Raw genomic sequence first — 56108 nt, 5'->3', positions numbered from 1 at the left:
CGACTTGTGGCCGCGGGTCCGAGGCGGTGCCGGTGCGGGCCGGGCACTACGGTCCGAGGCCCTGCTGCGAGGCGGCGTCGACGGCCCGCCGGCCACTCTTGGTACCTGCCGGCGCTGGGAACCACCTGTGCGGCACATTCCCTGGCCGGGCCCCGCCACCGTCGAGGTCCCGCTGTGCGGGCGGGGGCTCGTACTGGTGCCGTCGTATTTCGGCGGGCCCGCGCCGATGTACCGGCCCGGGGAGCCCACTGTGCTGATCCACCCGATGCATGCGGGCGACTCCCCCGCCGGCGGCTCGGACGCCCTCGGCCCCTTGCTCGGGCGCACCCAGGCGGGCCGTTCTGGTTTCGCGGTATCCGGCCACCACGACGGCGCTCGCCGACCGCGTCGGCGAGTCGCTGACCTCTGCCAGTCAGCACACCACCGTGCTGCGCAATGCCGGCCTGATCACCACGACGCGCAGCGGCGGCGCGGTCCTGCACGCCCTGAGTCCGTTGGGGGCACGTCTTCTCGGCGGCGACACCGTCGGCTGCTGACACGACCGGATGCCGGCCCGGATTGGCCGCCGCGGGGCACCGGCCGGCGGCGCTGAGGTCGTCGTGGGGCTGTGACCGGGTGTCGCGTGGCTGTGGCCAGAGGTCGTCAGTGGTCGAGGAGGGCGCCCGTGCCCTCGGGGGTGAACCGGCTCAGCGCCTCGTCGATGCGGGCCAGTGTGTCGGGGTGCAGCCGGACCCGCGCGGCGGCGAGGTTGTCGGCGATGTGGGCGGGGGTGCGGCTGCCCGGGATGGGGACGACGTGCTCGTCCTGGTGGAGCAGCCAGGCCAGGGCCAGCTGGGCCGGGGTGAGTCCGAGGTCGGAGGCGATGCCGCGCAGCGGGGCGTGGCGGTCGTAGTTGGCCTTGAGGTTGGCCGCCTCGAAGCGGGGCAGGTGGCGGCGGAAGTCGTCCTCGGCGACCTCCTGGACGGTGCCGGTGAGGAAGCCTCCGCCCAGTGGGCCCCAGGCGACCAGACCGACGCCGAGCTCACGGGCGGCCGCGTGCAGGTCCGGATCGACCGGCTGCCACATCGACCACTGCACCTGTACGGCCGTGACCGGGTGGACCGCGTGGGCCTTGCGGAGCTGGTCCGCGGTGACATTGGACAGACCGAGATGGCGCACCAGCCCGTCGGAGACCAGCTCGGCGACGGCGCCGACGGTGTCCTCCAGCGGCACTTCGGGGTCGGGGAAGTGCGGGTAGTACAGGTCGATGACGTCGGTGTTGAGGTTGCGCAGCGACTGTTCGGCGTAGCCGCGCACGTACCGCGGCTCCGCGTTGACGGCCAGCTCCCCGAACGTGTACGAGACCGGGAAGCGGTGCGCCGGTGCTCCTTCGGGGACGCGGAAGCCGAACTTGGTGGCGATCGTCACCTGGTCGCGGCAGCCGCGCAGGGCCTGGCCGACGAGTCGCTCGTTGTGGCCGTCGGCGCCGTAGCCGTCAGCGGTGTCGATCAAGGTGACGCCCTCGTCGAGGGCGGTGCGCAGTGCGGCCACCGCGCGGTGGTCGTCGATCTCGCCGTACATGCCGGGTGAGAGGACCATCGCGCCGAAGCCGATTGCCGAGGTCTGCAGGTCCGCCAGGTGGCGGGCGGGCAGAGCAGCCATGGAAGCAACTCCTCAAGGAATTCGGGATGCGGAGTGTGGGATTCGGATGACGGAATGCGGCGTGGGATGCGGGCTGCGGGATGCGGGTGCAGGGCCGGTTCCGGCCGTGGTCCCACTCTCCGCCGCTGGCCGCCTCCGTGTCCAAGACCTTCGGGTATAACCATGGGCTATGGACGTTCACCTGCGGGACCTCCGGTATTTCGTGGCGGTGGCCGAGGAACTGCACTTCACGCGGGCCGCGGAACGGCTCTACGTCTCCCAGCCGGCCCTGTCGAAACAGATCCGGGCGCTCGAGCGGCAGCTCGGCTTCCAGCTCTTCGAGCGGCGGCGCCGGCAGGTGGAGCTCACCCCTCAGGGGGAGGCCTTGCTGACTCCGGCCCGGCACCTTCTGGCGGACTGGCACAAGGCCATCCAGACGGCACGCGGCGCCGTCGCACCCGTGTCGCTGACCGTCGGCATGCAGACGGCTGTGGGCCGGGACGTGCAGCGCGACGTGCTCGCCGGCTTCCGCGACCGGGGCTGGCACATCACCCTGCGGCTGGTGGCGTGGGACGACCCGAGTGCCGGCCTCGCCGACGGCACCTGCGACCTCGCCTTCGTCTGGCTGCCGCTTCCCGGCGCCGGCTTCGCCACCAGAACTCTGGTCAGGGAGCGGCTGTGGGTGGCACTGCCCGCCGGGCACCGGATGGCGGACCGTGCGGAGATCGACTTCGACGAGCTCGCCGACGAGCCCTTCATCGCCCTCCCCCGCAGCGCGGGCCCCCTCAGGGACTTCTGGCTCGCGACCACGGCACGCGCCGGGCGGACACCGCGTATCGGCGCGGAGGCCGGCTCGACCGACGAGGTGCTCGAAGCCGTGGCATCGGGACAGGGCGTCGCACTGATCGCCGAAGGCAACGTCGGGCTCTACCAGCGCCCGGACCTCGTCTACCGGCCCGTCGTTGGCCTGCCCGAAGCGGAGCTGGCCATCGCCTGGCACGTCACCGACCGCCGCCCCGAAGTCACCGAGCTCGTCGCCGCTCTCACCAGCCGTCCACGTCCGAGCACCGCATCCGAGGAAGGACGGCACCAGACCGGCGCCTGACCGGTCTCGGGCCGGACGGCCATCGATACGTCGATGCCTCGACACCTCGATAGCTCGATACGTCGATCGCGCGGCTCGTGGATCAGCTCTGGCAGCCGCAGCCCGACGTCCTCCCGGCTTCGGTGATGGTCAGGGCGGGGTCGGCGGACGTCTCGGCCGGGGTGCGGCAGGCACTGACGCCGCAGCACGCGTCCGCGGCCTCGGCCGTCGCGGTGGGCGCTTCGGTGTTCAGGGGCTTGGTGGCGCGCACGATCGCGGAGTGCATGCCGTCGGCGACCGGGTGGGTCGGGATGATGTCGATGTCGGTGAACCCGGCGGCGGCGAGACCGTGGCGGTACTCGGCGAAGGACAGGGCGCCCGCGATGCACCCGGCGTAGTCGCCGCGTTCGGCCCGCTGTGCGGGGGTGAGGGCGTCGTCGGCGACGACGTCGGAGACGCCGATCCGGCCGCCGGGCCTCAGGACGCGGAAGGTCTCGGCGAACACGGCCGGCTTGTCGGTGGACAGGTTGATCACGCAGTTGGAGATGACCACGTCGACGGTGTTCGCGGGCAGCGGGATGGCCTCGATGGTGCCCTTGAGGAACTCCACGTTCGTCGCGCCCGCCTTCTCGGCGTTGCCCAGGGCGAGTTGGAGCATCTCGTCGGTCATGTCCAGCCCGTACGCCTTGCCGGTGGGGCCGACGCGGCGGGCGGAGAGCAGAACGTCGATGCCGCCGCCGGAGCCGAGGTCGAGGACGCGCTCACCGGCACGGAGTGCGGCAACCGCCGTCGGGTTGCCGCAGCCGAGCGAGGCGGCCACGGCCTCGGCGGGCAGGGTGTCGCGCTCGTCGGCGCCATAGAGGGCGGAGCCGAAAGTCTCGTCGACCTCGACCGGCTGCGGCCCGCAACACGCGGTGCCGCCCTCGGTGACCTTCACGGCCGCCGCCGCGTACCGCCTGCGGACGGTTTCACGCAGGTCGGTGGACTGTTCACTCATGACGCACTCCTGGGGCACGGGGCAAGGCACTGCCGGGGAACGGCCTGCATTGACGTTCGTTGATGCCACCCTGCGCCTTGAATCGAGAAACGTCAACATAGGGAAACGTCGAAACAAGAGCTCCTTGTCGGCGTGGGGCTGACCGGAAGCCGACGCCGTTGCTTCTGGGCCGGACAGTCGGCCTCCCAGTTCGGTGACCGCATCTCCGAGCTGGCGTTACCCCTGATCGCCGTAGCGGCTCTTCATGCCTCGGCCAATGAGGTTGCCTGGCTCACCGCGCTCGCCTGGGCACCGAATCTCCTCGCCGTCGTGCTGGGCGCCTGGGTCGATCACAGAGTGCACAAGCGCCGCCTGATGGTCCTCGCCGATCTGGCACGCGCGTGCCTGCTGCTGACCTTGCCGACCGCATACCTGCTCGGTGGCGTGACACTCGTCCAGCTCTACGCGGTGGCGCTGCTGACCGGCGCCGCAGGGGTGCTGTTCAACACCGCCTATCCGCCCTTCTTCGCCCACCTCGTGCCGCGCTCCTCCTATGTCGACGCCAACAGCAAGCTCAGCGCCAGCCGGTCCGCCTCCTACGTCGCCGGCCCTGCCATCGGTGGGGCTCTCGTCCAGGCCGTCACCGCGCCCATCGCCGTGATCGCAGACGCCCTGACCTTGGCCTCTGCCGCCCTCGTGGGACCGATCCAGGCGGACGAACCGGCCGCTGTCGGTGGTGAGCAAGCAAGCTACTCCCTGCTGCACCGTGCCAGAGAAGGGCTGGCCTTCGTCATCCGTCACCCCATACTTCGAGCGAGTCTCGGCTGCGCGACGACCGTCAACTTCTTCACGTTCATGACGGCCACCGGACTGACCGTGCTGTTCGCCGACCGCGTGCTCGGTCTGTCCGCAGGGGTCATCGGGCTGGCTTTCGGTATCGGATCAACCGGAGCTCTGCTGGGCGCGTTGATCGCCCCGACGATTTCGCGACGGATCGGCCTGGGCCGGAGCATCGCGGTCGGCGCGGTGCTGTTCCCGGCCCCCATCGCTGTCACCGCCACAGCGAGCGGTCCCCTCTGGGCCCGCGCGGGGGCCCTGGGTCTCTCACAGTTCCTGGCCGGGATCGGCGTCATGCTGTTCGACGTCAACCTCAACTCCCTGCAGACCGCGGTCATACCGGACGGCATGCGCAGTCGCGTGGCCGGCGCCTATAGCACGGTCAACTACGGCATCCGCCCCATCGGCGCCCTCGTCGGAGGCATGCTCGCCACCGTCATCGGACTCAGGACAACCCTGATCACGGCCGCCGTGGGAGGAGCGCTGTCGCTGCTCTGGCTACTCCCCTCACCGATACCCCGCATTCGCTCTCTGGCTCACATCGCACCGCTCCTCGCCGACGACGGCACCGAGACAGCCAGTCGACCAGCGCCTCGATGACACGTAGCCCAAGTCCAATCCCCCGTCGAACCCGACCACCGCAGGTCGCCGAAGCGGCTGAGAAAGCCCCTACGATTCGGTTGATCACCCAACCGGGGAGGGGACATGGCCGAGGGCCGGGAAACGGAAACGGTTGCCGAGAGACCGGTGGAGCTGGCCTACCGGCCGACTGTCGGCGAACTGGCGTCCGCGCTGCGGGCACGCGCGAGGAACACCGGCGCGGGACGCTTTCAGCGCCGGGCGCTGGTCTGGACGCTGGCGGTCTCGGGCGTCGGCGCCCTGCTGTCGGCGGCCGGCTCCGGCCGCCATGACACACCGTGGCGGCTGTATGTGGGGTTGGTGGTCCTCGCCGCCTTCACGACCGCGGTGCCGTGGTTGCAGGCGCGCCGCTTCCACCGGCTCGCCGAACGGCAGGGGGACATCCGCGGGACGGTCGACGACACCGGGGTCCGGCTCACCACCGCGCACAGCTCGGCCAGCCACGACTGGCACCTCTACTCGCGCTATGTCGAGACGCCGGAGCTGTTCGTGCTTCTCAGCGCCGACAAGTCCGCCGTCGGCTTCGCCGTCCTGCCCAAGCGGGCCGTGGCGGCCCCGGAGGAGGTGGACCGGCTGCGGGCGGTCCTCGACCGGCGGCTCGTGCGCGCGGACGCCGCCGAGGCGTCCGGAAGCCCGCGGAGCCGGGGCCGGGCCGTCGGCCGCGGGGCCGGCTCCGTCGGACTGTTGCTGCTGGGGCTGCTGCTGTTCTTCTTCGCCTTCGCCGCCGTCCAACACCCCACGCACCCGGACCGCTTTCCCGGGATCCAGAACAACACCGCCCCGATGTCGGCCGTCATGCTGGGGCTGGGGACGCTTGCGGTGGCCGGGGCGTGGCGGCTCGTACGGCGGATGACGGCCATGCGGATCGTGACCGCCGTACTCGCCGTCCTTGTCCTGCTGGCCGGTGGCGCCGTCCTGTACCGCGTCGGGCCGATGCTCCACTGCTGGGGCTCGGACCGGATCGTCCGCGAGCCCGCGGGCGCCTACGTCTGCTACGACTTCTGAGCGGGCCACGGTCTGCGGGCGAGCCCGGCGTTTCTCCGCGGTAGTGGCCCCAAGAAATGCTGCGTACCCGCGGCGCGGCCGATGAGTTTCTTCACGATCGGCAGTCATAGATCATGTTCGGTGCGCGACAGCCGCGAGTGCGGCCGAAGCCTGCGCCGACCGACTTCGCCGACAACCGGACACGAGACAGCGAGGAACCAGTATGCGCACCCTGATCAGCACCGCCTTCGTATCCCTCGACGGAGTCGTGGAGGCCCCGGGCGGCGAGCCCGGATACCGCAACGCCGGGTGGACCTTCAAGGACATCGAGTTCCTCCCCGAGGCCTTCGACATCAAGGGCCGTGAGCAGCGGGAAGCCACCGCGATGCTCATGGGCCGCACCAGCTACGAGGCGTTCAGCCCGGTGTGGCCCGACATGCAGGACTTCGCCGACTACAAGGTGATGCCGAAGTACGTCGTCTCCACCACCCTCGGCAAGGACGACCTGGTGTCGAACTGGGGCGAGACGACGATCCTGCGCTCGCTCGACGAGGTCGCCGAACTGAAGGAGACCGAGGGCGGCCCGATCATCGTCCACGGCAGCGCCTCCCTGAACCAGGCCCTCTCCGACGCCGGCCTGATCGACCGCTACCACCTGCTCGTCTACCCGCTCCTGCTCGGCGCGGGCAAGCGACTCTTCAGCACCACGGACAAGGACACGCAGAAGCTGAAGCTGGTCGAGCACGCGGCTTATGCCAACGGCGTGCAGAAGAACGTATTCGACGTGATCCGCTGACAGCGGCTCCGGCGCTCGTCACGGGCGCCGGCAGCCGGCCGAGTGCACGGCCGGGTACGACCGCCCTGCCCGCTCGATCCGCGCGCACCGGGCAGCGGTCGACACCGCCGAGCACAACGCGATCGCGGAGCGCGTCGCGCTTCAGCACGCGAACGACGTTCGACTCCCGGGTCGGCTCCGTACACTGACGGGCATGGCATGCCGCATCAGTGAGCTGATCCTCGACTGCGCCGACCCCGAGCGGCTCGCCGCATTCTGGAGCGAGGTCCTCGGCTACGCCGAACTCGGCCGGGAGGACGACGGGAGCATCGAGATCGGGCCGCCCGACGCCGGCTTCGGCGGTCCGCAGCCCACCCTCATCCTGAGCCCCAGCAGCGCCCCGCGGACCGGGAAGCTCCGACTGCACATCGACGTCAACGCCACCGACCGCGACCAGGACGCCGAGTTGGAGCGGCTGCTCGCTCTCGGCGCCAAGCCCGTCGACGTCGGCCAGACCGGCGCCGAGAACTGGCACGTCCTGGCCGACCCGGAGGGCAACGAATTCTGCCTCCTGCACGCCCGGCTCCAGCCGCTCTGACCACGCGACCTGAAGCCAAGCGGCTGGGCCGTTCCTCGGATGCGGGGTGGCTCGTCGGGATCAGTGCCCGAGCTTGTGCCGAGGTTCCGCCTGTTCATCCTCGCTCGTCCTTGGCACGGCCGAGCGGCGTCGGAGGGCCCCTGGAGCAGGAGGGCAGACCGGGCGCGACGTAGCAGCCGCCCCTGTCAGTCCAGTTCGTGTGCGAGCAGGTCCATCAGCAGGCCGTCCTGCCAGGCGCCCGTTCGGTGATTGCGCCAGTACGCCCGCATGATCCCGACGGGCCTGAAGCCGACCCGGCGATAGCAGCGGATCGCGGCGGTGTTGGCCGCGGCGGGATCGATGGTCAGCCGGTGGTGGCCGCGTTCCCGAACCAGCCACCGGGCCAAGGTGCGCACCGTGTCCGTGCCGAGACCCTTGCCATGCTGCCGCGCCGTCAGGAAGACGTCGATGCCGGCATGGCGGAACTCGGGGTCGATCTCCTCCTCGAACTGGACGGCTCCGATGACTTCACCCTCGAGAACGACGGCGAGCATTCCCGCACAGTCGTCGGGTGGCGACCACCACGCCGCGACCTCCGGCTCCCTCACGATCCTGTCGAGGATCTCACCATCACCGTCCGTCACGGACCGCAGAACGACCCTCTCCCCGCGCAGTTCCATGCCGTCCATCCTCGCAGGGAAGGTGAAGGCTTCCGGTGGAGCAGCCCCAAGGACCGCACCGGCACGTCGCCCGCACACCGTCGCGCCGCCGATCGGCGGGCCCAGCCGTGGCCGCTGGAGGACAGCGCCTGGAAGTACGACGCCTGCTGGCCGCTGCACGGCGCACGAGCCCTCGCCAACCCGTAGAACCGCGAGGCTTCCGTGCGTCCAGGGCACGGGTCGTGGCAGCGGAGCGGTGTGTGCCGATATTCGTTTCGTGCCATGAGGGAAGGGCCCTACCGTGGCGCGGTGACGACTCAGATGATCATTCTCAACGGTGGCTCCAGCTCGGGGAAGTCCGGGATCGTACGGTGCCTGCAGGCCGTACTGCCGGATCCGTGGCTGGCGTTCGGCTGCGACTCGTTCGTCGACGCTCTGCCCGCGAGGATGCAGGCGTCGGACGGAGGAATCGCGTTCTCGGCGGATGGCGAAGTGAGCGTCGGGGCGGAGTTCCGGGCCCTGGAGACGGCCTGGACGGAAGGGGTCGTGGCGATGGCCCGTGCGGGCGCCAGGGTCATCATCGACGATGTCTTCCTCGGCGGAGCGGCGTCCCAGCAGCGGTGGCAGAAGGCTCTGGGCCCACTGGCCGTGCTGTGGGTCGGCGTCAGATGTGAGAGCGCGGTCGCCGCGGGCCGCGAGGTCGCACGCGGAGACCGCGTCCAGGGGATGGCCGCGTCCCAGGCGGACGCTGTCCACCACGGGGTGTTCTACGACCTGGAGGTGGACACGACGCATTCCGAGTCACTGGCATGTGCGCGAACCATCGCCGCGCACGTCGGCTGATCGCCGGACCGGCTCTCGGCTCCGACGCTCCACGAGATGCGGCCGCCGTTGCCCGCGCTATCGGGGCCGCGGCGCATTCGCCGTGTCGGCGGAGTCGCATGTTCACCGGAAGGGACTCGGACGACTCCCCCGCGCATGGCCCCGGCCCTCCCCCGCCTCGGCCGTCCCGCCCCGTGCCGTAGCCCCGGCACACCCCTCTCCCGCCAGGCACGACCCCGGCCCCGGCCCCGGCCCCGGTCCGTCCCGCTCCCGTCACGGTCACGGGCACGGTCCCAGGCGAGAGCATGCGAACGGCAGGCGATATTCGCCGCCGTCACCCTTTCAGCGGTACCCGGACGGGCGGGGAGGAAGCAGGTGGTCACCGCTCGGAGCCGGCGCCGGCGGGCAGCGGTCTGGCGGGAATCGCGCAGCTGTTGAGGTCAGGGAAACGAGCAGGCGGCTGTCCGGGCAGGGACGGCGGCGCCTGCTGTCCGGCACCGGCCGGGTGTGCCCGGGGCGCGGGTGTCGGACAATGGACAGGCCGAAGCCCCGGCCCGATTCCGGCGGGCCGGGGCTTCCGCATCATTGGGTCGGCGTGGGATCAGTCCTTGTAGTCGTGGTCGACCACGCGGAAGCTGCCCACGACACCGTTCTTGACCTTGACACCCTTGGTCCAGCGCACGTGCACGCCGTCGCTGGAGCTGTGCGGGCCGACGGTGGCGACGGGAGCGCCGTTGTCGCAGACCACCCCGCGGAAGACCTCGACGGTCCTGCGGCTGTCGTTGCGGATGTTCAGGGTCTTGGCGCCCAGGCCGCTGATCACGGTGATGCAGTCACCGGCGTGGGAGGAGTACGAGCGCTCGTTGATGAGGATGCGGCCCTCGTCGTAGTCGTTGCCCTTGTTCGGGGCGCCACCGTCGAGGGGGGCCGCTGCGGGAGCCGCCGCGGGAGCGGCCGGAGCCGCCTGGACCGCCGGGGCCGCCGGCGCCGCCGCAGGCACCGAAGCGGCCGAGGCGTAGGTGATACCCGTCGCCACCAGAGCCGCGGCAGCCGCGACACCTGCGGTGACAACAGTGGAACGAGAGGTCTTCATGTCGCTTCTCCTGTCTCACGGACACCGGCTCGACAGCCGGTACGATATTGAACGTAACGATCACCTCCACGTCTGTCATATCGGGCATTTCGGAGAGCTGATCCTGGAGCGCCGAACGGGGTATTTTCGGCACCCTCGCCCCCTCCCTCTGGCCGCACGGCACACGACAAAGCCCTTTAGTATTAGGCGTATTGACATACGATTAGCCCTTTAAGGTGATCTACTGACGCTCGCTCACCCACTACACCCGCGTGTCGCTCCCCCGATAGCAAGGTGAGTCGCGCTAAGGGGGGGCGGTGCGCACGTTCCACGGCACCACCGCGGCACCCTTGAGGGTCAGCATGACGGCGGCCGCCGTGACGAGCATCAGGCTGTGGCCCGAGGGCGGCAGGCCGAGCGAGGGGGCAGCCCTGACGTACAACCAGAAAAATAGAAGCCATGTACATAATAGCCATGTATAGTTTTTGCTGTGAGTTCAGCAGCGGAGAGTGCGACGGCGGGGTTTCTGGTCTGGCGCTTGTCGATGAAGTGGCGGGTAGCCGTCGACCGGGCGGTCGGGCCGCTGGGCCTGACCCATGCCCAGTACGCGTTGATGGCATCGCTGTACGGCATGTCGCGCTCCGGGCTGCGGCCCAGCCAGCGCCGGCTCGCCGATCACACCGGGCTCGAACCGTTGTACGTCTCCAAGCTCGCCCGTGCTCTGGAGGCCGCCGGACTCGTCGCGCGCACGCGGGATCCGAACGACCCGCGCGCCATGCAGCTCTCGCTCACCGATCAAGGCCGCGACGTCACACACCGCGCGATCACGGTGGTCCAGGGCCTGCTGGGCCAGTTGCTGGAGCCACTGGGCGGACAGGACAGCCCGCGCACACGGCAGTTCACCCGCGAGCTGACGGCCCTCCTCGATGCACCTCTTGATCCGCATATCGAGACGAACAAGGAGCAGTCATGACCACTGCCGCACCCCCGGTGAACGGCCGGGTCATAGCCCTGGCGCACTACGCCGCGCGTGCCCTCCTGGAGGGCGTGCTGGCGCGCCACGGCGCCACGTTCCACCAGAGTGTGACGCTCCGGGCCGTCGTGGTCGCGGGCGAGTCCCTCGGCCGGGACGAGCTGGTCGGCGATGTCAGCGGCTCGCTGAAGACCGACGAGTCCATCGTGCGCGGCGTGGTCGAGGAGCTGACGGCCATGAAGCTGCTGGAAGAGGACCCGGCGGTGGCGTCCCGGATACGGCTCACGGCCGCCGGACAGAAGCTGTACGAGAGCACCACCGCGGAGACGGCCGAAATCTCTGCCCGCCTCTGCGCCGGTATTCCGGCCGAGGAGCTGGCAGTCGCGGGCCGGGTGTTGTCACTGATCACGGAGCGCGCGAACGCCGAATTGGCCGACGTCTGAGGATCTGTCGCGGCCAGAACGTTCGCGGCCAGACCACGAGTGCGGCGGGTCGGGTCAAGTCTGCGGGCGACCGCGCGCAGTGCGCCGGGCTGCTGAAGCCCGAGGCCCCGTCACAGGACCTCGTTCAGGTCACGGGTGGCCTCGCGGGCGCCATGCGCCTCGGGCCGCGGAGGGCACGCCCCTGCCAGCCCTATGATCTTGCGATGACCTCTTATGAAGGCACCCATCCCACGGTTCTCGTCGAGGTGGGCCACCGTCACGCTCAGATCGACGAAGAACTCGCGCCGGCGATAGACGCGATCTGGCGATGCGGATTCGATACGTTCACCTGCTGCCAGGACCTCGGAGAGAGCAACGCGAGCTGGGTGGAGAAGCTGCCGCACATGGCCGGCTACGTCGAGTCCCGCCGCGGGTGGATGCTCATCGACTTCCCCATCGACAGTGGTCTCACCTTCCTGTCGGCCGTGGCGAATGCCGGCCCACGAGACGCCTTCTACGTCCGGATGACGCACTGGGCCGCCCCGGGCGCGTGGGACGTCAAGATCAAGCCCATGGACGTCGCCATGCGCCAGGAGGAGCTGGAATCCGAGTTCCACCTGCGACTGCTCCAGGTGAGCTTCCCCGCCTCCGACCTGCCGGAACTCGTACGGCGTCTCCATGAGCACGCGGCGGGACGTTCGATCGCGCCCGCACCCGCCGACTGGAGCACCGTGGGACGGTGAGAGCGCGGAGCCGCCGTTGCAGGGGAACGGGGAGCCCTTACGACTCCTCCGGTCCGTCCCCGGTCGACCGGGGGCAAGGCCGGCAGCAAGCACCACCTGATCGTCGAGGCGCACGGCGTCCCGCTCGCGGCAATCACCACCGGCGGCAACCGCAACGACTGCGCATCCGCTGGGAGATCCGCGACGACATCCACCACGCGTTCGTCACCCTCGGCTGGGCCGTCATCTGCCGGCGACGACTGCGCACCGCATTTTGTTGGGAGTTGAGGGAGGCGCTCGATGCGTCAGAACGCACTCACAGTGGTCGGGCCCGCGCAGCCTCACATCCGGGATCTCAGCACGTCGACCTCACAGCCCGGCTCGAACGGGTCGAAGCCGTGCTCGATCAGCCAGCGAACCACCAGCAGGCTTCGCAACGACCACCACGCGTGGATCACGTCGAGGTCGACGTCTATGCCATAGCCGGCGATGACGTCGTCGAGGTGCTCCTCATGACCGAGGGTGAAGGTGGCGAGGTCGTACAGGGCGTCCCCCTGGCCCGCCTCGGACCAGTCGATGATGCCCGTGACCTCGTCGCCGTCGACGAAGACGTGCGCGATCTGCAGGTCGCCGTGCGTGAACGCCGGAGTCCACGGCCGGAGCGCGGCCTCGGCGACCTGACGATTGCGGGTGACCAGGTCGGCGGGCAGGACGCCGTTCGTCACGAGCAACTCGCACTCGTCGTCGAGTTCCGCCGCCAGCGCGACGATGCTCCGGCCGGCCCGGCCGGGCCGGGGCGGCAACGGCGCGTCATGCAGCTTTCGGATGGCGGCGCCCGCCGCGACCCACGCCGCCGGTGACCCGGTCGACGGCCCGCCGAGGCGCCCAAGCGTCGTACCGGGGAGTGCGGCGATCGCGAGCACGGGCGGCTTGCGCCACAGGACCTCCGGGGTCGGGACCGGCACCAGGGCCATCGCCTCGACCTCGGCGTCGATGCGCGCCTGATCCGCGTCCACCTTCAGGAACACGTCGCCGACGCGCAGAGTCGCACGCTCGGAATGGGCGACGACGACTTCGACCTCATCCATGGGCGACCAGTATCACGGGGACGACCGCCGACGTCGCCGGGTTTATCGCGTGCGATTACAACACCGGGAGACAGTCCGTGGCGGCGGGGACACACGTCGTCGCCGGCTTTCCGGAGAGGGATCAGTGCGTGCGGTGGCCCGGCGGCAGTCGGACGGGCGGGCCGAACCGGACCGGCACTCCAGGGGCGTACAGGACACTGGCCGGCTCGGTCCGAGGCGGGGGGAGGCCGGCCGCCGCGACGAGGGACGGATCCGCCGCCGCGACCTTCCCCAACTCAGCACGCTGGTGCGCGCTCTGCAGACACAGGTGACGCTGCAGGCAGCGCATTCTGAGGCAGCCGTTCGGTGCTCCCCCGTGGATCCTGATCCACGCTCGACGCCAGGCCGTCCCGGGTGAAGGGCCCGTACCGGACGTCGCCCGTCCCACGCGGAAGGCGCCGGTTGACGCTGAAGAGGCTCAGAGGCTCAAACAGCACCGAGTTGAGCGGTGATCTTCGCAAGGGCCTTGTCGGCCGGGTGTTGTTTGATCAGCCCTTCGCGGCCCGCGGCGCGGAGTTCCAGCACCGCCGTGCCGTCGGGGGCCGCTGCCACAACGGCCGTCACGACGGCGGGGTTCATGCCGCCGAGCCCGACGCCGACGATCGCCCGCATGGTGACGCCCCCGTCGTCGCGCGCCTGTGTTCCCGTCAGGCTCCCCACTCCGGTCAGGATGCCGTGAAGCAGTGAGGAAGCGGCCTCGACTGTTCCGGGCAGTGGTATGCGCGTGGTGCTGACGTCCTTCTTCGTCCACTTGAAGCCTCGCGCGGCTCCGCGCGCACCGCCGCGTGCTCCGGCTCTGCCCAGTCCGCGGTGCCCGGTGATCGTTCCTCCGGCGGCGCCCCCTATCGCGCCACCCCGCGCGCCGAGTTGCATCATCGCCGCAAGCAGGAGTTCATCCTCGCCGGCCTCGTCGAACACGCCCGCCTCCTCGGTCATACGCATCAGAAAGCCGTACGGCCTCGCGGCCGGGCAGGGGACCGCATGGCGGGCCGGACCGGTATCGCGACGGTGTACGGGGTCCTCAGTCCTACCACTGCCCGGCCCTCCGCGCCCACTGCCCCGACCTGTCCCGCGAAGGTCTCACCGCGGCGCGGGTCTCCGCAGGTCAGAGCAGGACACGGCCTGTGATGTCGTCAACTGGGGCGATGCGGTACACCTGCTGTGGCCTCGCCGGCGCGCCGGCCGCACAGGCCGCCGCGCACGGCCCGGCCGGGCCCGCCAGGCACCCGGAGGTCCCGAGGCCCGTCCGGTTCGGCCCGTCACGCCCCCCGTCCCCGAACAGGGAGTGAGGGCGACGCGGTCACGTCCCGTCGGCGTGTACGGCGTAGACGTACCGCTTGTTGACGTACTCGCTGGCGTTCCAGATCACGGACTCGCTGTAGGCCCAGCCGGACGCGCCGCTGCTGTGGTAGCTGAGGTCCTCGCAGCCGATGGCCAGGTCGCAGACGGTGGTCGCGGTCGAGTCGCCGGAGGTGAAGGTGCGCAGCGACCCCTTGGTGGACGGGCCGGCGCTCGTCGACAGGTAGTGCTTGCTGTTGCGTGACACGACGCCCTGGATCTTCTGCTGGGCGACGGTCACGGCTTCGGACGCGGTGAGCGAGGCCACCTGCCGGTTGGTGTAGTCGAGGTTCCAGCGGACGACCTTGGGGGTGGTCGTGCCGGGGCCGGTGCCGTTGAAGGTGCCGTCCGTGTAGTCGACGGTGCCCGACAGGGAGTACTCGCTCACCACCAGGCTGTCGGGGGTGCTGGCGCGGTCGAGCCCGATGGCGGTGTAGCGCAGGTACGTCCCCGCGTTGTCGTAGGCGTAGCTCTGCGGCAGGACGTACTGGTACCCGTAGCCGTAGTACGACCCGTCGGTGTGCAGGCCGCACACGTCCTTCTCGGCGGTCGCGACCGTGAAGAGGGTGTTCAGGTCGAACACCCTCAGCCCCTTGTAGGTGTCGACGACATAGAGCAGGTTGCCGTACCACATGATGCCGCCGGCGTGCTTGCGGATGGGGTTGAAGGAGTACTCCCCGGTGGCGGTGGTGACCGGCTCGACCAGGAGCACGTGCCGGTACGTCGGTGTGGAGGCGGTGTTGTAGTCGACGAACGTCAGCCGCAGGCCCTTGTCGAGGGTGTACTCGTCGACGCCGTCGCCGTCGGGGTCGGTCTCGAAGTACCAGGAGGCGAGCACGACTTTGTTGGTGCCGCCCGACGGGTAGACCCCGTTGCCGTAGGCGTCGGCGCTGGTGGTGACGCCCTGCGGGATCCAGTAGTCGACCGCCTGGTCGTCGCTGTCCCAGGCGAAGCCGGTGGCGAACGCCTCGACGGTGCTGGGCGCGCTGGTGAGGTGGGTGGCACTGCGGTTGGTGTCGGCGATGACGGTCGTGGCGTCCACCGTGGTCAGCCTGGCCGCCAGGCCGGCGGTCAGAGCGGCGAACTCGCCGTACTTGTTGCCGGATCGGGCGGCGAGCGTGAACTGGCTCGCGTCGATGGTGGCCGCTTCGGCGACGGTGGGTGACAGCACGCTTCCCGCTGCCGCAACGAAGGGTGCGGCGGCCAGGCCCTTGAGGATCGTTCTTCGTGACATGGTCATGAGGAGGCAAGGTAAGGGCAGTTGATCAAGTGACACAACCCCGCTCGCGCGAAGACCGTCCGTCCGGCCGGCCCGCGCTTGGGCTCTGACCGATCGCAGAGAGTGAGGTCCTTCCGCCGCGCTGTCGGCCGCGAGGCCGCGCAGACCGTAATCCGGGCGACGGAGCATCGACTTGACCATACGATCACTCAGAACGGCAGCTCAGGGGGAGGTCGGGCGGTGTACGAGGACGTCAAGGGCGGAGCAGTGGCCGCCGGGCAGTTGGCCCGTGGCGCGGCGTTGCGGGACGTCGTCGACATCAGTGATCCGAGCGCCTGGCTGGCGCTGGACGAGGGCGTGCGTGCGGACCTGTGGTACTTGCCCGCGCCGTACGGCGTCCCTGCCTGGGAGACGACGGCGGAGGGGGCCCGGCTGACCGCTGCTCTGCGGGGCGAGGGACGGTTCACCACTGCTCTGCCGGGTGGGGCCCGGTTCACCGCTGCTCTGCGGGGCAGGGGACGGCTGACCGAGTCTCAACTCGCGCTCGCCCTGTGCCATCGGGACGGCCGGATCCGGCACCGGGCCCTGGGACAGGCCGTCGGGCACCGGGAGCTGTTGCCGCTGGTGGTCGTGCGGTGTGCGGACTGGGCGGAGCCGGTGCGGGAACTGGCCCGCGGTCACCTGTCGCGGGCGCTGGACGCGGAGACCGCGGTCCGGCTCACCTCGCTGGTGCTGCGCGTCGGCCGGCGGAGCCGCGGCGACTTCGCCGTCGCCCTGGTGAGCGAGGTGCTGTGCCGGGCACCCAAAGAACAGCTCGCGCCGCTGCTCACCGACACCGACCGCGCCGTACGCCGTTTCGCGCACCGCCTCGCCGCCGGACAAGGGCTCCTCTCCCCCGTCGAACTGGCGCGCGCGGCCGCCCGCGACGAGGACGCCGTCGTCCAGAGTCTGTGCGCCGAGGCCGCGCTGGCCGCTTTGGCGAAGAGGAACGTGGAGGAGGACGATGCCGACGACGTCGTCGGACCGCTTCTCGCCGCTCGCAATCCCCGCGCCCGGTCGGCCGGGGTCACGGCGCTGCGGAGGCTGGGGCGGACGGAACAGGCCGCCGGCTTCCTTACGGACCGATCGGGGCTGGTACGGGCCTGTGCCCGGTATGTCGTACGCCAACTCGGTGGTGATCCGCTCGCCTGGTACCGGGAGCGGTGCGCCGATCCGACGGACGACGTGCTCCCGCCCGGTGCCGCCATCGGGCTGGCGGAGTGCGGGGAGCGGGCGGACGCCGCCCTGCTGTGGCCGCTGCTGGACCATCCGGCTGCACGGGTGCGGGCGCAGGCGGTGGCCGGGCTGCGGACGCTGGATGCGACGGACGTGGCGCGGATGCGTCTACTGCTCGACGACCCGGCGCCCGGGGTGGTGACCGAGGCCACCCTCGCCCTGCTGCCCTCCGCCGAACTGCTGCCGGAGCACTGGCTGTCGGAGCGGCTCGGCACGGAACGGCCCAGGTGGGTGCGCGTCTCGGCGTACCGGCTGCTGGACGCACGCGGCGGGGCCGCGCGGCTACGGGCGGCGCAACGGCTGCTCGGGGACGCTGACGAACGGCTTCGGCGACGGGCTGAGCTGACCGTGGGGCGCTCGCTCCCCTCTTCGTGACGTCCGGCCTGAGGGGAATCAAGGGCCGGTCTGTCGGACTGTCCGGGCCGGCGGGCCGGCGGGCCGGCATGATCGCTCGGTGAGCGATGGGAGGCTGCCCACCGCCGGGGTCGTCGAGTCGCATATGCGGACATACCGATATGTGGAATTCTTCCAGGGGCATTTCCGTGGAGGTCGTCGCATACGGCCTCGGGCCGAAACTCGGGATCGCCGCGGGGCGGCACTCCACCCCTGGGTAGAGAGCCGATTCCATCCACGAGCCGATCCGCGCGGCACCGTTACCGTGATGAAGTTGATCCTGTGACTGCCACCTTGCCGCGCGTCCTGCCCAGCCCGGACGGCAAACCGGTTCCGCCGCCCGGCACCGCCGAGGTCTTTCGGGTCTTCGCCCGCGACCTGGCCGCCGGTCGGCGCTCGTGGACCGCCGAGGCGGCTCGGTTCGTCACCGACCAGTTCGACCAGCTCGCCGCAGAATGGGACACCACCCGCGCCACCGGCCGCGACGACCCCGTATGCGACGCCCTCGCTCGCGGTGGACCGATGCCCCAGGGGCCGTGTCTCGAAATCGGCTCGGGCACCGGTCTGTTCACCCCCGCGCTCACGGCCGCGTTCCGGCAGGTGATCAGCGTGGACCTGTCGATGCGGATGCTGCGCCAGGCCGACGGTCGCTCCCCCTGGCGTGTCCGCGCCGACGCGAGCAGGCTGCCGCTCGCGGACGCCTCGGTCGTCGTCATGGCGGCGATCGACATGCTGTTGTTCCCGGCCGAGACCGCCCGCGTCCTGGCTCCCGGCGGAGTACTGCTGTGGATCAACCAGCTCGGCTCCGACGGGCCGCTGTACCTTCCCGCGGCCACCGTCGCCGCCGCTCTGCCCGGCACCTGGCGGGCGACGGAGTCCGAGGCGGGCTGGGGCAGCTGGGCCGTTCTGCGCCGCACCGGCTGAATCGGCGGCCGTGCAAGCCTCCGCAGGATCCGACGCGCGGTGTGAACGGCACCGGATCGCCCGCCTTGTCCTGTTGTGCGATGGCTCACGGTGACGAGGCGGACGGCGCGTCCTACGATCATCAGCATCGGCATGGAGCCGCCTGTTCCGCATGCCCCCTGTTCTGGCCAGAGGAGAAGGATCCCGTGACCACCGGCACCGGCGCCCGTGAGAGCTACTACGAGCGCACGGCCGAGCGCCGCTACAAGCCCACGGCCCATGCGGGGGGCGCCTGGAACGCCGACGAGCAGCACTTCAGTCCACTCGCGGGCCTCGTCGTCCACGCCATCGACCGCCACCTCGCCGGGCATGCCGCACGGAATCTGAACCTGGCCAGGATCAGCTACGACATCCTCGGGCGCATCGCCCTGGACGAGTGCGAGATCACCGTGGAGACGGTGCGATCCGGCCGGACCATAGAACTCCTCGAAGCCGTCGTGGTCATCGGCGGGCGGACGGTCGTGCGTGCCCGGGCGTGGCTCCTCGCCTCCTACGACACCTCGGCCGTGGCCGACAGCCCGCACGAACGCCTCCCCGATCCGGAGGCCCTCACGCCCTGGGCGATGAGCGACGCATGGGACGGCGGCTACATCTCGTCGATCGACGTCCGGCGGCTGCCGCCGGCCCGCAGGGGCCGCACCACGGCCTGGATCTCGTCGCTCGTCGACCTCGTCGCGGGCGAGCCCAGCAGCCCGCTCGCCTCCTACATCGCCCTCGTGGACACCGCCAACGGCATCGCCGTGCAGCAGGATCCCACGGAGTGGATGTTCCCCAACCTCGACCTGACGATCCACTTGCACCGTCAGCCGCAGGGCCGCTGGACGGGGCTGGAGACCACCGTCACCTTCGGTCCGTCGGGGCAGGGGCTCACCAGCAGCGTCCTGCACGACATCGATGGTCCCGTCGGCCAGGCCGAACAGATTCTCACCGTCCGCCGGCTGGGGTAGGGCGAAGGGAGGCCAGGCCCGGCTCAGCCGCTTCCACTTCACGTTGCCATCGCGCTGCCGATGATCCGCGATCCGCACGGACAACCCCCGGGAGCAACGGGGCCCACGCACTCCCACAGGTCATCAGGCACAAGATCATTTGTCACCCGCAAGAAGGTGACGCCACGCGACCCAACTGCCAAGTGTGACAACGGATTTCGCTCTGAGTGGGCGGTTCGTGACTCTTTGGGTGGTTCTGTGATCCGTGTCAGCCCGCCGATGGGGTAAGGCTGGTGCGGTCGAACGGGCCACCGTGCGCGGCGGCGTACGCGATGGCGTCGTTGACGGCATCGAGGCCGAACGACCGGACCCGTTCGGGGGCGAGATCGAGAGTGCCCGAGGCGAGGAGCCGGATGATGCCGACATTGGCTGTGCGCGGGTACATCCACTGCCCGCGCACGGTGATGGAGTTGCGCATGATCCATGGGTACGGGAGTGCGAGGTCGTCGCCACCGAGCATGCCGACGCCGCCCATGAGGACAACGCGGCCGTACTCGCGCACGGTCATGGCCGCCGCGCGCGACGCCGAGCTGGGTGCGCTCGGCGGGAGCAGGTCGATCACCATGTCGATCGGGCCGTCGGCCGCCGCGGACATCGCCGCGCGGTCGGTGGCCTCGTCTCCGGTCAGCGGGATCGGGCGCAGCCGCGGACCGAACCGGTCGGCGAGGAGGTCGAGCGCGGCCTGGTTGCGGCCCGGGGCGATGACGCGGCCCGCTCCCATCGCGAGCGCGACCGCGACCGCGCTGCTGCCGAGGTTGCCGGTGGCCCCGCTGACGAGCAGCGTCTCGCCGGCTGCGAGCCCGCCTGCGAGCAGCCCGCCGTAGGAGATGGCGTGCACGCTGAGCGCGGCCCAGCGGGCCGGGTCGTCCCGCCGCACTCGCGCACCTCGCGGCAGCCGAACCGCAGATCACGGTCACCACCAGCGAGGGCACCACGCCTACTCTGATCCGGGCGCTGCGCGCGGGCTCGCTCGACCTCGCCGTGCTGACGTCCCGCCCACCCCACCGGTCCTTCGACGGCGACTCACCGCCCCTGCACGTCGAGACCGTCGCGGACACCGAACTGGTCGTGGCGGTGCCGTCGAGGGGAGAGTTCGCCGGACGCGCCACGGTGCACGTCGACGAGCTGGTCGACGCCGCGTGGATCGCCACCCCGTCATCGAGCTCCGAGCCGCTGCTCGGCGTCTGGCCCGGCCTGCCCGGACGGCCGCGCATCGTCCACTCCGCGCGCGACTGGCTGACGAAGCTCCAGCTGGTCGCCGGCGGCTTCGGCGTGACGACGGTGCCGTCCCGGCTCTCACCGGTGCTGCCCCCCGGGGTGAGCCTGCTGCGCGTCGACGGCGCACCCCCCGAGATCCGCCGGGTGCTCGTGGCACGCCTCCCCGGCCACCCCGACCCGGCGATCACGGCCGTCACCCGAGCGATCACTTCGACCGCCTGAACTGCCGCCAAGGCCGGGCACGATCGCGTGTACCCCTTCCCCCTCACGGGTGGGCACTGCGGTCACGGTCGGCCTGTTCCGGCCTGTTCTTCCCGGTACTGGCGATCGGCTTCGCCGCCATTACGGCACCAGCCTTCCGCCGAGGCGAGGGGGCTCGTTGCCAGTAGACAACGTGGCTCTGGTAAAGCCCCCTGTGAGACGAACAGTTGATGAAGCCACCCATCACCTGGCCGCTCCACCGCGCCAGAGTTGGGTACGGGTACTCATGCGGATCACCACCAGCCGCGGCATCCTGCATCCATGACCGAGACCCTTCCAGCCCCGGAGCGCCGGCGCCCCTGGTCGCACCGAACACGCCCGGGCGTGGACCTCGCCCTCGCGATCCCGCTGTTCCTGTTGGAGACCGCGTGGCTCGTGCTGGACTGGATGTACGGCTACGGCCTGGAGGTATGGGCAGCGCAGGGCGAACAAGCACAGATCGACGCGGCCGCTCTCGCGCACATCGAGCGGGTACGGATGCTGCTGATCGCCGTACTCATCCTGGCAGTTCTCGCGGCGATCTTCCGTGCCCGCTGGACGGTGATCGCACACCTGCTGGTGGCCCTCCTGGCAGGCGGATCGCTGACGGCCGCGCAGCACGAGTGGGACCACAGCCACACCCCGCCACCCGGATGCATTCGCTACAGCGCCAACTGCTGAGACCGCCGGGCGCGGGGAGGGCCGGACGGCCCTCGGGCTCCTGGCCGGAGTGGCGCTGCTGCTTGTTTTCATTGTCGGCTCCGTCGCCACCTTCCGCCCTTGAGGCACGGGATCAGCAGCATCAGGTGGGGACAGGCACCAGCAGACGGCACTCCGAGCAGCAGCGTCCGGCCGGAGACGCCCCGGTCGGAGACGGCAGTCGCACGAGGCTGTCTCTTGGCAGGTATTAGGCCAATGGCGCCAATAAGCATGGGAGTTGCCAGGTAGAGCCGTAGGGGTTGACGGTCCCCCACCCATGCTGGTTCAGTGGCTGAGCCACTCAGTCACCGTGCCGCCCTGAGGAGGGATCGTGGAGGCCTTGCCCCGCGAGACGATCGTGGACGTCCTGGAGAACCGGCTGCGGGAGGACATTCTGAACGGCAGCCGTCCGCCGGGCAGTTACCTGCCTCCCGAGCGTCAGCTCGCCGACGGGTACGGCGTCACGCGCACCACCCTCAAGCACGCCTTCGGGCGTCTGATGCAGGCCGGGCTGCTGGAGACCCGGCACGGTGTCGGCACCCGGGTGCGGGACTTCGCCCGGCTCGGTGGCGCGGATCTGCTGCCCATGCTGGTGCGTCACGACGCGCGGTGGATCCATGAGGTGTTCGAGGTGCGCCGCAGCGTCGGCGTCCTGATCGCCGAGCGCGCCGCCGAGCGGGCCACGGACGGCCGGCGCAGGGAGTTGCGGGCGCTGCTGGACGCGGTGCGGGACGCGGAGAGCCCCGACGCCGTGCAGCTGGCCGACGTCGAGGTGCACCGCGCCCTCGCCCGCGCCACCGGCAACCGCGTCTACGTGCTGCTGACCAACACCCTGTTCAACGCCTACCTCCCCGTGCGGGTCGCGCTGCGCGGGCCCTTCACCGACGCGGTCGCCGCTCACGGGCGGCTCGCTCCGGTGGTCGAGGCGGTGACGGCGGCGGACACCGCCAGGGCGAGGGCGTCCGCCGACGCCTACCTGCGGGAGACCGAGCAGATCATGCTGGAGGGGCTGTCGTGAGGGGAACCTCGTTCGCGGAGACGCTGCTGGGCACGGTCCGTCTCGACAGCGACGACCACGACCGGCGCATCCGTCTGGACCTGCGCGCGGAGGCCGACGAGGTGCTGCTGCCGCACCGCACCACCACGGCCCGGCTGAACGGCCGGCTGCGCATCACCGGGTTCGCCGACGATCCGCGCACGCAGGGCACCATGCAGATCTCACCGCTCGCCCGCCGCCGTATCCGCTACCGGTTGTCCTTCACCACCGGCGACCGCCGCACGCTCACCCTGGACGGGTGGAAGTCGGTGACGGCTCGTCACCCGGTGAAGTCGATGACGGTCCTGCCGGTCACCCTCTACGAGGACGGAGCACGTATCGGCACAGGAACGCTCCGCTTCCCGGCCGCCACCGGGCTGCTCCCCTTCCTGCTCAGCTTCCGCTTCCCCGGCCGGGAGGAAGCCGCCCGCTACGCCGCGCCCCGGTGGGACGGCCGGCCCGGCCGCACCGAGGTCTGGTACACCACGGTCACCGACCCGGCCACCGGCACTGGAGTCTGGCTGCATCACGAACTCACCGTGCCCACCGACGGATCCCCGCCCACGGCCCACGGCTGGGTCGCCACCTTCCCGCGGGAGGGAAAGGTGCGTCACGCCCGCTTCGGGCCCGCCCCCTGGCCCAGCCCCGCAGAGGGGTTCAGCGCCGTCGGTGTCACCGCGGTGGGCGGACAACTGAGCGGCAGCGCGGACGACTTCAGCTGGGACCTCACCGAGAACCCCTTGGGCGCACCGCTGTTCACCTTTCCGCGCTGGTCGTGGCGGCGCTCCCTTCTCCCGGCGACGCACCTGCTGCCGGCCTCCCGCGCCGCCTACAGCGGCACACTCCACGACGGAGAGCGCACGCTCACGCTGCGGGACGCGCCGGGCGCCTCCGCCCGCATCTACGGCCATGGGAACGCCCGCCGCTGGGCCTGGCTCCACGCCGATCTCGGCGATGGGGACGTCCTGGAAGTCGTCGCGGCCGTGTCCACCAGGCCGCTGCTGCGCCGTCTGCCGCCGCTGGTCTTCCTCCGGCTGAAGCACCGTGGCCGCACCTGGCCGTCGCGGCCGGAGCGCTCGGCGGCCGGGCTGCTGGGGATCGGGCGGTTCCGGGCCCGGATCGGCCTGCCGGAGTGGACGGTGACCGGGCGCACCGCCCTGCGGCGCGTCCGCGTCACCGTCACCCAGCCCGCGGACCGGACCCTCGCCCTGGACTACCGCGATCCGGACGGTGCCCCGGCGGTGTGCCGCAACAGCGAGCGCTCCGACGCCGAGGTCGTGCTGGAACGCTGGTGGGGCCGCTGGCGCACCGAGGCGGTCTGGACCCTGGACGGCACCGCGCACGCCGAGGTGGGTGACCGGTGACCGCCGAGGGACTCGTGGCCGCCCTGATCGCCGACACCGGCGACGACCCGTGGGCCGCACGCGTGCCGCACCGCCTCGGCACTCTGCTGGCCGCGCTGCCGCGACCGGTACGGGCCGCGGTGCGCACCGGCGCCGCCGCCGTCGACGCCTACGGCGTCCTCCGCACGGGCCGCCGGCTGGCCTCACTGAGCCCCGACGACCGGGAGGCGGTCCTCGCCTCGCTGGCGGGCCGCCCCCGGCTGGTTCCCCTGCTCGACCTCCTCAAGGTGCCGGTCCTGCTCGCCGCGGCCACCGAGCGGACGGCACCGGCACCGTCTCCCGTTCCGCGCGCGGACCCGCCCCTCACCTGTGTGCCCGCCGGGGAGTGGCCCGCTCGCTCCACCGCCGACGCCGTCGTGATCGGCTCGGGTGCGGGCGGAGCGATCGCCGCCCGTGTCCTGGCACGCGCCGGGGCCGACGTCGTGGTCCTCGAAGAGGGCGAGCACCATTCCACGGCCTCCTTCCAGCGTCGTACGCCCCTGGAGCGCTTCACCGACCTCTACCGGGACGGCGGCGCGACCGCCGCCCTCGGCAACCCGCCCCTGCTGCTGCCCGTGGGGCGCGCCGTCGGCGGCACCACCGTCGTCAACTCCGGTACCTGCTACCGCACTCCCCCGCACGTCCTCGCCCGCTGGAGCAGCCGCTTCGGTTTCGACCTGGCCGACGGCCTGGACGCACACCTCGACGCGACCGAGGCGCTCCTGCGCGTCGGCACACAGCCGCTGGACGTCCTCGGCACCAACGGGCTGCTCGCGCTGGCCGGCGCCGAACGGCTCGGATGGCGGGCCGGGCCGCTGCGCCGCAACGCGCCCGGCTGCGCGGGCTCGTGCCAGTGCGTGATCGGCTGCCCCACCGGCGCCAAGCAGAGCGTCCAGGTGTCCGTACTGCCCGACGCCTGCGCCGCGGGCGCCCGCATCGTCACCGGCGCGCGGGTACGGCGCATCCTGGTCGACCACGACCGCCCAGGGGTCCCCCGCGCGGCCGGAGTCCACGTGCTGCGGGCCGACGGCAGCGCGTTCGAGATCCTCGCCCCGCTCGTGGTCACCGCCGCGGGCGCCCTGGAGACGCCGCCGTTGCTGCGCCGTTCCGGCCTCGGAGCCCACCCGCGGCTGGGCGGCAACCTCAGCGTGCATCCGGCGACCAGCCTGGCGGGCCGCTTCAGCGAACCCGTGACCTCCTGGCGCGGCGTCCTGCAGAGCGTCGGCGTCGAGGAACTCCACGAGCGCGGCGTCCTGATCGAGGCCACCGCGAGCCCGCCCGGAATGAGCAGCTTCATCCTTCCCGGCCTCGGCCGCAGCCTGCGCCGGGAACTCGACGGCGCCGACCACCTGGCGGTCCTGGGCGCCATGATCGCGGACCGCCCCTCGGGCCGGGTGAGCGGCCGGAACCGCGCCCTGGTCCGCTACGCCCTGGACCCGGCCGACGGCCGGCGCCTGCACACCGCCCTGGGCGCCATGGGGCGCCTCCTCTTCGCCGCCGGCGCACAGGAAGTCCTCACGGGCATCTCAGGCTCTCCGTACGCCCGCACACCGGACGAACTGGACGCGATCCTCGCCGGCATCACCCCGCGGCACCTGCACCTGTCGGCCTTCCACCCCACCGGAACAGCCGCCGCGGGCGCCGACCCGGACCGCGCACCCGTCGACCCTCACGGCCGCCTGCGCGGCGTCACCGGCGTCCTCATCACCGACGCCTCCGTCCTGCCTTCGTGCCCAGAGGTCAACCCCCAACTCAGCATCATGGCAACGGCATCCGCCATCACCGAGGCCAACGTGTCCTGAGACGAACGGTTTTCAAGATCCCAGGCTCCCCTGAGAGGCCCGTCACTCGGACTCGGTGGAGGGCTTTACAGCCGGAGGGAAGCCCAACGCGTCCAGCAGGGCATCGAAGAGGTCCTCCACGAAAGTCTCGTGGGAACACAACAGTTCCTCGATCGTGGACTGCTCGACGGTGTCTGCCCGGCCGGCCGCCGCGGCCCAGACGAGGGCACCTCGGGCGGAGTCCGGCACCGCTGCGAGGAGTTCGGCACGCTTGCGTCCCACCGACTCGCGGAACTCGGGTGTGCTCACCCACACACTCACGTCCTCCACGTCTTCGGGCTCCTCGGCCCAGAGCGACGCGGCCGCCTCCATGTTCAGGCACGCCTGCCAGCGCTGCCCGTCAGGTGCTCGTCCGGTCAGCAGGGCGACGCCGCTGTCGTAGACGTCGGCGACGCAGGCCGGTGCGCGAGTCCATGCGACCAGCGCGGCCAGGTCCTCCTCTTCCCACAGGCCGTGATCCAACTGGAGCGTCTGCCAGCCGCCCGAACGCGGCCACGACGTGTGCACGCTGTCCTTCGATTCCTGGTGCATGGCGTCGAAGACGGGGGACTGCAGCAGTGGCCGCGAGCTGCAACCGAAGACCAAGTGGCCAGAAAAACCCACGGGAAACTCCTCCAAGAACCTGGGCGCACCCTAGTGCCCGCCACCGACAGTCACTTGCTTCCTCCCCTTGCGGGGAAGTTCGGGCGGCGTGCTCAGCCTGTCGCGCGCAGCCAGCGGCGGAGGGCCTCGTGCACGCTGTCCGGCAGTGCGCTCAGGCGTTCGATCGCTTCCCGGTCGCCCGGCGAGGGGGCGATGCCGGCCGCGGTCAGCGTCGCGTGGAGGTCAAGGCGTCGCATGTCCTCGGGGTGGACGTGGCAGGCGATGCGCTGGCCCGGGTTCGGGGGCGGCAGCAGGAAGTCCTCGCCCGCGGCACGGTCCCAGGACAGGTCGGCGATCGGCCTCAGTGTCTGCATGTCATGCTCCGTTCTCACCGCTGTGCGTGCTTGCGACGGTCTTGGTGAGGACAGAGGCCAACGGCGCGGACCGCGGTTGCAGTGCTCCGGGCGGATCACCTGGACGGTGCAATACGTCGCCTTGTCACACCGCCCGCCCACCCGCCCGTGCGACCGTCCGACCTGGCGGCCGCCTACGGAGCCGGCCTGCGCCCTGGTGGGGAGGGACCCCGGTCGCGAGTTACGTATGCCACTTTTCGGCCGGTCGCTGAGCACGTGATCCGTCCGCTCCGTTGACCCCGGTAACCGGTGACCCACCTCGAGACCGGTGAATGAGGTTCGCACATGGCTAAGACTGCTCCGACGGCAACAACGCGGCGTGTCCCCCTCGCCGGCTCCCGCCCCGCCCGGGTGCCTGCCGGCCCCCGCCGGCTCGAGGACTGAGCGGTCGCGTCATGGACTACTGCATCCCGTGCAGTCGCACGCTCAACGGCGCCGTGACCTGCCCCGAGTGCGGGGCCTACGACTCCCGGATGGCACCGCTCGGCGAGCCGGGTGACGGAGCCCCGGCGACCATCGGCACCACGGCACCGGAGATTCACTTCAGCGAAGTGCCGGACACCGCCGGCTCCCTCGACGGTGCCGTGGGCCCGGGGGCACCAACTCCTGTGCAGGAGCTGCCGACAGGCCGGCACAACCGTCCGCCGCGGATGAGGAAGTACGCCGTCAGGTGCCTTGCCGCGGCCGCCTTCACCGTCCTCGGCGGAGTGGCCGCAGCATCGGTGCTTCCCCAGTCGGCGACCCCACGCGCGGCGACGATCCCGGACCAGCCGCTTCCCGAGGATTCCCGGCTCGACGCCACCGATTCGCCCACCTCGTCCACCCCGCCCGAGCGTGCGACCACACACCCGGCCCGAAAGGCTGTGGAGGACCGTGGTGGTGAGGGGTTCCGCCGTCCTCTGCCCACCGTGTCTCCCAGCGCGCCACCGACCTCCCGGTCGCCCTCCGCCGCCACCACCAGTGCGCCGCCCCCGGCCAGGACCAGGCCGGCTCCACGGCCTTCCACCAGCCGCCCCACCTCGCCCTCGCAGACGGCGTCCGCCTCGGCGAGGCCGTCCGCCAGCCCCTCCGGCAGCGTCAGCGTCTCCCCCAGCGGCAGTCGCTCACCGGGCGGTGGGCTGGGGGTCGGTGACTGACTCCGGCGGATACCGCGGCGTGGCGGTGTCGCGGCCGGCTCCGGGACCGGCGCCGCTCTGCTCGGCTGCGGCGGCGGCCCGCGGTCGGACGCCGCTCAGGCGGCGCGGGTCCACCGCTGGGCCGCGCGCTGCGAGGCGGACGGGGTGCGGACGGGCCGGACGCGGTAGGTCGTCTTGGCGGGGTCGACCAAGGGCTCGCCGAGGGCGATCCGTCCGCTGGAGTGCAGGGCGTCGCACTCGGCGGTGGGGAGGGCGACGTAGCAGCTTCCCTGGCCGGTGGCGGCGTCGAACGGCTGCCAGTAGCTGTATCTGCGGCGTCCGCCCGCGTGCACGGTGAGGAAGACCGTGGTGCCGGGGTCGTTGATGATGCGCAGGAGGTCGGCGCCCTTGGGGCTGAGCGGGGCGCCGGAGCGGCCGCGGTGGGGCAGGAGCATCGTCAGGCCTCCCCGAGTGCGGTCCGCAGGACACGGGCGTGACGGGCGGCGCCGGACCGCGTCGCGCCGGGCAGCGGTGGCCGGTCTCCGCGCTCGGGGCCTGGCGGTGCCGCCTGCCGGCCCCGTGCGGCGGGTATGACAGCGGCGGCGGTGCATGCGAATGCGGGTATGTCCTCGGCCTGCTGCCGTCGCGCGGTCGGGGAGACAGCGGGGGCCGGAGCCGCCGGACCGGGGATGGGCTGCATCAGTGTGGGGCCTTCCTCATGACAGGGACTTGAGACCGGTTACCCCGAACGGGCGATATCGATCTCTCTTCTTTCCGCCATTGTTCAGCACGGCACTGACAATCACTCAGCCGTTTTGCGGCGCGGCGCGGTCGGCCGCCGGGCGGTACCCGCTCGGCGTGCTCGGGTGCGGGGTGGTGCTTCCTACGCGGCGGCCGTGTGCGGGTGAAGGCGTCGACCAGCAGGAACTGGGCCAGGGCGTAGGTGGCCATGACGAGGACCGGGCGGCCGGTGAACTCCCCTCCGGCCGCGCCGAGTCCGATCAGCAGGTCCGAGGCGACGAACACCGCACCGCCCCAGGCCGCCCCCGGCCCCCGGACCTGCGCGGTCGCCGCCATGGTCACCAGGGCCAGGCTGTAGGGAGCGACCGCCCACGCCAGCGCTCCGAGGTGGGGCAGCAGGGCCGCGTTCGCGGCCGCCCACACCGCGAGGCAGGCCGCGCACAGCAGGGGCCGGGCGCGCAGGTGGGCGACGGCGCCCTGCTGGGCGAAGGCGGTGATGTAGCAGAGCTGCATGCCCAGGAAGCAGGCGATGCCCGCCACGAAGGCCCCGGTGACCGGCAGGAGCAGGGCCACGTCACCCGCGGTCGCCAGCGCCAGGCCGGCGAGCACGGCGGGATGGTCCCGGCGCGTGCAGCGCCACAGGTACACGGCCAGCAGCGGTGCGAGCAGCGGCTTGGTGCACCATTCCAGGAGCTCCTGGTGCAGTGCGACGCCGGCCAGGTTCAGCGCGGCAAGTCCCGCGTAGGCGAGGAGGATCGGCGGCATCTCAGAGCTCCGTCCCCGGCGCCCATCCGGGCGGGCCGAAGAGGTGGCCCGCCTTGTCGCGCCAGCGCCGCGCGCCGCGGACGTCGCGCCAGGCGGCGGCGTACTCGTGGAAGGCGACCCGCAGCGGGTTGTAGGTGTCGATGTTCTTCGTCAGCCCGTACACCACCCGCTCCCCCTCCGCCTCGAAAGTGCCGAAGAGCCGGTCCCACAGGATGAGGATGCCGCCGTAATTGCGGTCCAGGTAGACGTCGTTGGAGGCGTGGTGGACCCGGTGGTGAGAGGGGGTGTTGAAGACCCATTCGACCGGGCGCCACAGCTTGTCCACCCGCTCGGTGTGGAGGAAGAACTGGTAGAGGAGGCTGAACGACTGTTGCAGCAGGATCATCCACGGCGGCAGGCCCAGCAGGGCGAGGGGCAGCCAGAAGGGCAGCGTGGTCATCGGCGTCCAGCTCTGGCGGAGCGCGGTGGAGAGGTTGAAGCGCACGCTGGAGTGGTGCACGACGTGGCTCGCCCACAGGACGCGGACGCGGTGGTGCGCGCGGTGGAAGGCGTAGTACGCCAGGTCGTCGGCGAAGAACAGCAGGATCCATGTCCACGGCGAGGTGACCGGCAGGTGCCAGGGGGCGACGCTCCAGACGGCGGCGTAGCCGAGGACCGCGACCACCTTCCACGGCAGTCCGATGACCTGGCTGCCCGCGCCCATGGACATGCTGGTGACCGTGTCGCGCAGCTCGTAGCCGCGCTCCTCGTCGTCGGGGAGGAAGCGGTACGACAGCGCCTCCACCGCGACCAGCAGGACGAAGAACGGTATCGCGTACACGATGGCGGGGATCATGTCAGCCCGCCCTCCTCTCCGGGACGGCGGGCACACTGCGGGAGAGGAGGTGGCGGGCCAGTCGCTCGGCGCCCTCCTCGTCGTGTGCGGCGATCAGTTCGGCGAGCCGCAGATGGGCCGCCACGTCGAGCAGTTCCTCGGCCCGGCGGTCGGGCGGCACTTCGCCGGCGGCGAGCGTCCCGCCCACGAGGGTGTTGAAGGCCAGCAGATAGGCCAGGTTGCCGGAGCCCTCGACGATCAGCCGCCACCAGGCGACGTCCGCCGCGCCGAGAGCGGCGAGATCCGGGCCGGCCTGGGCGTAGCCGGCCGCGGCGGCCTCGATGGCGGCCGCCTGTTCCGGCGAGCAGCGCGCCGCGCACAGCCGGGCCGCGTCCGCGCCGACGCACGCCCGCATCTCCAGGACGTCACGTCTCAGGTCGTGGGAGTCCAGCGGCGGGCCGGCCTCGGCCATCCGCACCGCCAGTTCCAGTCCGGCGGTGCGCCGCCAGTCCAGCACCATGGTGCGGCCGCCGTGGCTCACCTCGACCAGCCGGGCCTGCTGAAGGCGCTTCAGCGCCTCGCGCACCGCGTGCCGGTTGACGCCGAACTCGGCGGCCAGGTCCCGCTCCGCCGTCAGGGCGGTGCCCGCGGGCAGGACACCGCTCAGGACACGGTCCCTGAGCAGCGCGAAAAGCTGGTCGGAGACCGCTTCCCGCCGGATGCGTTCCTCTGCCATGGCGGTCAGCGTGCACCCGCCGTGACGGCTGGTCAACTGGTTGGACCAGATCAATCCCGGACGCCGTCGTCTCCGGCCGGGCCCGTGGCCGCCGGGAGCGCGTCAGGCGGGGCCGGCCGAGTCGAGGTGGGCGAACACCACCACGTTGTCCTCGTAGTCCCTGGCGGTGCGGTTGTAGATGCCGCCGCACGTGATCAGGCGCAGTTCGGGTGTGGGGGTGTCGGCGTAGACCTTGTCGTCGGGGAAGGCGGCCTTGCTGAAGGTCTGGACGGAGTCGACCTTGAAGCGAGCGATGACACCGTCCGCACGCGTGATCTTCACCAGACTTCCGTGCTGGAGTGTGTCCAGGTCCGCGAAGACGGCGCGGCCGATCTTCGTGTCGAGGTGGCCGACGACGATCGACGCGCCGCGCTCGCCCGGGGAGACGCCGCCCTCGAACCAGCCGACGAGATTGGTGTTGTTCGGGGGCGGCGCCTGGAGTTGTCCCGACGCGCCGATGTTCAGCTTGGTGAACGGCGCGTTCACACCGATGGACGGGATCGACAGCCGCGTCGGCACCGATCGGGGCAGCGAGTCGTCGTCGGTGGGCGGCGGGGACGTCGTCTCAACGCCGGGGACGTCCGGCGCGCTGCCGGGGACATCCGGCGCGCTGCTGAAGACGGTGGTGGGCCGGACGTGCGTCGGGCTGCCGAGGCCCTGGACCGGGGTGTCCAGGGAGTTGTGGATGAGCAGAGCGCCCAGCGCCACTGCCGCCGCGGGCCACACGAGGTGGTTCCGGCGAGGCCGTGCGGCGGGCTCGGTACCGGGCTGCTCCGTCCGAGGCGACTGCGGGGAGGCCATGCGAGGTGCCTTTCGTGAACGGGTGACGGTGAGCCGGGCGGGGGGAAAGCCGCTGTCGCGGTCTTCGGTCACCCTCGATGGGTGACGAAGACCGCGACAGCACAGCGGTCGGAAGAGGAATCGGATCAGGCCGCAGAGGCGTTCGACCCGTTGCGCCGGCGCAGCATGTACGCGCCGGCTCCCAGGCCGCCCAGCAGCAGCGCGGCTCCCACACCCAGGGTGTTGGTGGAGTCGGCCAGACCGCCGCCACCGGCGTGGACGCCACCGCGCGGCTTGCTGCCACCGCGCTCCTCGCCGCCCTTCGAGTAGCCGCCCTCACTGCCGCCGTGCGACTTGGAGGAGCCGCCCTCGTCGCCGCCGCCCGACTTGGACCAGCCGCCCTCGTCGCCGCCGCCCGACTTGGACGAGCCGCCCTCGTCGTCGCCGCCCGACTTGGACCAGCCGCCCTCGTCGCCGCCGCGGCCGCCCTCGTTGGGCGCCATGGCCAGCGCGCCGCCACCGGCGTGGACGCCGCCGCTCGGCTTGCTGCCGCCGCGGCCGTCTTCCTTCTTGGACGAGTCGCCGCCCTTCTTGGAAGACTCGTCGCCCTTCTTGGACCAGCCGCCGCCCTTCTTGGACGAGTCGTCGCCCTTCTTGGACGAGTCGTCGCCCTTCTTCGACGAGTCCTCGTCGTCGCCGTGCTCGTCGGACGAGCCCTTGTCGTAGCCGCCCTTCGAGCCTTCGTCGCCCTTCGAGCCGCCGTCGTCGCCGCCGCGGCCGCCCTCGTCGTCGCCCTTCGAGCCGCCGTCGTCGCCGCCGCGGCCGCCCTCGTCGTCGCCCTTCGAGCCGCCGTTGTCGCCGCCGTTGTCGCCGCCGCGGCCGCCCTCGTCGTCGCCCTTCGAGCCGCCGTTGTCGTCCGAGTCGTCGCCCCGGGAGCCGTGCGAGTCGCCGTGGTCGGAGCCCGCGGCCGGCGCCACCGCGAACGCGGACAGGGTCGCGGCGCCGGCCGCCGGCGCGGACAGAGCCACGGCGGCGGCGATCGCCGCCGAAGTGAACAGAGTACGGGTGATACGCATGGGTGTTCCTTCCGTCGCAACTGCGAGAGCCGGCAGGCTGCCCGCTCACTCGGAAACACAGGTGCGACGTGATCACTTTCCGCAGGATCGGGGCGGCCTACCACTGGGACGCCGCAGATGGGCTACCCGGCCGGCACCGCATCCTGGGGCCATCCGGGCGGCCCCGCACGGATGTCGATGCCCCATCAGATGGAAGTCGATGGCCCATCAGGAGGATGTGATTTTCTGCTTTCCTGCGACGGAGCCGCATACGGGTGGTCTCGTCTGAGGTTCCGTCGGCTGAGGGACGCCGTGACCCGCGTGGGGCAACGGGATCGGCGACGTCCGACCGGGCCGGCCGGGTCGGTCGCGTCGGCCGGGTCGGCCGCGCCGACGGGGGACGGTACGAGGCCGCGTGCGGCGAGCCGGTGCCGGACGAACAGGACCGCGGCGCAGGCGCCGAGGACGGTCGCGCCGCCCGTGCGCAGGATGGCGTCGTAGGCGTGCGCGGGGCTGGTCTCGGGGGTGAGGGCGGTGAGGGCGGTCGCCGCGGCCGCGAGGGCGACGGCGCCGAGGGTGACCAGTGCGGTGAGCACGACGCCGGAGGCCTCGCCCGCGCGGGCGGGCGGGACGACCTGCTGGGTGGCGACGCTGGCGAAGGTCCAGCCGAGTCCGAGGCCGAGGGCACACCAGGTGAACAGGGGGATGTAGAGCCACCAGGACCACACCAGGCTCAGGCCGGTCATACCGGTTCCGGCGATGATTCCGGCGAGGGCCATGACGGTGGTGGAGGACATCCGCAGCGAGAGCCAGGCGCCCAGCGGGCCGGTGCAGGCGACGGTGAGGGCCGGTACGAGGAAGAGGGTGCCGGCGGCGAGAGCGGACAGACCGCGTACCTGCTGGAGCTGAAGGGTGGCCAGGAAGACGGTGACGACGTAGCCCATGTTGCACACCGCGCCCATGACGGTGACGAGGCAGAAGGGCGCGTTGCGGAAGAGGCGGAAGTCGACCAGGGGGTGACGGCACATGCGTTCCCGCAGGACGAAGAGCGCGCCGGCCACCAGGGCTACGGCGAACAGGGCCAGGGTGCGCGGCTGGTCCCAGCCCCAGGCGCTGCCGCGTTCCAGGGCGAGCGTCAGGGCGGCCAGGGCGGCGACGACGGTCAGGCAGCCGGGCAGGTCGATCTGGCGTGAGGCGGTCTCGTCGCGGGAGTCGGGGGCCTGGCGCAGGGCGATGAGCAGGGCGAGGGCGCTCAGGCCGCCCAGCAGCCAGAAGATCCACCGCCAGCCGGGGCCGCCGGTGAAGCCTCCTCCGATGAACGGCCCCAGCGCGGTGCCCACGTTGGCGACGGCGAACACCGCGCCCAGGGCCCGGGCCCGCGTTTCGTCGGGGAAGGTGTTGGTGACGACGGAGACCGAGACCGGGAAGATCAGCGCCGCGCCGACACCCTGCGCGACGCGGGCGGCGACGAGTGCGCCGAGGGTGGGGGCGAGAGCACAGCCGGCGGAGGCGGCGGCGAACAGCGCGATGCCGGTCAGCAGCAGCGGCCGGCGTCCGAACAGGTCGCCGAGGCGGCCGCCGACGATGAAGAAGCAGCCGATGGCGAGCATGTAGGCGGACAGGGTCCACTGGGCGGCGGAGACCGTCACGCGCAGGTCGGACGCGATGCCGGGGACGGCCAGGTTGAGCGCGAAGAAGTCGACCTGGATGCAGAACAGCGCGATCGACACCGCCGTGAACGCCCCGGCCCGCTGGGCGGAACTCACGGGTGGGGGCGCAGCTGTGGATCCCATCCCCCCACCTCACCCCTGGTGCGGGTGGACTGCCAGTGGAGACGCCTGGTCGGGCGAGGGCCGGGACCGTCGTGGTGCGCGCGGCCCCGTGCGGGACCGCCCTCACCGGACGTGTCCGCTCTTCGGCTGTTCGGCCCATCGTGATCAGCCGAGCCCCGGTCAGGTCCCTGCGTGCCCGGCGTCTCAGCGCATCGTCACCCGGGCGGGCGCGCGGACGGAGAGGCAGGCGCTGCGGATGGTGCCGTCCCGGTGCCTTTGCGGGGCCGTAGGCGGGAATCTCCGTGCGCGGTGACGCCGGCGCCGGCGCGAGCATCACGGCGGGCGCCGTCAGGGCGGCGACGGCTTCGGGGGGGCACCACCTCACGGGTGGGAACGGGGCCCCTCGGCACGGCCGTTCAGGAGTGCGCCGACCTGTTCGGCGACCACCTCCCATGATTTCGGCGGGAGTTCACCGATCGCCGTGCGCCCGAGGTCGTGCAGCACGGTCTCGGTGTCGGTGTCGCGGGCGACGCTGCCGCTGAGCACCTCGTAGCCGTCGCGGACGGCGACGCGGAGGCGGTCGGGTCCCCCGTGGGTGGCGTGCAGGGCGGCGGCGACCACGAGGGGCGGCCGTCCGCCCGCCTCCCGGGGCAGCTTGCGGTACGCGCTGGCGATCGGCTCACGCCAGCGAAGGCCGAGAAGGAGCGGACGCTTGGCAACGACTTCGCCGAGTTCGGCCTCGTGGACCCGGTCCGCCTCCAGCACGGTCGCCCGGGCGTCCAGGACGACCGCCGCGGGCAGCAGGCAGCGCAGTGTGCTGCCGACGAGGTTGCCGCCGACCGTCGCCGTACGGCGCACCGCACCGGTCCCCACGGAGGCGGCCGCCCGGTGCAGCACCAGCGGCACACGGTCGTCGATCCGGTTCAGCACCACTGCCGCGCCCAGCACGTTCCGGCCCAGTTCGTTGGCCTCCGGAACGTGGCGCAGCGACAGGGCCTGTTCGGGGAAGCCGTCCCGCTGCCACGTGGCCCACACCAGGGTCGCCCCGCCCACCGGTACGGCTTTCTGGGCCAGGTATCGCTGTGCCTCGGACACGGACGTGGGAAGACGCAACAGCACGGCAGCCGACCTGCTCTCCTGGACGGTGGGGCGGTGACGCGGACCAGAGCGCGGCGACAAGACCGCCGGCGGGGAGCATTCTTCCGGCGCCCTCGGGGGCGCGTACAGGGCTCATCCCATCGCCCCATGCGCCCCCGAGCAAGGCGTTCAACTCCGCGACGGACGGCTGCGGATGGGGGACAGCGGACGCAGGTCCCGCACCAGGGCACGGCGGTGCGGCGACCGCAGTTCCTCGTCCGGCACCGCGAACAGGTCCCGCCCGCCGAGGCCGGGCAGTTCGCACACTTCTCGTCGTACGGTGCGCAGTGCCCGTCCCTTGCGCCGCCGGGGCAGTCGGGGTCGGTGGATTCGTCCGGCCTCGTCGAACCGCATGGCCTTCGCCTTCCTGTTCTTCTTCCGGATGTGCCGCCGCGGGCGCGCCGCGGCGGGTGGACACATCGTCAAGTGCCCCCAAGATCGGCCCCGAAAAGGCGTGACGGCGAGCGGCTGGTTGCGAACGTGACGTTTCTACGCGAATACCGGATCGTTCACCGTACGCACACAAGGGCGCCCGTTCGCACGACTTCTCGCGCCCACGCGTACGTCCCGGACAGGGGGGCATTACCGATGTGAACGCGCAGGCCGCCGCCGGGCGCGACTCCGTGAACAGGTGCCGGCACCTCGTCTGCCGGCCGGCGCACGCCCGTATCCGGGAACTCACCGAAAGTCACCGCGCGGCGGCTGTCCCGTACGACGGCAAGGACGGCAAGGACGCTGATGATGAACAGGCACCATGGACATCGGCCGGGGGTGACGTGATGGCGTCTCCCCTGACCCCGGCCCGGTGGCGGGCGGCGTTACGCGCCGAGGGCGTCCGCTTCACGGAGTACGCGGGCTGGACGACACGCGGCCGTGACGGGGCGACGGGCCGGATATTCGGCCCGGTGCACGGTGTGCTGAACCACCACACGGCCGGCACCGACAGTCTCGCCACCATCGCGGTCAAGGGGCGGCCCGGACTGCCCGCCCCGCTCGCCCACGCCTATCTGCCCAAGTCCGGGGTCCTGGTCCTGGTGGCGGACGGCCGCGCCAACCATGCCGGACTGGCGGCCCGGAACGCGTACGAGGCGATCCTGGCCGAGCGGCCGATCCCCCGCCCCGACGCTCGCTCGGGCACCGTCGACGGCAACGACGTGCTGTACGGGATCGAGGTCGAGAACCTCGGGAACGGCAAGGACGCCTATACCCGCGCTCAGTACGACACCTGGGTCCGGTTCAACGCGGCCGTGTGCCGTGCGCACGGCTGGAGTTCGGCCAGTTGCGCCGGGCATCTGGAGACCTCGATCGAGGGCAAGCCGGACCCCGCCGGGCCCGTCGCCGGGTACGGCGGCCGCGGTCCCTTCAAGCTCACCATGGACAGGCTCCGCGCCGACGTCGCCGAGCGGCTGCGGCACAGCCCCGGTTGGAACCCCGTATCCCAGGAGGACGACGAGATGCCCGCCTACGTGAATCTCGGTGTCGCCAGGCCCTACGCGCTGCGGCCGGGCGCCTGGGACTCGATCGAGTTCACCGAGGAGTGGTCGGACGAGCCGGGCGGCCACGCCACCGACGGCGCGGTCTTCGCGCGCGGCGCCGCCCGCTTCACGGGCTCGGTCAGCCTGCGGTTCGAGAGCCTGCCCGTCGGCGGGGTCGTCCAGGTCCGGATGAGCGAGTACGAAGGCGGTGACTTCAAGGCCGACCACCCCGTGCACGAGATCGCCGGGACCGGCGGCGACACCTTCGGCGTCGTCCCGCTGACCAAGCGGCTGGCGGCCGGCCGGGGGATGCGGGTGCGGCTGCTCAACCAGAGCGCCCAGCCCGTCACGGTGAGCAGCGCGGTGCTCACGGCCCTGGTGTGGCGGGAGAGTTGAGCCTTCCGGGCGAAGTCATCGCATCACCGGAACGGCGGTGATGCCGCCCGCGGTAAGGAGGACGGAGGCGGGGGTGACCGGACGTCCCGGCCACCCCCTTCCGCTCCGTACCGCCCCCGCGGGGGCCGGTCGTCAGCCCTTCGGCATCAGGACGGTGTCGATGATGTAGACGTTGGCGTTGGCGGTCTTGACGTTGCCGCAGACCACCTTGGCGGAGTCGTTGACCATGTAGGACTCGCCCGAGCCGGAGGTGCTGAGCTTCGACTTCTCCAGCGTGTCGAAGGAGCCGTTCTCCAGGTCCTTGGGGGCGAGCTTCTTGCCCACCACGTGGTAGGTGAGGATCTTCGTCAGCTGCGCCTTGTCGTTGAGGACCTTGTCGAGCGTCGCCTTGGGGATCTTGGCGAAGGCGTCGTTGGTCGGCGCGAACACGGTGATGTTCTGGGCGTTGTTGAGGGTGTCGACCAGGCCGGCCTTCTTCACCGCCGACACCAGGGTCGACAGCGCCGGGTTGTTGGAGGCGGCGGTCGCGACCGGGTCCTTGGCCATGCCGTCGAACGATCCGGCACCGCTCTTGGGCACCGACGAACAGGCCGGGCCGAACGGCTCGTTCATGCTCGACGCGTCGCTGCCGGAACCCGCCATGCTGTCGTCCGACGCGGTGGCCGAGGCCGACGCCTTGCCGGACGAGCCGGACTTGGCGGAGTCGCTGTTGTCGGAGCACGCGCTCAGCGCGAGCGGCAGTACGGCGGCGGCGGCCACGGTCACGGCGATACGGCGGATACGGGTGTTCATGATGTTTCTCCTGTTGGCAGAGGCGGCGGTCGCCGCCGGTTCATGGGGTGGGACGGGAGGTCGGAAAGACGGTGGGTCAGGGGGCAGGGGCGAAGAGGCAGTTGGTCAGGGGGTGAGGGGGTCAGTCGACGGTCACCACGACCGAGTGGTGGCCGCTTGCTCCGTCGGGTTCGGTGCGCGTGCGCCGGGCGGTCTGCACCGCGCCGGTGCGGTCGGTGGCGCGGACGGTGAGGGTGTGACCGCCCTTGCCGGCCCGCCAGGGGAAGGACCACTGGCGCCAGGTGTCGCGGGAGTCCTCGGCCGCGAGGGCGGCCTCCTGCCAGGGGCCGTCGTCGACGCGGATCTCGACCCGGTCGATGCCCCGGTGCTGGGCCCAGGCGACACCGGCCACCATCACGGTGCCCGCCCTCGGCCGTGCGAACGGCTTCGGCGTGTCGATGCGGGACTGCGTCTTGACCGGCGCCTGGCGGGCCCACCCCCGCCGGACCCAGTACGGGTCGTAGGCGTCGAAGGTGGTGAGCTCGATGTCCTTGATCCACTTGCAGGCGGACACATAGCCGTACAGGCCGGGGACCACCATGCGGACCGGGAAGCCGTGGGCGAAGGGCAGCGGCTCCCCGTTCATGCCGACGGCGAGCAGGGCGTCGCGGCCGTCCATGACGTCCTCGACCGGTGTGCCGATCGTCATGCCGTCCACCGAACGGGCCACGAGCTGGTCGGCCCGGCCGCCCCTGGACGGCGGCCGCACCCCGCACTCGGCCAGCAGATCCGCCAGACGCACGCCGGTCCAGCGGGCGTTGCCGACGTACGGGCCGCCGACCTCGTTCGAGACACACGTGAGGGTGATGTCCCGCTCGACGAGTTCGCGTCGCAGCAGGTCGTCGAAGGTGAGTGTGACCGGCTCACGGACGCCCCTGCCGTGGACGCGCAGCCGCCAGGCCCTCGCGTCGACCTTGGGCACCACCAGGGCGGTGTCCACCCGGTAGAAGTCCCCGTTGGGCGTGAGGAACGGGCTGACGCCGTCCACGCGTACCCGCGCGCCCCGGGGCACCGGCGGCGCCGACGAGGCGGGGCCCGGAAGGACGAGGCTGTTCCGGGAGCCGACCGCGTCCCGGGCGGTGGATCCGCCGAGCGCGCGGCCCAGTACGCCCACACCGGCGGACGCGGCGGCCGCGGCGGTGGCCGCGACGACGAACCCACGGCGGTCCCAGCCCTCGGGGTCGCCCCGCCGAGGGCCCACCCGGTCGTCAACGTCCTTACTGGGCACGGCACTTGAGACGTACCGAGCAGGCAGCCGCCCCGCCAGCACGTACAGCAGGACCGCTCCGGCGGCCGAGCCCACGAGGGAGGGCAGCGCGTCGACGGGACCGGTGGAGTCCGGCCGGCTGACCCCCGAGAGCGCCCCGACGACGCCGAGGACGAGGACCGCCGCCGCGCCCAGCCTGCGACGCCGCAGCGCCAGCAGCCCCACCGCGAGCGCGAACAGGGCGAGCACGAGCAGAATTCCGAGCTGGAGCACCAGCTTGTCGTGAGTGCCGAAATTCCGGATCGCCCAGTCCTTCACCGCGGCCGGCGTACGGTCGATGGCCGCACCGCCCACCGCGACGACGGGACCCGCTTCGGGGCGTACCCACGCGGCCGCCAGTTCGGCGGTGGACAGCGCGGCGAACCCCGCGAGCACGCCGCTGAGCGCGCCAAGCGCCGGCCGGACCCAGGTCCTGGGATGTCGCTGCTGCTCCTGATCGCCTGTCACGTGGGGAATCCGGGCCTGGTGGGGCGGTGGATTGGTCGGCCGCCCGATCGGGCGAAACTTTTTTCCGGACCAATCCGGGCCGGCCGCGGCAACGGATCATTCACTCCCGTCTATGGCCCTGGGTACCTACCGGACGGTATACAAGCCCCGTTGAACGTGTGACGATCGCACCGCGGTGCCGGTCGTGCGCGAGGTCCTGTTCCCAGGGGGAGGCTTGTCATGGCGAGCGACACGCGTGCGGGTACGGCGGCGGGCAGGCGCCGGTGGCCGGCGGCCGTTGGGGCGGCACTGGGCGGTTGCGTCCTCGTCGCCGCGTCCACGGTGCCCGCCGCGGCGCACGGATCCGGACACGTCACGGAGTACGTGGCGCTCGGCGACTCCTACACCTCGGGTCCGCTCATCCCGCGCCAGGTGGACGCCAACTGCGCCCGCTCGGACCACAACTACCCCTCGCTCGTGGCGGCGGAGCGGGCGCGGACCACGCTCAAGGACGTGAGCTGCAGCGCGGCGAAGACCGACCAAATGTGGGAGCCGCAGGGCACCAACGGTCCCCAACTCGACGCGCTGGAGCGGGGCACCGACCTGGTGACCCTCCAGATCGGCGGCAACGACATGGGGTTCGGCTCCATCATCGCCACCTGCGCCGCGCTCAGCTCCACGGACCCGTCGGGAAATCCGTGCGAGCGCTACTACGGCTCGTCCGGGACCGACCGGCTGACGGTCGCCATCGCGCAGACGGCGCCGAAGGTCGACCGGGTGCTGCGGGCCGTGCACTCCAGGGCACCGCACGCCCGGGTGCTCGTCGTCGGCTATCCGGACCTGCTGCCCGACGACGGAAGCGGCTGCTATCCCTCGGTGCCCTTCGCGGCGAAGGACTTCCCCTATCTGCGGGACACCGGGAAGCGGCTGAACCTGATGCTCCGGCTGGTCGCCGCCTGGAACCACGTGGAGTACGTGGACACCTACGGCCCCACGGTCGGCCACGACATGTGCAAGGCCCCGGCGGACCGCTGGATCGAGCCCCTGGCGCCGACCTCGCCCGCGGCCCCCGCGCACCCCAACGCCAAGGGCGAGGAGGCCATGGCGCGCGCCGTGACGGAGCGGCTGGCCGAAGGACGCGGACGCGGCTGAGCGGACCGGCCGGCTCGGCGGACAGGCCGCGACCCGGCCGAGCGGACCCGGACGCGCCTCGGCGGACCGGACGCGGCCGACGGACATGTGCCGGCGACGCACGGCCGGGGGCCGACCGCCTCCGGCCGGGCGCGCGGCCCGGTGCCCGCTCGCAGCAGTGGGCCTCCTCCGATCGGGTGCGCGCGGGCCACGGCGCCGACGGCGGGGCCGCCGCTCCGAGCACGCTGGGACGGTGCCGCCCGCCCGAGGCCGGCACCCCCGCGAGCGAGGAGAAGAGGATGCCCATCGACACCGTAGAGCGGTTCCTGGCGGCGCTCAGTCCGCACCACCGGGAGCACGTCGAGCGGTTGCCGCGCGAGGAGCAGGACAGACTCGCCGCCGCCTGGGAGGCTGAGCTGGAGCAGGACACCGATCTCGACACCCTGAGCGAGCTGTCGCCCGCCGCGGCGGAGAGCGAGGCGGCGGCCCGGGTGGCGAAGAAGCTGTTCGAGTAGGTGGTGGCCGGCACCCGGGCGGGCGGCCGTTCCCGGGTCGGCCGCCGGGGTGCGCACGGCGAGCGGAACGGCGGAAGAATTCCCTGCTCAGAGGGTGGCACGGCGCACCTTTTGCGGCGTCGAGCGGGGGCATACGGGACAAACGCAGGGGATTTGGAATCTGCTCGATTCGTGTCCGAGCATGGGCTCGCCCCGGCGATCCCGGGCACCTGTTCGAAGAGAGGCGCACCACCCCATGCACGTCACCGGAACCGTCCCGCAGCCGGCTCCGGCCCCGCAGGAGACCCCCGCGGCCCCCACGCCCGCCACCGAGCCCGCCGGCTCCCCCGGCAGGCACGCCCGCCGCTTCGGGCTGCCCGTCGCCACCGCCCTGGTCATGGGCAACATCATCGGCGGCGGCATCTTCCTGCTCCCGGCCTCCGTAGCCCCGTACGGCACGATCAGTCTGGTCGCCTTCGGCGTCCTGACCGTCGGCGCCATCGCCCTCGCGCTGGTCTTCGGACGGCTGGCCGAGCGCCATCCGGACACCGGCGGCCCGTACGTCTACGCCCGGGAGGCCTTCGGCGACTTCGCCGGGTTCCTCGCCGCCTGGGCGTACTGGATCACCACCTGGGTGTCGAACGCGGCGCTCGCCGTCGCCGCCGTCGGCTACCTCGACGTACTGATCCCGGTCGGCGGCCACCGCTGGACCGCCTGCCTGGCCGCGCTCGCCCTGCAGTGGCTGCCCGCGGTGGCCAACTTCGCGGGCACCCGGTACGTCGGCGCCGTGCAACTCGTCTCCACCGTGCTCAAGTTCGCGCCGCTGCTGCTCGTCGCGGTGGGCGGGCTGTTCTTCTTCGACCCGGACAACCTCGGCCCGTTCCGGGCGAGCGGCGGCAGCGCGATCGGCGCGGTCTCCGCCTCCGCCGCGATCCTGCTCTTCTCCTACCTCGGGGTCGAGTCCGCCGCCGTCAGCGCGGGCGAGGTGAAGGACGCCCGGCGCAACGTGGGCCGGGCCTCGGTCATCGGCACCGTGGGCGCCGCGCTCGTCTATCTGCTGGGCACGCTGGCCGTCTTCGGCACGGTCGCCCACGACCGTCTGGTGAAGTCCACCGCGCCCTTCTCGGACGCCGTGAACGCCATGTTCGGCGGCGGCTGGGGCGGTTGGGCCGTGGCGCTCGCCGCGCTGGTGTCGATGACCGGCTGCCTCAACGGCTGGACGCTGCTGAGCGCGCAGACCCCGTACGCCGCGGCGCGCGACGGGCTGTTCCCCGCCGCCTTCGCACGCCGGCGGCGGGGCGTCCCGACGGTCGGCGTCGGTGTCACCGTCGTCCTGGCCTCGCTGCTCACCGTCTACAACTACACGTCGGGCTCGGCCGGGGTGTTCGAGATCCTGGTCCTGGTCACCACGTTCACCGCGACCGTGCCGTATCTGCTGGCCACCGCGGCGCAGCTCTTCCACCTGGTGTCCGGGCGCCGCGAGCGGGTGAACCGGGCGCGGCTGGTGCGCGACGCCGTGGTCGCCTCGGTCGCCGCCGCCTTCTCGATCTGGCTCGTCGCGGGCGCCGGATACGCGGCCGTGTACCAGGGGGTGCTGTTCCTGTTCGCGGGCATCCTCGTCCACGCCGTGCTGGCGGCCAGGCGGCAGAGGGCGCGGACGGCGGCCTGAGCCGCGCGGGCCGAATCAGGCGGGCGGTGCGCCGCGGGTGCCGACCGACGGCCGGCGCGACCGCACTTTTCGGCCAGGACTGAAAGGGGCGCGGTCCGGCACCCGCTCGGGCCAGGCTGGGAGCGCTGTCGCACGACAGGTCCTGTCCCCCTGTCCCCGGAGGTCGATCGATGCACGCCACCAGACGCCTGCTGTGCCTGGGAGCCTCGGTTCTGCTGGCACTGGCCGCCCAGACCGGTCACGCCGGTGCTCACGCGCTGCCCGGCACCTACGTCGTGTCCCGGGACCCCGGTGTCCTGCCGGAGGGGATCGCCGTGGGGCGGGACGGCACGATGTACGTGTCCTCCGACGGCACCGGGCGGCTCTTCCGCGGGAACGTGCACCGGCCGGATCTGCGCCCGTTCGCCGCGCAGGGCCTCGAGAACCGTACGAGCACGCTGGGCGTCCACACCGATGCGCGCGGGCGCGTCTTCTCGGTGGGCGGCGCGACCCTCATGGTGCACGACCGGCGGGGCCGGCTGCTGCAGACCCGGACGGCGCAGGGCGGCCCGCTCGGCCCGTCCGACCTGAACGACCTGGTCATCACCCAGGGCGCCGTGTACGCGACCGACTGGGCCAACCCGGTGGTGTACCGGGCCGACCTGCGCGACGGCCGGCTGGGCCCGCTGGTGCCCTGGCTGGACATCCGTTCCGCGATCCCGCAGTTCCCGGCGCGGTACTGGCTGCTGAACGGCATCGTGGCCGACCGGACGGGCAGCACCCTGCTGGTGGCGTCCAACGGCACGGAGGCAGTGTGGCGGGTGGACACCACCACCCGCGCCGTCGAACAGGTGCGGCTCGGCGGCCAGTCCTTCGGCGCCGACGGCATGGTGCTGCGCGGCCGCACCCTGTACGCCGTCCTCAACTACGGCGCCCCGCACGGGGTCTACATCGCCGAGCTGAGCGAGGACCTGCGCAGCGGAGAGGTCGAGCACCGGATCACGGGTGAGCGGTTCGACCTGCCCACCACCCTCGCCCGGCACGACTGCCGCCTCTACGTGGTCAACAGCCAGAACGACCACGCCCCGGGCACACCCCCGTACACGGTCACCGCGATCGACGACCCCACCTGCCCCGGGGCCGGTGAACCGGACGGCACCCCGGGCGGGTGACGACGCGTCAGCGGCCGACGATCGTGAAGCTGCGCCAGGGGGCGGTCCCCGCGACGACGTAGTCGGAGGACTGCGTGGCCAGGTAGGTGGACTGCCCGTTCGCGGGCTCGGCGCAGTTGTCGCCCTGGTACAGGATGATGTCGTTCTGCGTGAAGTTGTCGACGTGGGTCGCGCCCTGAGCGAAGCGGTGGCACCCGCCGACCGCCGGGTTCGAGATGACCTGCCGGTAGGTGGCGGCCGCGTTCCGGGCGATGATCGTGCCGAGCGCCTGGTCCGTGCAGGCCACCAGCGCGATGCCGAGCAGCGCCGTGCCGGTGACCGCGGTCAGCGACCGTGAGACGGGCATCGGGCCTCCTGTGCCGGGACGGGGAGCGGGCAGGGACGTCGCCCGACACCACTGTCCGCCGGATCCGGCGGGCGCGCCCGGTACGTACGGCCGATGCGGTGACGCGGAGGCGTCCGCGGGGCCGCTGCTCCGGGGGCGCCGGGGCGGCGCCCCCCCCGGCGTCGTGCGCCCCCCATGGGTGGCCGCGCGCCCCCTGCTCCGGCCTGCCCTGTCGCCGAATCCCCCCGGAATTGTCCGTGATCGGTAACGGACGGATCCCGTCGCCGCCTTTCGCCGTCCTGACGAATGCACGGAGTTCACGGAGACGGCAGGAAACGGGGCGGACATGGTGCGGCATGGCGGACGGGGCTGGCACGGCCGGGTGCTCGCGGCGGCGATCGGGGTGACGGCGGTGGCCGCCGCCACCTCGGTGTGGACCGCGCAGGCCGATTCCGTCGCGGGGCGGGGCCGCCCCGCCGCCTCCACCCGGCCCGCCGCGCCGGGCGCCGGGGCCCAGGGCCGCGCGGGGGTGCCGGTGTCGGTGGACATCGCCCACGCCTCGGACCGCGGCGCCCGGGGCGTCAACATCACCATCGACGACGGACCGGACCCCGTCTGGACGCCGCAGGTCCTGCGGGTGCTGAAGGATAACGGGGTGAAGGCCACGTTCTGCATGGTGGGCACGCAGGCCCGGGCGCACCCGGACATGGTCAGGGCCGTGGTCGCGGCCGGGCACCGGCTGTGCGACCACACGGTGTCGCACGACACCACCATGGACACCAAGTCCGAGGCCTACCAGTCCCAGCAGATCCTGGACGCGGAACGGATGATCACGAAGGCGTCCGGGGGCGTCCGCCCCCTGTACTACCGAGCTCCCGGCGGCGCCTTCACCCCCTACAGCCGCCGGCTCGCCGCCTCCCGGGGTATGCGGCCGCTCGGCTGGAACGTCGACTCCAAGGACTTCGAGCGCCCCGGCACCGCGGTCATGGTCGCCACCGTGAAGAGGGAGATCTCCAACGGCCCGACCGTCCTCTTCCACGACGCGGGCGGCGACCGCTCCCAGACGGTGGCCGCGCTGCGCGAGCTACTGCCGTGGCTGAAGCAGCAGGGGTACTCCTTCGGGTTCCCGGTGCGCTGACGCACCGGGACGTCCACCGGGGAGGACGGTCCGGCCCCGCCCCCGGACGGTGCCGGGGACGGGGCCGGACCTCACGCGCCCGCGCGGCGGCTCAGGACACCTCGACGAGCAGGTCGCCGCCCTCCACCTGCTGGACGCGGTTGATGGCCAGCCTGCTCACCCGGCCCGCCTTCGGGGCGGTGATGGTCGCCTCCATCTTCATCGCCTCGATGGTGGCCACGGTCGCCCCGGCCTCCACCTCGTCGCCCTCCGCGACCGTGAGCGTGACCACGCCCGCGAACGGCGCCGCCACATGCCCGGGGTTGGTCCGGTCGGCCTTCTCCGTCACCGGCACGTCGGAGGCCGCGGCCGCGTCGCGGACCTGGATCGGCCGCAGCTGGCCGTTCAGCGTGGACATCACGGTGCGCATACCGCGCTCGTCCGCCTCGCCCACGGCCTGGAGCTCGATGAGCAGCCGCACGCCGGGTTCGAGGTCGACGCCGTACTCCTTCGCGGGACGCAGGCCGTAGAAGAAGGCCTTGCTGTCCAGCACGCTGGTGTCGCCGTAGGTCTGGCGGTGGTTCTCGAACTCGCGCGTCGGGCCGGGGAACAGCAGCCGGTTGAGCGTCGCGCGGGGGGACTTCTCCAGGCCCGCCCGGTCCTCGGCGCTCAGCTCCTGCACGGGCTTGGCCTCCGTGCGGCCCTGCAGGGCCTTGGTGCGGAACGGCTCCGGCCAGCCGCCCGGCGGGGTCCCCAGCTCGCCGCGCAGGAAGCCGATGACCGAGTCGGGGATGTCGAACCGGTCCGGCGTCGCCTCGAAGTCCTCCGGGGAGACCCCGGCCCCCACCAGGTGCAGGGCGAGGTCGCCGACCACCTTCGACGACGGGGTGACCTTGACCAGGTGGCCCAGGATGCGGTCGGCGGCGGCGTACATCGCCTCGATCTCCTCGAAGCGGTCGCCCAGGCCCAGCGCGACGGCCTGGGTGCGCAGGTTGGAGAGCTGGCCGCCGGGGATCTCGTGGTGGTAGACGCGCCCGGTCGGCGAGGCCAGGCCCGCCTCGAACGGCGCGTAGATCTTGCGGACGCTCTCCCAGTACGGCTCCAGGTCGCCGACGGCCTGGAGGTCGAGGCCGGTCGGCCGCTCGGAGTGGTCGGTGGCGGCGACGATCGCCGACAGCGACGGCTGCGATGTGGTGCCGGCCATCGACGCCACGGCGCCGTCCACCGCGTCGGCGCCCGCCTGGATCGCGGCGAGGTAGGTGGCGAGCTGGCCGCCCGCGGTGTCGTGGGTGTGCAGATGGACCGGGAGGTCGAACTCGCGGCGCAGCGCCGTCACCAGCTTCGCGGCGGCCGGGGCGCGCAGCAGGCCTGCCATGTCCTTGACGGCGAGGACGTGCGCGCCGGCCTCCACGATCTGCTCGGCAAGGCGGAGGTAGTAGTCCAGGGTGTACAGGCGTTCGGCGGGGTCGGACAGGTCGGCGGTGTAGCACAGGGCGACCTCGGCGATCGCGGTCCCGGTCTCCCGTACGGCGTCGATGGCGGGGCGCATCTGGCCGACGTCGTTGAGCGCGTCGAAGATGCGGAAGATGTCGATGCCGGTGGCCGCGGCCTCCTGGACGAAGGCGTCGGTGACCTCCGTCGGATACGGCGTGTAGCCCACGGTGTTGCGGCCCCGCAGCAGCATCTGCAGGCAGATGTTGGGCACGGCCTCGCGCAGGGCGGCCAGCCGCTCCCAGGGGTCCTCGGCGAGGAAGCGCAGGGCGACGTCGTAGGTGGCGCCGCCCCAGCACTCCAGTGAGAGCAGCTCGGGCAGGGTGTGCGCCACGACCGGGGCGACGGCGAGGAGGTCCTTGGTGCGCACCCGGGTGGCGAGCAGGGACTGGTGGGCGTCGCGGAAGGTGGTGTCGGTGACGCCGATGGTCGGCGACTCGCGCAGCCGGCGCGCGAAGCCCTCCGGGCCCAGCTCGACCAGGCGCTGCCGGGAGCCCGCGGGCGGTTCGCCGGTGGGCGGCGTGGTCAGCTTGCCGACCGGGTCGATCAGCTCGGGGCGCTCGCCGTGCGGCTTGTTGACCGTGACGTCGGCGAGGTAGGTGAGCAGCTTGGTGCCGCGGTCGGCGGAGGAACGCGCGGTGAGCAGGTGCGGCCGCTGCTCGATGAAGGCCGTCGTGACCCGCCCGGCCTGGAAGTCCGGGTCGTCCAGGACGGCCTGCAGGAACGGGATGTTGGTGGCCACGCCGCGGATGCGGAACTCGGCCACGGCGCGCCGGGCCCGCCCGATCGCGGCCCGGAAGTCCCGGCCGCGGCAGGTGAGCTTGACGAGCATCGAGTCGAAGTGGGCGCTGATCTCCGTACCGGCGTGGGTGGTTCCGCCGTCCAGCCGGATGCCCGAGCCGCCCGGCGAGCGGTAGGCGCTGATCCTGCCGGTGTCCGGGCGGAAGCCGTTGGCCGGGTCCTCGGTGGTGATACGGCACTGGAGAGCGGCGCCGCGCACGGTGATGGTGTCCTGGGAGAGGCCGAGGTCGGCGAGCGTCTCGCCGGCGGCGATGCGCATCTGGGACTGGACCAGGTCGACGTCGGTGATCTCCTCGGTCACCGTGTGCTCGACCTGGATGCGCGGGTTCATCTCGATGAAGACGTGATTGCCGTCGCGGTCGAGCAGGAACTCGACCGTGCCCGCGTTGCGGTAGCCGATCTCGCGGGCGAACCGCACCGCGTCGGCGCAGATCCGGTCGCGCAGTTCCGGGTCGAGGTTCGGCGCGGGCGCGAGCTCGATCACCTTCTGGTGGCGGCGCTGGAGCGAGCAGTCGCGCTCGAACAGGTGGATGACGCCGCCCTGCCCGTCGGCGAGGATCTGCACCTCGATGTGGCGCGGGTCGACGACGGCCTTCTCCAGGAAGACGGTCGGGTCGCCGAACGCGGACGCCGCCTCGCGGGACGCCGCCTCGATGGACTCGCGCAGCGCCGCCGGGTCCTCGACCCGGCGCATGCCGCGGCCGCCGCCGCCCGCGACCGCCTTCACGAACACCGGGAAGCCGACGTCCTCGGCGGCGCGGACGAGTTCGTCGACGTCGGTGGAAGGCGCGGACGAGCCGAGCACGGGCACGCCGGCCGCCCGGGCGGCCGCCACCGCGCGGGCCTTGTTCCCGGTCAGTTCCAGGGTGTCGGCGTCCGGCCCGACGAAGGTGATGCCCGCCTCCTCGCAGGCGCGGGCCAGTTCCGGGTTCTCGGACAGGAAGCCGTACCCCGGGTAGACCGCGTCGGCTCCCGCGCTGCGTGCCGCGCGGACGATCTCCTCCACGGAGAGGTAGGCGCGCACCGGGTGCCCCGGCTCGCCGATCTCGTACGCCTCGTCGGCCTTCAGCCGGTGCAGCGAGTTGCGGTCCTCGTAGGGGAAGACGGCGACCGTTCTCGCGCCGAGTTCATAGCCGGCGCGGAACGCGCGAATCGCAATCTCGCCGCGGTTGGCGACGAGCACCTTGCGGAACATCCTGGATCCCTTCGGCCTGGCGGTGGGAGGACCATGGTGTCGGCGTCGTCCCGGGTCACGCCATGTGAGTCGGGCCACTCGCCCGGGTGAGTCCGCGCGGCGGGGCCGCGGCCGGCGGTCCGGTGATCGCCGATGCTGTTGGATGGGACACAGGTGGGCGTTCGGGGGGAAGGGACGGTAAGGGTGGCCGACGTGCCGGCACGCGACGGGGCGCACCCCGCCCGGAGCCGCGCCCGCGCCCGGGCCCGGGCGCCGCGGACGGGAGACGACGAGTGAGTGACCAGCAGGGCCGCGACTGGACGCGGATGACCCCGGGCGACTTCGACCGGGACGAGCCGCTGCGCCTGGCCGTGTCCGCCGGGCCCACCGCGATACCGGCCGAGCCGGACGAGTGCGGCACGGACCCGCTGTTCGGCGACGAGCCGCCCTCCCGGCGCACCGTCCGCCGCCCTGCCCGCACCGCCGAGCCCGTGGAGCAGGACGGGCTGTTCTGAGCGTTCCGAGGCTCCGGCGCGCGCCCGGGCGGGCGTCCTCATCCGGCTCACCCGTCGGTGGCCTCGCCGGACCGGTCGCGCAGGCGTGCGCGCTGCGGTACGACGACATAGGCCGGGTCCTTGGTCGAGGCGACGCCCGCGTCGAAGACGCCGAAGCGTTGCAGGACGCTGCCGGCGAGCAGGGCCAGTCCGGCCGCGGCGGCGGCCGGGCGACTGCGGCGGGCGACGGTGACGGCGGCGAGCGCCCCGCCGAGGGTGAGGAATTCCGAGGCCCGGCGCAGGCGGTGGGCCCGGCCGCGGGTGTAGGCCTTCGTCTCGAAGTCCGGACGGTGGTCGATGAGCCGCGCGGCGGCGAGTTCGGCCGTCGCGCCGAGTGCGGCCAGGCGCCGGGCGGGGCCCGCCTCGCTCACCGGCGCCAGCAGCATCCCGAGCCCGGCTCCGCTCGCGGCCGCGGAGCCGGTGAACACGAAGGGCAGTTCGCGGCGGGCCTCGTGCCAGGCCGGCACGGCGGTCTGGGAGAGCAGGACGGCCGTGTAGGAGGCGAGGGCGGGGGCGAGGGCGGCCGCGGACAGGCCGCCGAGGCGGCCGGCCCCGCGCAGCAGCCGTCCGGGCAGGCCGGCGTGCCAGGAGGCGGGCAGCAGTTCGGTGACGGCGGCCAGGCCGCTGCCGGGCCCGTAGGCGACGAGGATCCAAGTGCCGACGGACATCGGCGAGCTGGGCTTGGCGACCCGCAGCATGTGGTGGAAGCGTTCGGGGCGGCCGAGGTCGGCGACGAGCAGATAGGTGCTGGCCAGCAGGGCGCCGAGGCCGCCGAGGCGGCCGGTGCGGCGCAGGGCCGGGCGTCCGGTCAGGTCGGCGCCCGCGGCCAGGAGCGCGGCGCCGGCCGACAGGCCGCCGGTGAACAGGTAGGCCGGGACCTTCCACTCCCACACGGGCGGCTTCAGCACCGGCCGTCCGTAGTAGGAGCGGAACTCGGCCCGGGGCACGGTGGTCTGCTCGCCGCGCCCGCCGCGGTCGCGGCCCGAGCCGAAGGTGCGCGCCCGGACGTCGGCGGCGCCCTCGTCGCTGCGCGGCTCGCGCAGGAGTCCGTCGTCGTCGGTCATCGGCGGTCTCCCTTGACGAAGACGGCGGCGGCCGCCGCCAGCAGGGCCCCGGCGGCGGCGCCGGCGTACTTCCACGTGGACATCAGGTCGCGGGTCGGGACCACGGGGTCCGGGGGCAGCCCGTAGACCTCGGGGTCGTCGAGCAGCAGGAAGAAGGCGCCGTCGCCGCCGACGCCGTCGTCGGGGTCGCGGCCGTACAGGCGTGCCTCGGGCACTCCGGCCTCGTGCAGCTGCTCCAGGCGCCGGTCGGCCCGTTCACGCAGCTCGTCGAGCGGCCCGAACTGGATGGAGTCGGTGGGGCAGGCCTTGGCGCAGGCCGGTTCCATGCCGCCGCGCAGCCGGTCGTAGCACAGGGTGCACTTCCAGGCGCGGCCGTCGTCGGGCCGCCGGTCGATGACGCCGTAGGGGCAGCCGGAGACGCAGTAGCCGCAGCCGTTGCAGATGTCGGGCTGCACCACGACGGAGCCGAACTCGGTGCGGAACAGCGCGCCGGTGGGGCAGACGTCGAGGCATCCGGCGTGGGTGCAGTGCTTGCACACGTCGGACGACATCAGCCAGCGGAAATCGGTGCGGGTCTCGGGTCCGGTGGCGGCGCCGGGCAGGCCGAAGGAGGGGAACCCCAGGTCCACCGGTCCGGTGCCGAGTTCGCCGCCGCCGCGGGGGCTGTCCCGCAGGGCGTCCGCGACCACCTCGGTGGTGGCGGCGGTGCCGGAGGGGCCGGTGGGCAGGCCGGAGAGCCCCGCGTCCTGCCGTCCCAGCGGGCGTTCTTGCTCGATGAAGGCGACGTGCCGCCAGGAACTGGCGCCGAGCATGCCGGTGTTGTCGTACGACATGCCCAGCAGGTCCAGGCCGTCCTCGGGGACGTCGTTCCACTCCTTGCAGGCCACTTCGCACGCCTTGCAGCCGATGCACACGGAGGTGTCGGTGAAGAAGCCGACCCGGGGCGGGTGGTCGCGGTGGCCTGCGTCGGCGGCGGGGTCCTCCAGGGGCCCGTAGAGGCTGTGCTCGTCCGTCATGGGGTGTCCTCCGGCCCGTCGTCGGGTTCGATGTGGACCGGCCTGTGGTGGTCGCCGGCCGTCACGATGCGGGTCCCGGTGTGCGGTGTGATCCCGGCCCGGCGGCGGTACTCCTCGACGTACTCCAGCAGGGCGGGTCCCCGCGGCCTTCGCCCGGGGCGGATGTCGCAGGTCAGCACCTTGCTCTCCTGGATCAGGACGTTCGGGTCGGCGACCACGCCGATCAGGTCGTTGACGACGTCGCCGCGGGTGAGGCCGGTCTGGCCCCAGTGGTAGGGCATCCATACCTGGTGGACGGTCCGGTCCTCCACGCGCAGCGGCGCCAGCCGGTCGGTGACGACGACGCGGGCCTCCACCGCGGTGCGGCTGGTGATCACGTGGGCCCAGTCCAGGTGCCGCAGTCCGCGTTCGGCCGCCAGTTCCGGCGACACCTCCACGAACAGCTCCGGCTGCAGCTCCGACAGGTACGGCAGCTGCCGGCTCATGCCGCCGGCGGTGTGGTGCTCGGTCAGCCGGGAGGCGGTGAACACGAAGGGGAACACCTCGCCGTGCTCCTCGGGCCAGGACGGGTTGGACGGGTTGTCGGGGCGGCCGTAGACCTTGCGGGCCGGGTTGGCCTGCTGGCCGTAGAGGAGGTTGCGCACGGGCGACTCGTGCGGCTCGTAGTGGGTGGGCAGCGGGCCGTCCGACAGTCCGGCCGGGGCGAACAGCCACGCCTTGCCGTCGGCCATCATGACGAAGGCGTCCTCGCCGCTCAGTCCCTCCGGGCCCGACGCCCCCTCGGGGGGCCGGTAGTGCGGCGGCTTGTCCTTCTCGAAGTCCGGGATGTCGTGCCCGGTCCACTCGCCGCGCTCCTCGTCCCACCAGATGAGGGCCTTGCGTTCGCTCCAGGGCCGGCCGTCGGGGTCGGCGGAGGCGCGGTTGTAGAGCACGCGCCGGTTCATCGGCCAGGTCCAGCCCCATTCGGCGTCGTAGGGGCCCTGCTCGAGGCGGGACTTGCGGCGGCGGGCCTGGTTGACCTCGTCGGCGTAGACGCCGCTGTAGATCCAGCAGCCGCAGGCGGTGGTGCCGTCGGCCCTGAGGTCGGCGTAGCCGCTGACGGCCCGCCCGGTGCGCAGGTCGATGCCGTTGATCCGGCGCAGCACGTCCGCCGCGTCCGGCTCGTCGCCCTCGGTGCGGTAGTCCCAGGCGAGGTCGAGCACGGGGCGGTCGCGGTGGTCGGAGGAGCCGGACAGCTTCTCGCGGAGGCGCCTGCCGAGGTGGTAGAAGAACCACAGCTCGGACCGCTGGTCTCCGCTGGGCTCGACGGCCTTGTCCCGCCACTGGAGCATCCGCTGGGTCTGGGTGAACGTGCCCGACTTCTCCACGTGCGAGGCCGCGGGGAAGAAGAACACCTCGGTGCGGCAGCGCTCGGTGACGATCTCCCCGGTCTCGATCTCCGGGGCGTCCTTCCAGAACGTGGCGCTCTCGATCATGTTCAGGTCGCGGACGACCAGCCAGTCGAGATTGGCCATGGCCAGGCGTTGCAGGCGTCCGTGGGCGGAGCCGACCGCGGGGTTCTGGCCGAGCAGGAAGTAGCCGAAGACCTTCCCGTCGATCATGTCCATGGTGGTGCGGTAGGTGCCGTGGTCACCGTTGATGCGGGGCAGGTAGTCGAAGCAGTAGTCGTTCTCCTCGGTCGCGGCGTCGCCCCAGTACTCCTTCAGCATCGAGACGATGTACGCGTCCCCCTTGCTCCAGTAGCCCTTCTGGCCGGGGCGGCGGATCTTGTCCAGGTAGCCGGGCAGGTTCTCGTGGGTGGTGTCCGGCATCGGCAGATAGCCGGGCAGCAGGTTGAACAGGGTCGGGATGTCCGTGGAGCCCTGGATGCTGGCGTGGCCGCGCAGCGCGTAGACACCGCCGCCGGGACGGCCGATGTTGCCGAGCAGCAGCTGGACGATCGAGCCGGCGCGGATGTACTGGGCGCCGGTGGAGTGCTGCGTCCAGCCGACGCTGTAGACCAGCGCGGTGGTGCGCTCCCGGCCCGAGTTGGCCGTCCAGGCCCGGCACACCTCCAGGAACAGCTCCCGCGGGACTCCGCAGATCCGTTCGACCATCTCCGGGGTGTAGCGGGCGAAGTGCCGCTTGAGCACCTGGAAGACGCACCGGGGGTGCTGCAGGGTGGGGTCGGCCGCCATCTCGCCGGCTCCGCCCTCGATGACCGGGCCGCCGGCGCCGTGCTCGTAGGCTCCCGCCTGCTCCTTGATGCGGTGCCCCGGGCGCTCCTCCTCGGCCTCGACGCTCTCGTAGGCCCAGGTGGAGGAGTCGTAGGAGGCGGTGTGCGGGTCGTAGCCGCTGAACAGGCCGTCCAGGTCCTCGGTGTCCTGGTAGCGCTCGCTCAGCAGGAACGGCGCGTTGGTGTACGCCCGCACGTACTCCTTGAAGTACAGGTCGTGGGTCAGGATGTAGTTGATGACGCCGCCGAGGAAGGCGATGTCGGTGCCGACGCGCAGCGGTACGTGCTGGTCGGCCAGCGCGCTGGTGCGGGTGAACCGCGGGTCGATGTGGAAGACCCGGGCGCCGCGCGCCTTGGCCTCCGTCACCCACTGGAATCCGACCGGATGGGCCTCGGCCATGTTCGAGCCCATGATGACGACGCAGTCGGCGTTGACCAGGTCCTGCTGGTAGTCGGTGGCGCCGCCGCGTCCGAACGAGGCTCCCAGACCGGGAACCGTGGCGGAGTGTCAAATACGCGCCTGGTTCTCGATCTGCAACGCGCCGATGGCGGTGAACAACTTCTTGATCAGGTAGTTTTCCTCGTTGTCCAGCGTCGCCCCGCCCAGGCTGGCGATGCCCATGGTGCGGCGGAGCGTGTTCCCGTCCTCGTCGGCGTCCTCCCAGCCCCGGCGCCGCGCGTCCAGCACCCGGTCGGCGACCATGTCCATGGCCGTGTCCAGGTCCAGGTCCTGCCACTCGGTGGCGTACGGCGGCCGGTAGCGCACCTTCTGCTCACGCTGCGGGCCGGTGACGAGCTGCTTGCTGGCGGAGCCCTTCGGGCACAGACGGCCGCGCGAGATGGGGCTGTCCGGGTTGCCCTCGATCTGGACGACCTTCTCGTCCTTGACGTAGACGCGCTGGGCGCAGCCCACCGCGCAGTAGGGGCAGACGGAGTCCGCGACCCGGTCCGCACTGTCCGTCCGGGGCCCCAGGGAGGCCGAGCGCCGGGACTCGGCGGCCTTGCCGCGCCCCAGCGGATCGGTTCCCGTGAGCTGCCGGTACACCGGCCACTCACCGATCCACCGTTTCAGGCCCATACGCCCGCTCCTTCGTACGGCGTCACACGCCTCGATCCACGGTACGCCGGGGCCGGCCGTCGGCACATCCGCGTCCTCCTCCGGCGACGATCTTGCGATGACGGCGGTCGTGTACCCGCACGGGGGCGGGCCAGTCATGCCGATCGGGCGCCTCGTCGCCCGGGCCGAGTCGATGCAGAGTCGATGCGAGTTGAAGCGACGTGTTCGCCCGGCGCACGGTGGTCGGGCCGAGTCGGTGCGACCCGGCAGGCGGATCCCCGGGATGCCCCCGGTCGGAGTCCGCTCCGGCCCCCGACGGCGGGGCACATGCCGCTCGGCAGGAGGAGCAGTCGCCATGACCGCACACGAGACCACCTCCGGCGCCCCCACCGGCACCCCCCTGCGGGCTCCCACGGAGGAGTCCTGGGCCGACGAGGAGCTGGCCGCCCGGTTCGCCGACGGCGACGACGCCTGCCTCGCCGCCGTGTACCACCGGTGGGGATCACTGGTGTACACGCTCGCCCGGCGGTCGCTTGGCGACGCCGGCGAGGCCGAGGACGTCACGCAGACGGTCTTCCTGGCCGCCTGGCGGGGACGCGCGGGGTTCCACCCCGACCGGGGCGCGC

At 72.1% G+C, this 56108-nt stretch carries 50 protein-coding genes and 3 pseudogenes (1 of these 53 cut by a window edge); 26 read left to right on the top strand and 27 right to left on the bottom strand.

All coding sequences use genetic code 11. The annotated features are described in order from the left end of the window. Positions 1 to 642: 642 nt before the first annotated feature. Positions 643 to 1641, bottom strand: a complete 999-nt coding sequence (locus ACIQ9G_RS29695) for an aldo/keto reductase (protein WP_403615560.1) — start codon at positions 1639 to 1641, stop codon at positions 643 to 645. Positions 1642 to 1810: 169 nt separating this feature from the next. On the opposite strand from ACIQ9G_RS29695, the gene ACIQ9G_RS29690 reads away from it, so the two are divergent. Further along, positions 1811 to 2725 (top strand): LysR family transcriptional regulator, encoded by a 915-nt coding sequence (locus ACIQ9G_RS29690; RefSeq protein WP_403615558.1) that lies wholly within the window; start codon positions 1811 to 1813, stop codon positions 2723 to 2725. A gap of 82 nt (positions 2726 to 2807) precedes the next feature. Here the strand turns inward: ACIQ9G_RS29690 and arsM are convergent, their stop codons facing one another. Beyond that, the gene (arsM, locus tag ACIQ9G_RS29685) at positions 2808 to 3701 is read right to left on the bottom strand and encodes an arsenite methyltransferase (RefSeq protein ID WP_403615556.1); all 894 of its coding nucleotides are present in this window, start codon (positions 3699 to 3701) and stop codon (positions 2808 to 2810) included. 132 nt (positions 3702 to 3833) lie between these two features. Here arsM and ACIQ9G_RS29680 point away from each other — a divergent pair, with 132 nt between their 5' ends. The 4 genes from ACIQ9G_RS29680 to ACIQ9G_RS29665 all read left to right on the top strand — a co-directional run bounded on the left by ACIQ9G_RS29680 (position 3834) and on the right by ACIQ9G_RS29665 (position 7513). Next, on the top strand, positions 3834 to 5117 hold the full coding sequence (locus ACIQ9G_RS29680; protein WP_403615553.1) for an MFS transporter: 1284 nt from the start codon (positions 3834 to 3836) through the stop codon (positions 5115 to 5117). Positions 5118 to 5222: 105 nt separating this feature from the next. Then, a complete protein-coding gene (locus tag ACIQ9G_RS29675; RefSeq protein ID WP_403615551.1) occupies positions 5223 to 6161 on the top strand; it encodes a YcxB family protein in 939 nt (312 codons plus the stop codon). Positions 6162 to 6363: 202 nt separating this feature from the next. Next, positions 6364 to 6936 carry a dihydrofolate reductase family protein gene (locus ACIQ9G_RS29670; protein ID WP_403615549.1) on the top strand — a complete coding sequence of 191 codons (573 nt, stop codon included), beginning with the start codon at positions 6364 to 6366 and terminating at the stop codon, positions 6934 to 6936. A gap of 193 nt (positions 6937 to 7129) precedes the next feature. Next, the gene (locus ACIQ9G_RS29665) at positions 7130 to 7513 is read left to right on the top strand and encodes a VOC family protein (protein WP_403615546.1); all 384 of its coding nucleotides are present in this window, start codon (positions 7130 to 7132) and stop codon (positions 7511 to 7513) included. A gap of 185 nt (positions 7514 to 7698) precedes the next feature. Here the strand turns inward: ACIQ9G_RS29665 and aac(6') are convergent, their stop codons facing one another. Then, entirely contained in the window at positions 7699 to 8172 is a 474-nt protein-coding gene (aac(6'), locus tag ACIQ9G_RS29660; RefSeq protein WP_403615890.1) for an aminoglycoside 6'-N-acetyltransferase, read from the bottom strand. A gap of 288 nt (positions 8173 to 8460) precedes the next feature. Between aac(6') and cpt the strand changes: the two genes are divergently transcribed. Continuing rightward, positions 8461 to 8994, top strand: coding sequence for a chloramphenicol phosphotransferase CPT (gene cpt, locus ACIQ9G_RS29655; protein WP_403615544.1), 534 nt, complete (start codon positions 8461 to 8463; stop codon positions 8992 to 8994). A 580-nt stretch (positions 8995 to 9574) separates the two neighbouring features. Here the strand turns inward: cpt and ACIQ9G_RS29650 are convergent. Both ACIQ9G_RS29650 and ACIQ9G_RS29645 read right to left on the bottom strand, forming a co-directional pair. Beyond that, the gene (locus tag ACIQ9G_RS29650; protein WP_403615541.1) at positions 9575 to 10066 is read right to left on the bottom strand and encodes a hypothetical protein; all 492 of its coding nucleotides are present in this window, start codon (positions 10064 to 10066) and stop codon (positions 9575 to 9577) included. A 283-nt stretch (positions 10067 to 10349) separates the two neighbouring features. After that, a complete protein-coding gene (locus tag ACIQ9G_RS29645) occupies positions 10350 to 10487 on the bottom strand; it encodes a hypothetical protein (RefSeq protein WP_403615539.1) in 138 nt (45 codons plus the stop codon). 48 nt (positions 10488 to 10535) lie between these two features. Between ACIQ9G_RS29645 and ACIQ9G_RS29640 the strand changes: the two genes are divergently transcribed. From ACIQ9G_RS29640 to ACIQ9G_RS29625, 4 genes and pseudogenes are all read left to right on the top strand, one after another. Further along, positions 10536 to 11018, top strand: a complete 483-nt coding sequence (locus ACIQ9G_RS29640) for a MarR family winged helix-turn-helix transcriptional regulator (RefSeq protein ID WP_403615536.1) — start codon at positions 10536 to 10538, stop codon at positions 11016 to 11018. Beyond that, a complete protein-coding gene (locus ACIQ9G_RS29635; RefSeq protein ID WP_403615534.1) occupies positions 11015 to 11461 on the top strand; it encodes a MarR family transcriptional regulator in 447 nt (148 codons plus the stop codon). Before ACIQ9G_RS29640 ends, ACIQ9G_RS29635 begins: the two co-directional genes overlap by 4 nt. A 203-nt stretch (positions 11462 to 11664) precedes the next feature. Next, positions 11665 to 12183, top strand: a complete 519-nt coding sequence (locus tag ACIQ9G_RS29630; RefSeq protein WP_403615531.1) for a hypothetical protein — start codon at positions 11665 to 11667, stop codon at positions 12181 to 12183. Between the two features lie 47 nt (positions 12184 to 12230). Continuing rightward, positions 12231 to 12342 (top strand): annotated as a pseudogene (locus ACIQ9G_RS29625) (IS5/IS1182 family transposase); the annotation flags it as partial. A 161-nt stretch (positions 12343 to 12503) separates the two neighbouring features. Here ACIQ9G_RS29625 and ACIQ9G_RS29620 read toward each other — a convergent pair. The 3 genes from ACIQ9G_RS29620 to ACIQ9G_RS29610 all read right to left on the bottom strand — a co-directional run bounded on the left by ACIQ9G_RS29620 (position 12504) and on the right by ACIQ9G_RS29610 (position 15867). Continuing rightward, positions 12504 to 13250 (bottom strand): phosphotransferase family protein, encoded by a 747-nt coding sequence (locus ACIQ9G_RS29620; RefSeq protein ID WP_403615529.1) that lies wholly within the window; start codon positions 13248 to 13250, stop codon positions 12504 to 12506. Between the two features lie 465 nt (positions 13251 to 13715). Then, positions 13716 to 14231, bottom strand: a complete 516-nt coding sequence (locus ACIQ9G_RS29615; RefSeq protein WP_403615527.1) for a hypothetical protein — start codon at positions 14229 to 14231, stop codon at positions 13716 to 13718. A gap of 358 nt (positions 14232 to 14589) precedes the next feature. Continuing rightward, a complete protein-coding gene (locus ACIQ9G_RS29610) occupies positions 14590 to 15867 on the bottom strand; it encodes a hypothetical protein (protein ID WP_403615526.1) in 1278 nt (425 codons plus the stop codon). A 219-nt stretch (positions 15868 to 16086) separates the two neighbouring features. Here ACIQ9G_RS29610 and ACIQ9G_RS29605 point away from each other — a divergent pair, with 219 nt between their 5' ends. From ACIQ9G_RS29605 to ACIQ9G_RS29595, 3 genes are all read left to right on the top strand, one after another. Next, positions 16087 to 17496, top strand: coding sequence for a hypothetical protein (locus ACIQ9G_RS29605; protein WP_403615523.1), 1410 nt, complete (start codon positions 16087 to 16089; stop codon positions 17494 to 17496). Positions 17497 to 17796: 300 nt separating this feature from the next. After that, positions 17797 to 18438, top strand: a complete 642-nt coding sequence (locus tag ACIQ9G_RS29600) for a class I SAM-dependent methyltransferase (RefSeq protein WP_403615521.1) — start codon at positions 17797 to 17799, stop codon at positions 18436 to 18438. 185 nt (positions 18439 to 18623) lie between these two features. Next, positions 18624 to 19424: a thioesterase family protein gene (locus tag ACIQ9G_RS29595; RefSeq protein WP_403615518.1), complete on the top strand. Its 801-nt coding sequence runs from the start codon at positions 18624 to 18626 to the stop codon at positions 19422 to 19424. 247 nt (positions 19425 to 19671) lie between these two features. Here the strand turns inward: ACIQ9G_RS29595 and ACIQ9G_RS29590 are convergent. Then, a pseudogene (locus ACIQ9G_RS29590) lies at positions 19672 to 20331 on the bottom strand (zinc-binding dehydrogenase); the annotation flags it as partial. On the opposite strand from ACIQ9G_RS29590, the pseudogene ACIQ9G_RS29585 reads away from it, so the two are divergent. The 5 genes and pseudogenes from ACIQ9G_RS29585 to ACIQ9G_RS29565 form a co-directional block, all read left to right on the top strand. Beyond that, a pseudogene (locus ACIQ9G_RS29585) lies at positions 20331 to 20903 on the top strand (LysR family substrate-binding domain-containing protein); the annotation flags it as partial. The pseudogenes ACIQ9G_RS29590 and ACIQ9G_RS29585 sit on opposite strands and share 1 nt — an antisense overlap. A 300-nt stretch (positions 20904 to 21203) precedes the next feature. After that, entirely contained in the window at positions 21204 to 21602 is a 399-nt protein-coding gene (locus ACIQ9G_RS29580; RefSeq protein WP_403615515.1) for a DUF6234 family protein, read from the top strand. A gap of 349 nt (positions 21603 to 21951) precedes the next feature. Beyond that, a complete protein-coding gene (locus tag ACIQ9G_RS29575) occupies positions 21952 to 22638 on the top strand; it encodes a FadR/GntR family transcriptional regulator (RefSeq protein ID WP_403615512.1) in 687 nt (228 codons plus the stop codon). After that, a complete protein-coding gene (locus ACIQ9G_RS29570) occupies positions 22635 to 24020 on the top strand; it encodes a hypothetical protein (RefSeq protein WP_403615510.1) in 1386 nt (461 codons plus the stop codon). Before ACIQ9G_RS29575 ends, ACIQ9G_RS29570 begins: the two co-directional genes overlap by 4 nt. After that, on the top strand, positions 24017 to 25840 hold the full coding sequence (locus ACIQ9G_RS29565) for a GMC family oxidoreductase N-terminal domain-containing protein (protein WP_403615508.1): 1824 nt from the start codon (positions 24017 to 24019) through the stop codon (positions 25838 to 25840). The genes ACIQ9G_RS29570 and ACIQ9G_RS29565 overlap by 4 nt, the downstream gene beginning before the upstream one ends. A gap of 42 nt (positions 25841 to 25882) precedes the next feature. Here the strand turns inward: ACIQ9G_RS29565 and ACIQ9G_RS29560 are convergent, their stop codons facing one another. From ACIQ9G_RS29560 to ACIQ9G_RS29510, 11 genes are all read right to left on the bottom strand, one after another. After that, on the bottom strand, positions 25883 to 26482 hold the full coding sequence (locus tag ACIQ9G_RS29560) for a hypothetical protein (RefSeq protein WP_403615505.1): 600 nt from the start codon (positions 26480 to 26482) through the stop codon (positions 25883 to 25885). Between the two features lie 92 nt (positions 26483 to 26574). Beyond that, entirely contained in the window at positions 26575 to 26835 is a 261-nt protein-coding gene (locus ACIQ9G_RS29555; RefSeq protein ID WP_403615502.1) for a hypothetical protein, read from the bottom strand. 1270 nt (positions 26836 to 28105) lie between these two features. After that, positions 28106 to 28444 carry a hypothetical protein gene (locus tag ACIQ9G_RS29550; RefSeq protein WP_403615499.1) on the bottom strand — a complete coding sequence of 113 codons (339 nt, stop codon included), beginning with the start codon at positions 28442 to 28444 and terminating at the stop codon, positions 28106 to 28108. Between the two features lie 244 nt (positions 28445 to 28688). After that, positions 28689 to 29495 carry a lysoplasmalogenase gene (locus ACIQ9G_RS29545; RefSeq protein WP_403615496.1) on the bottom strand — a complete coding sequence of 269 codons (807 nt, stop codon included), beginning with the start codon at positions 29493 to 29495 and terminating at the stop codon, positions 28689 to 28691. A 1-nt stretch (position 29496) separates the two neighbouring features. Then, positions 29497 to 30330: a sterol desaturase family protein gene (locus tag ACIQ9G_RS29540; protein ID WP_403615493.1), complete on the bottom strand. Its 834-nt coding sequence runs from the start codon at positions 30328 to 30330 to the stop codon at positions 29497 to 29499. Between the two features lies 1 nt (position 30331). Beyond that, on the bottom strand, positions 30332 to 31045 hold the full coding sequence (locus ACIQ9G_RS29535; RefSeq protein WP_403615490.1) for a FadR/GntR family transcriptional regulator: 714 nt from the start codon (positions 31043 to 31045) through the stop codon (positions 30332 to 30334). Positions 31046 to 31147: 102 nt separating this feature from the next. Continuing rightward, the gene (locus ACIQ9G_RS29530; RefSeq protein ID WP_403615487.1) at positions 31148 to 31885 is read right to left on the bottom strand and encodes a class F sortase; all 738 of its coding nucleotides are present in this window, start codon (positions 31883 to 31885) and stop codon (positions 31148 to 31150) included. A gap of 125 nt (positions 31886 to 32010) precedes the next feature. Continuing rightward, positions 32011 to 32940 carry a hypothetical protein gene (locus tag ACIQ9G_RS29525; RefSeq protein ID WP_403615484.1) on the bottom strand — a complete coding sequence of 310 codons (930 nt, stop codon included), beginning with the start codon at positions 32938 to 32940 and terminating at the stop codon, positions 32011 to 32013. A 185-nt stretch (positions 32941 to 33125) separates the two neighbouring features. Continuing rightward, positions 33126 to 34712 carry an MFS transporter gene (locus tag ACIQ9G_RS29520; RefSeq protein WP_403615482.1) on the bottom strand — a complete coding sequence of 529 codons (1587 nt, stop codon included), beginning with the start codon at positions 34710 to 34712 and terminating at the stop codon, positions 33126 to 33128. Positions 34713 to 35072: 360 nt separating this feature from the next. Next, positions 35073 to 35810, bottom strand: a complete 738-nt coding sequence (locus tag ACIQ9G_RS29515) for an FAD binding domain-containing protein (RefSeq protein ID WP_403615479.1) — start codon at positions 35808 to 35810, stop codon at positions 35073 to 35075. A gap of 147 nt (positions 35811 to 35957) precedes the next feature. Further along, a complete protein-coding gene (locus ACIQ9G_RS29510) occupies positions 35958 to 36182 on the bottom strand; it encodes a hypothetical protein (RefSeq protein WP_403615476.1) in 225 nt (74 codons plus the stop codon). Between the two features lie 425 nt (positions 36183 to 36607). Between ACIQ9G_RS29510 and ACIQ9G_RS29505 the strand changes: the two genes are divergently transcribed. Beyond that, the gene (locus ACIQ9G_RS29505; RefSeq protein WP_403615474.1) at positions 36608 to 37699 is read left to right on the top strand and encodes an N-acetylmuramoyl-L-alanine amidase; all 1092 of its coding nucleotides are present in this window, start codon (positions 36608 to 36610) and stop codon (positions 37697 to 37699) included. 132 nt (positions 37700 to 37831) lie between these two features. Here ACIQ9G_RS29505 and ACIQ9G_RS29500 read toward each other — a convergent pair whose 3' ends face one another. Next, the gene (locus tag ACIQ9G_RS29500) at positions 37832 to 38491 is read right to left on the bottom strand and encodes a fasciclin domain-containing protein (RefSeq protein WP_403615472.1); all 660 of its coding nucleotides are present in this window, start codon (positions 38489 to 38491) and stop codon (positions 37832 to 37834) included. Between the two features lie 121 nt (positions 38492 to 38612). Further along, the gene (locus ACIQ9G_RS29495) at positions 38613 to 40244 is read right to left on the bottom strand and encodes a sulfite oxidase (protein WP_403615470.1); all 1632 of its coding nucleotides are present in this window, start codon (positions 40242 to 40244) and stop codon (positions 38613 to 38615) included. 219 nt (positions 40245 to 40463) lie between these two features. On the opposite strand from ACIQ9G_RS29495, the gene ACIQ9G_RS29490 reads away from it, so the two are divergent. The 4 genes from ACIQ9G_RS29490 to ACIQ9G_RS29475 all read left to right on the top strand — a co-directional run bounded on the left by ACIQ9G_RS29490 (position 40464) and on the right by ACIQ9G_RS29475 (position 44668). Beyond that, positions 40464 to 41375: an SGNH/GDSL hydrolase family protein gene (locus ACIQ9G_RS29490; protein WP_403615467.1), complete on the top strand. Its 912-nt coding sequence runs from the start codon at positions 40464 to 40466 to the stop codon at positions 41373 to 41375. A gap of 278 nt (positions 41376 to 41653) precedes the next feature. Next, on the top strand, positions 41654 to 41869 hold the full coding sequence (locus ACIQ9G_RS29485; RefSeq protein ID WP_356192131.1) for a hypothetical protein: 216 nt from the start codon (positions 41654 to 41656) through the stop codon (positions 41867 to 41869). Positions 41870 to 42104: 235 nt separating this feature from the next. After that, entirely contained in the window at positions 42105 to 43517 is a 1413-nt protein-coding gene (locus ACIQ9G_RS29480) for an amino acid permease (protein ID WP_403615464.1), read from the top strand. A gap of 170 nt (positions 43518 to 43687) precedes the next feature. Further along, positions 43688 to 44668, top strand: a complete 981-nt coding sequence (locus tag ACIQ9G_RS29475; RefSeq protein WP_403615461.1) for a hypothetical protein — start codon at positions 43688 to 43690, stop codon at positions 44666 to 44668. A 7-nt stretch (positions 44669 to 44675) separates the two neighbouring features. Here the strand turns inward: ACIQ9G_RS29475 and ACIQ9G_RS29470 are convergent, their stop codons facing one another. Then, entirely contained in the window at positions 44676 to 45014 is a 339-nt protein-coding gene (locus ACIQ9G_RS29470) for a hypothetical protein (protein ID WP_403615459.1), read from the bottom strand. A gap of 325 nt (positions 45015 to 45339) precedes the next feature. Between ACIQ9G_RS29470 and ACIQ9G_RS29465 the strand changes: the two genes are divergently transcribed. Then, on the top strand, positions 45340 to 46131 hold the full coding sequence (locus ACIQ9G_RS29465) for a polysaccharide deacetylase family protein (protein WP_403615457.1): 792 nt from the start codon (positions 45340 to 45342) through the stop codon (positions 46129 to 46131). Between the two features lie 91 nt (positions 46132 to 46222). Here ACIQ9G_RS29465 and ACIQ9G_RS29460 read toward each other — a convergent pair whose 3' ends face one another. Then, entirely contained in the window at positions 46223 to 49597 is a 3375-nt protein-coding gene (locus tag ACIQ9G_RS29460) for a pyruvate carboxylase (protein ID WP_403615456.1), read from the bottom strand. A 272-nt stretch (positions 49598 to 49869) separates the two neighbouring features. Between ACIQ9G_RS29460 and ACIQ9G_RS29455 the strand changes: the two genes are divergently transcribed. Then, positions 49870 to 50091 (top strand): hypothetical protein, encoded by a 222-nt coding sequence (locus ACIQ9G_RS29455; RefSeq protein ID WP_403615453.1) that lies wholly within the window; start codon positions 49870 to 49872, stop codon positions 50089 to 50091. Between the two features lie 47 nt (positions 50092 to 50138). On the opposite strand, the gene nrfD is transcribed toward ACIQ9G_RS29455, so the two are convergent. The 3 genes from nrfD to fdh are packed head-to-tail and all read right to left on the bottom strand — an operon-like array spanning position 50139 to position 55503. After that, positions 50139 to 51194 carry an NrfD/PsrC family molybdoenzyme membrane anchor subunit gene (nrfD, locus tag ACIQ9G_RS29450; RefSeq protein ID WP_403615451.1) on the bottom strand — a complete coding sequence of 352 codons (1056 nt, stop codon included), beginning with the start codon at positions 51192 to 51194 and terminating at the stop codon, positions 50139 to 50141. After that, complete coding sequence (locus ACIQ9G_RS29445; RefSeq protein WP_403615449.1) at positions 51191 to 52210, bottom strand: 4Fe-4S dicluster domain-containing protein; 1020 nt, start codon at positions 52208 to 52210, stop codon at positions 51191 to 51193. Before ACIQ9G_RS29445 ends, nrfD begins: the two co-directional genes overlap by 4 nt. Further along, on the bottom strand, positions 52207 to 55503 hold the full coding sequence (gene fdh, locus ACIQ9G_RS29440; protein ID WP_403615447.1) for a formate dehydrogenase: 3297 nt from the start codon (positions 55501 to 55503) through the stop codon (positions 52207 to 52209). The genes ACIQ9G_RS29445 and fdh overlap by 4 nt, the downstream gene beginning before the upstream one ends. Positions 55504 to 55837: 334 nt before the next feature. Here fdh and ACIQ9G_RS29435 point away from each other — a divergent pair, with 334 nt between their 5' ends. Next, positions 55838 to 56108, top strand: partial view of a sigma-70 family RNA polymerase sigma factor gene (locus ACIQ9G_RS29435; RefSeq protein WP_403615444.1) — the 5' portion only. It continues 356 nt past the right edge of the window; only the first 271 of its 627 coding nucleotides appear in the window; its start codon is at positions 55838 to 55840; the stop codon falls past the right edge of the window.

Source organism: Streptomyces sp. NPDC096152, assembly GCF_044763235.1.
Lineage (GTDB): Bacteria > Actinomycetota > Actinomycetes > Streptomycetales > Streptomycetaceae > Streptomyces.
This window is presented reverse-complemented; position numbering and strand designations above follow the sequence as displayed.

Excerpts from the sequence above, each read along its gene's own strand:
- ACIQ9G_RS29620 (WP_403615529.1), bottom strand. The coding sequence starts at position 13,250 with ATGGATGAGGTCGAAGTCGTCGTCGCCCATTCCGAGCGTGCGACTCTG.
- nrfD (WP_403615451.1), bottom strand. The coding sequence starts at position 51,194 with ATGACCGACGACGACGGACTCCTGCGCGAGCCGCGCAGCGACGAGGGC.
- ACIQ9G_RS29475 (WP_403615461.1), top strand. The coding sequence starts at position 43,688 with ATGCACGCCACCAGACGCCTGCTGTGCCTGGGAGCCTCGGTTCTGCTG.
- ACIQ9G_RS29675 (WP_403615551.1), top strand. The coding sequence starts at position 5,223 with ATGGCCGAGGGCCGGGAAACGGAAACGGTTGCCGAGAGACCGGTGGAG.
- ACIQ9G_RS29545 (WP_403615496.1), bottom strand. The coding sequence starts at position 29,495 with ATGCCGCCGATCCTCCTCGCCTACGCGGGACTTGCCGCGCTGAACCTG.
- ACIQ9G_RS29505 (WP_403615474.1), top strand. The coding sequence starts at position 36,608 with ATGGCGTCTCCCCTGACCCCGGCCCGGTGGCGGGCGGCGTTACGCGCC.
- arsM (WP_403615556.1), bottom strand. The coding sequence starts at position 3,701 with ATGAGTGAACAGTCCACCGACCTGCGTGAAACCGTCCGCAGGCGGTAC.
- ACIQ9G_RS29490 (WP_403615467.1), top strand. The coding sequence starts at position 40,464 with ATGGCGAGCGACACGCGTGCGGGTACGGCGGCGGGCAGGCGCCGGTGG.
- ACIQ9G_RS29555 (WP_403615502.1), bottom strand. The coding sequence starts at position 26,835 with ATGCAGACACTGAGGCCGATCGCCGACCTGTCCTGGGACCGTGCCGCG.
- ACIQ9G_RS29500 (WP_403615472.1), bottom strand. The coding sequence starts at position 38,491 with ATGAACACCCGTATCCGCCGTATCGCCGTGACCGTGGCCGCCGCCGCC.
- ACIQ9G_RS29470 (WP_403615459.1), bottom strand. The coding sequence starts at position 45,014 with ATGCCCGTCTCACGGTCGCTGACCGCGGTCACCGGCACGGCGCTGCTC.
- ACIQ9G_RS29610 (WP_403615526.1), bottom strand. The coding sequence starts at position 15,867 with ATGACCATGTCACGAAGAACGATCCTCAAGGGCCTGGCCGCCGCACCC.
- ACIQ9G_RS29615 (WP_403615527.1), bottom strand. The coding sequence starts at position 14,231 with ATGCGTATGACCGAGGAGGCGGGCGTGTTCGACGAGGCCGGCGAGGAT.
- ACIQ9G_RS29540 (WP_403615493.1), bottom strand. The coding sequence starts at position 30,330 with ATGATCCCCGCCATCGTGTACGCGATACCGTTCTTCGTCCTGCTGGTC.
- ACIQ9G_RS29650 (WP_403615541.1), bottom strand. The coding sequence starts at position 10,066 with ATGAAGACCTCTCGTTCCACTGTTGTCACCGCAGGTGTCGCGGCTGCC.
- ACIQ9G_RS29460 (WP_403615456.1), bottom strand. The coding sequence starts at position 49,597 with ATGTTCCGCAAGGTGCTCGTCGCCAACCGCGGCGAGATTGCGATTCGC.
- ACIQ9G_RS29690 (WP_403615558.1), top strand. The coding sequence starts at position 1,811 with ATGGACGTTCACCTGCGGGACCTCCGGTATTTCGTGGCGGTGGCCGAG.
- ACIQ9G_RS29520 (WP_403615482.1), bottom strand. The coding sequence starts at position 34,712 with ATGGGATCCACAGCTGCGCCCCCACCCGTGAGTTCCGCCCAGCGGGCC.
- ACIQ9G_RS29510 (WP_403615476.1), bottom strand. The coding sequence starts at position 36,182 with ATGCGGTTCGACGAGGCCGGACGAATCCACCGACCCCGACTGCCCCGG.
- ACIQ9G_RS29480 (WP_403615464.1), top strand. The coding sequence starts at position 42,105 with ATGCACGTCACCGGAACCGTCCCGCAGCCGGCTCCGGCCCCGCAGGAG.
- ACIQ9G_RS29665 (WP_403615546.1), top strand. The coding sequence starts at position 7,130 with ATGGCATGCCGCATCAGTGAGCTGATCCTCGACTGCGCCGACCCCGAG.
- ACIQ9G_RS29630 (WP_403615531.1), top strand. The coding sequence starts at position 11,665 with ATGACCTCTTATGAAGGCACCCATCCCACGGTTCTCGTCGAGGTGGGC.
- ACIQ9G_RS29580 (WP_403615515.1), top strand. The coding sequence starts at position 21,204 with ATGACCGAGACCCTTCCAGCCCCGGAGCGCCGGCGCCCCTGGTCGCAC.
- ACIQ9G_RS29445 (WP_403615449.1), bottom strand. The coding sequence starts at position 52,210 with ATGACGGACGAGCACAGCCTCTACGGGCCCCTGGAGGACCCCGCCGCC.
- ACIQ9G_RS29525 (WP_403615484.1), bottom strand. The coding sequence starts at position 32,940 with ATGCGTATCACCCGTACTCTGTTCACTTCGGCGGCGATCGCCGCCGCC.
- ACIQ9G_RS29465 (WP_403615457.1), top strand. The coding sequence starts at position 45,340 with ATGGTGCGGCATGGCGGACGGGGCTGGCACGGCCGGGTGCTCGCGGCG.
- ACIQ9G_RS29635 (WP_403615534.1), top strand. The coding sequence starts at position 11,015 with ATGACCACTGCCGCACCCCCGGTGAACGGCCGGGTCATAGCCCTGGCG.
- ACIQ9G_RS29550 (WP_403615499.1), bottom strand. The coding sequence starts at position 28,444 with ATGCTCCTGCCCCACCGCGGCCGCTCCGGCGCCCCGCTCAGCCCCAAG.
- ACIQ9G_RS29695 (WP_403615560.1), bottom strand. The coding sequence starts at position 1,641 with ATGGCTGCTCTGCCCGCCCGCCACCTGGCGGACCTGCAGACCTCGGCA.
- ACIQ9G_RS29535 (WP_403615490.1), bottom strand. The coding sequence starts at position 31,045 with ATGGCAGAGGAACGCATCCGGCGGGAAGCGGTCTCCGACCAGCTTTTC.
- ACIQ9G_RS29485 (WP_356192131.1), top strand. The coding sequence starts at position 41,654 with ATGCCCATCGACACCGTAGAGCGGTTCCTGGCGGCGCTCAGTCCGCAC.
- ACIQ9G_RS29670 (WP_403615549.1), top strand. The coding sequence starts at position 6,364 with ATGCGCACCCTGATCAGCACCGCCTTCGTATCCCTCGACGGAGTCGTG.
- ACIQ9G_RS29530 (WP_403615487.1), bottom strand. The coding sequence starts at position 31,885 with ATGGCCTCCCCGCAGTCGCCTCGGACGGAGCAGCCCGGTACCGAGCCC.